We start from the raw sequence: 56717 nt of genomic DNA on the forward strand, positions 1-56717 counted from the left end.
AAATATCCGCCGATGCCGAATCTACAGCAAGAGCCGTACCGCCGTCAGGCCCCGGTTCAGGTCGACAGGAAGCGCCGCTCCTCGCCCTCCAGAACCGCCGCGGTCAGCCGCCCGCTGAAATAGGCGCCGGTGTCGATGCCGATCCTGTTGTGGCGGCTTTCGACCTCCAGATTGGGCGTGTGGCCGTGAACGACCACACAGCCGAAATCGTCGTCGCTCTGCAGGAAGGCGTTGCGGATCCAGATCAGGTCGTTGCCGTCCTGGCGGGCCAGCGGCACGCCGGGGCGTATCCCGGCATGCACGAACAGGTAGTCCCCGGCGCGATAGCTCAGCTTCAGGCCGCGCAGGAACTCCAGGTGCTCGGCCGGCATGTTGTCGGCCAGCGCCGCCTGGGCCCGCAGCAGTTCGTCGATGCCGGGTTCGTCCCGGCGGATGCGGATGCCGTAGGAGGCCAGCGTGGCGTCGCCGCCGAAGCGGAGCCAGTCGCGGCCGATCTCGGCGTCCTCCAGGAACTGCAGCAGCACCGCCTCGTGATTGCCGATCAGGGAAACCATGTGCGCGCCGCCGTCGAAGGGATCGGCGCAGAGGATGTCGAGCACTTCGGCATTGCCCGAACCGCGGTCGAGATAATCCCCCAGGAAGACGACGGTATGGCGCCGGGCCTCGCCCCGGTCCATGTCCGCGCGGATCATCTCCACCAGTTCGAGCAGCAGGTCCGCGCGTCCGTGCACGTCGCCGATGGCGTAGATGCGCTCGCCATCGGGGGCGCATGTCACCGTCGCGGCGGCGGCCTGTTGCTCTGCACGGCTCTTCTTCATCCACGGTAGCATGGGGCTTGCAAGCCTGCTTTCAACCCGGAGTTTCGGACCGTCGATTCATATAGATCGGTCGCGAATTTGAAAATGTTTTCGCAATTCGTGAATCCGGCGGCCCGAAAGGAGCGGATGGAGGCGTGAGAATGACCAAACGCTGGCTTGGCGCGGCGTTCGCCGCGGTATTCGCCTGCCTTGCTCCCCTTGCCCATGCGCAGGAGCAGGACAAGGAGCAACTGACCGCGGAAGCGCTGGCGCAGATCTACAAGGAAACCCTGGATGAGGCGCGCCGCGGCGACATGGGCGCCCAGTTCCAGGTCGCGATCGCGCTCTGGCAGGGCAAGGGCGTCAAGCCCGACAAGATCGAATCCGCCTTCTGGCTGGAGAAGGCGGCCGAGCAGGGACACAAGCAGGCGATCAACCGCCTCGCCTGGCACTACCGCCAGGGCGTGGGCGTGATCCAGAGCGTCCCCCGGGCGGAGGCGCTCTACAAGCAGGCCTTCAATCTGGGCGTGGTCGGGGCCTCCGTGCCGCTGGCCGCCATCTACCGCAGCGGCGAGGGCCGGTCGGTGGAAGACGGCGGTCAGGGGCGCGTTGTCGAGAACCATGCCGAGGCCGTGCGGTGGGCCCTGATCGGCGCGGAAGCCGGCATCGACCGCGGTCAGAACCTGCTGGGGGAGCTCTACCGCGACGGCGTCGGCGTACCGCAGGATTTCGCCACGGCGCTGAAGTATTTCGACCTCGCGGCGCAGCAGGAATTTCCGCTCGCCTACTACAACGCCTCGGTCATCTACCGCGACGGCGTCGGCGTGGAGAAGAACACCGAGAAGGGTCTCGAATACCTCAAGCGGGCCGCCGACATGGGCCATGCCGGCGCCATGATCGATCTCGCGCTCGCCTATGCCGAGGGCAGGGATCTGGAGCAGAGCTTCGATCTGGCGCTGCAATGGTATTCCAAGGCCGCCCAGCGCAATACCCGCATGGCCGTGAAGCTGGCCCAGGCCTATGAGGACGGCATGTTCGGCGGACCGGACTTCGCCCGCGCCTACAAGTGGTACTACATCGCCGCCACCGCCGGCGAGGTCTCCGCGCTGGTCGGCCGCCTGGCCATGAAGGAGCGCATCGACGACGCGACCCGGCTGAGCATGGAAAGCGAAGGCGACGCCTGGATGGAGCAGGCGGGCGTGACCCGCGAGGCGGGCATCGGCGCTTCCTGATCATCGGCGCCGACCCTATAGTGCGCCCCGCTTGCCCCGGCCTCTGAGGCGGAAAGGATCGTGACGACCGTGACGACGAGAGCGAATCGCCGGGTGCGCATGATCGCCTCGTCTCCGTCGGTCCTGATCGGCATCGCGCGCATCGGCGACCTTCTCATCGTGCTGATTGCCGGCTGGCTGGCCTACGCCCTGCGCCATGACACGCTGACGATGCCCGTGGCCTATGTCGCCGCCATCGGCGTCGCCCTGGCGCTGACGGCCAATGCCTTCCAGGTCGCCGGTCTCTACCGTTTCGGCGTCGTGGAGACGGTCGGCGGTCAGCTCGGCCGCATCATCGGCGGCTGGACGGCGGTCTCGCTGCTGCTGCTCGCCATCGGCTTCTTCTCCAAGACGTCGGCGGACTATTCGCGCATCTGGGTCGGCATCTGGCTGGGTCTCGGCTTCGTCGCCATCATGGTCTTCCGGCTCGGCATGGCGCGCCGGATCGAGGCCTGGAAACAGTCGGGCGTGATGCAGCGCAACGCCGTGATTGTCGGCGCCGGCGCGCAGGCGGAACGGCTGCTGCGCTATGTCGCCGAGCAGAAATCGGAGCTGGGCGTGGAGATCGTGGCGGTTTTCACCGTCCGCCCCAACGCCGGCCGCAGGGACGTGCTGGGCACGCCGGTGCGAGGCGACCTGAACGACCTGCTGCTATTCCTGCGCGGCAATCAGGTCCAGGAGGTCATGGTCGCCCTGCCCTGGGACGACGAGGAGCAGATCGCCGAGGTGCTGACCCGGCTGCGCGAGGCGCCGGTCGACGTAACGCTCGCGCCGGAGCCGCTGGGCTATCGTCTGATGGAGCGGCGCGTGCGCCATCTGGGCGGCCTGCCCATGACGGTGGTGCAGGAACCGCCGCTTTCGGGCTGGAACTATGTCGTCAAGGGGCTGGAGGACCGGATCTTGTCAGCGCTGATCATCGCCGCCATCTCGCCGCTGCTCGCGCTGATCGCGCTGGCGGTGCGGCTCGACAGCCCCGGCCCCGCGATCTTCCGCCAGCAGCGCTATGGCTTCAACAACAACGTCTTCACGGTCTTCAAATTCCGCACCATGCGCACCGACATGGGCGACGCCAGGGGCGGCGCGCAGGCGACCCGGGGCGATCCCCGCATCACCCGCCTCGGCGCCTTCCTGCGCCGGACCAGCCTGGACGAACTGCCGCAGCTCTTCAACGTCCTGCGGGGCGAGATGTCGCTGGTCGGCCCCCGTCCCCACGCCGTCGCCCACAACGAGGAATACGCCCAGCTCATCGACCAGTATCTCGGGCGCCACAAGGTCAAGCCCGGCATCACCGGCTGGGCGCAGATCCACGGCCTGCGCGGCGAGACCGACACCCCGGAAAAGATGGAACGGCGCGTCCAGTACGATCTCTACTACATCGACAACTGGTCGCTATGGTTGGATATCCGCATCCTGATTCGGACGATCTTCGTGGGGTTCGTGCACAAGAATGCCTACTGACCGCGCCATTGCCGCCCTGCGGCGGGCCTGAGCCCCGCCGGCCGTCATGCTGTTCTACTTTGAACGTTTCCTCGTTCTCGCGCTGATCGTGGTTCTCGCCGCGGCGCCGCTGCCGCTGGGCAGCAACCGGCCGGTCAGCTGGTCGCTGCTGTCCTTCGCCAGCGGCGGGCTGGTCTGTCTCTGGGGGCTGGCGGCGACCTTCCGGCCGACGCTGTTCCGCCTGTCGGGCACGGCCGCCATCGTGCCCGCGGTGGGCTGGCTGCTGCTCGTCGGCTGGCTGCTGGCCCAGACCGGCGGGCCGGAATTCCTGTGGCACCCGCTGTGGACGCCGACGGCGGCCGCCCTGGGGCTGGAGACCATCGGCGGCGCCATCGCCGTCTCGCCGTCCGACGCCGCGACTTCGGCCATGCGGCTGCTGGCCTATGGCGGCATCTTCTGGGTCGCCGCCCAGACCGGGCGGGAACCGGACAACGCCGCGATCTACGTTTTTTCCGCGGTCGGCATCGGGACGCTCTACGCCCTCTACGGACTGGCGGCGGAGATCGCCGGCGGCGAGACCATCGTCGGCCTGAAGAAATGGGCCTACGAGGATTCGCTGACCTCCACCTTCGTCAACCGCAACAGCTTCGCCACCTTCGCCGCCCTCGCCGCCGTGGCCGGGCTGGGCATGGTGATGCGGGGGCTGCGCGCCGGCGGCGGGGGCATGAGCGCGGAACCGCGCCCCGTGATCCACCGCCCGGCGCGGATCAGCCCCGAGGTATGGCTCTGCGCCTTCGCGGTGCTGATCCTCGTGATCGCGCTTGTAATGACCCGCTCGCGGGCCGGTCTGGTCGCCGGCGGCGTCGGCATGGCGGCGCTGGGCTGGGCCTGGTTCTACCGCCGGGGACGCCTGCCGGGCGCGCCGGTCCTGCTGGCGGCGGCGGCAGCCAGCGTCGTGGTCGTAATTCTGGCGGCCGGCGGCGGCACCTTCGAGCGCAAGGTCGACGCCGACGGCCAGGAGCTCAGTGGCCGGCCCTGGCTGTTCCAGCGCACCATCAGCGCCATCGCGGACGAGCCCCTGACGGGCCATGGCGGCGGCGCCTTCGAAAGCTATTTCCACGGCTACAAGAACGCCCAGTTCGGCGGCGTCTACGCCATCAGCAAGGCGCACAACAGCTATCTGGAGTTCGCCGCCGACGCCGGCGCGCCGGCGCTTCTGCTGCTGCTCGGGATCTACGCCTGGATCGCGGGCGCGTGCATCCGCGGCGTCAGGGTCCGCCGTCAGGACGCGATCTATCCCGCCATCGGCCTCGCGGCGGCCGCTCTGGTCGGCCTGCACGCACTGGTCGACTTCAGCGTGCAGATCCCGGCCGTGGCGGCGCTGTTCGCCATGCTGCTGGGCGTCGGTTACGCTCAGGCCTTCCCCACCGGCGGCGGGCGGCACAACCGGCTCTAGAAACGGTCGGGAATGACGGGGGTCAGGGCAGACCCGGCGGGCGCAGACCCGGCGTGCGCCGCTGCAGATACCAGCGCAGGAACTGCGCCATCAGCTCCGGCTCGTCGGCCAGGGCGCGGCGCACCTGCGGCAGGCCCGCCCGGTCGAGCACCGTTTCCGCCAGGATGCGGGCGTTGTAGCGCGCCAGGCCGCGGATCTGCGCCAGCACGCGCTCCTGCTGCTGGTCGTCCAGCACGGGCCAGAGCGCCAGCCCCAGGATCACCCGCGGCCGCATCAGATCGATGACCTGCGGCCCGGTCTCCAGCGACATGGTGAAGGCCAGCGCCGCCTCCACGCCCACGCCCCTGGCCAGCAGTTCCGCCTGCGAGAGGCGCAGCCAGACATAGGGCTGGGCGGGGTTGTTCATCAATGACTGCCGCGCCGCATCGATGGAGGCTTCCAGATAGCCCATGCGCGCGGGATCGTCGGGCGCGGCGCGCTGGGCCGCGATCAGCTCGATCAGGGCCAGGTCGCGGGGCGCGGTATAGTCCGACGGCAGAATCCGCGCCGCCGAGGCCAGGCTTTCGCGCGCGCGCGTCAGTCCCTGCGCGCCGACCGGCTGGCTTTCCTGCAGGCGGCCGATCACCGACTCCCCGGTGGATGCGGCGACGGCGTTCAGCAGTTTCGGCACCGACAGGCCGACAAGCAGCAGTCCTGCAGAAAGGATGACGAGGCCGCCCGCCGAAGAGCCGATGGCCAGCGCCCGCGTGGTGGAACGGCGCCGGCGCCCGGGACCGCTCATGCCGGGACGGGCGGCGGCGCGGGATCGAATGACGGGTCGGTGGCCTCAGGCCCCATAATACTTGCCGTAACCGCGATAGTAGAAATAGCTGTCGCTGTAATTGTACTTCTGGTGGCGGCGGATGTCGACCCGGGTCATGGCGACGCCGGCGAGGTCGCCATTGGCCTCCTGCACCTGGCGGATGCCGGCGAGCACCGCCTCGCGGCGGGTGGAGCCCCAGCGCACCAGGAAGACGGTCTTGTCGACATTGCGCAGCAGGACCAGCGAGTCGGAAACCGGCAGGACCGGCGGCGTGTCGAGGATCACGAGATCGTAGCGGCTCTCGAGTTCGCCGATGAGCTGTCGCATGGCCGCGGAGCCAAGCGCGTCCGGCGGGTTCGGGGCCTTGGCGCCGGCGGTGATGTAGTGCAGGCCCGATTTCAGGTCGATCTCGATGGCGTCGTTCAGGTCAGCCGCGCCGGTGAGGATCTCGACCACGCCCTGGCCGTTGGGCACGCGCAGCGATTCGTGGACCGAAGGCTTGCGCAGGTCGCAGTCCACCAGGATGGTGCGCTGACCCGCCTTGGCCGCGGCGCGCGCCACGGAGACGGCGGTCGAGGTCTTGCCTTCGGCGGGCACCGACGAGGTGAACATCACCGATTTTGGCGGCCGGTCGATGCTGGACAACATCAGCGATGTTCGTATCGTCCTTATGGCCTCGGCGTAGAGCGAGTTCGGCTGCTCCAGCACGAATTCCTCGGGCGTGTAGCGCCGCGCCTCCATGACCGACAGCCGCGGGACGATGCCCAGCGCCGGCACGTATATCGACTGCTGGAGTTGCTGCAGCGAGCGGAAGCCGGAGTCCATGTATTCGATCAGGAACACCACCATCACCGCCAGCATGGCCGAGCCGACCAGCGCCGCCGCCAGGGTGAGCGACTTGCGCGGGAAGCTCGGAAACAGCGGCGTCGACGCCGGCGTGATGATGCGGGCGTTGGCCTGTTGCGGCGAACGCTCCTGCAGGTTGATCTCGTTGAAGCGACCGAGCACCGTTTCGTAGAGCTGCTTGTTGGCGTCACGCTCCGACCGCAGCGCCTGCAGCGTCACCTCGGCGTCCGACTGGCGCTGGACCTGGGCCTGGAGAATGGCGACCTCCTGCTCCAGATTGCGCACGCGCACCCGCGACAGTTCCAGATTGTTGTTCTGACCGATGACGATCTTGTTGATCTCGCCGCGGATCTTGTTCTGCAGATCCTCCAGTTCGGCCCGCTTCAGCAGCAGACGCGGATGGCGGTCGCGGAGCTGCGTGCGGAGTTCCGCGATCTCGCGGACCACCTCGGCCTCCTGCTCCCGCAGGCGCCCGATCAGCGGCGAATCCAGCACGGAGGCCACGGTCTCGATGCCGCCTTCCTCTTCCAGCAGGCGCTGCACCTGCTGGTTGCGGGCCTCGGCCTCGGCGAGTTCCTGCCGCGCTTCGACAAGCTGGCGGTTGAACTCGGCGACCTGCTCCTCGATCAGCGAAAGACGGTCACCCTGGCTGACATAGCCGGTCTCGCGGCTGAACTGCTCCAGCGCCTGCTCGGACTGCTGGTACTGGATCTTCAGCAGTTCGACCTCGTCGCGCAGGAAATCGGAGGCGCGGGACGTGGCGTCGGACTTCTCCGTCCGGGTGCTTTCGACATAGGCCTGGGCAAAGGCGTTGGCGACCTCGGCCGCGAAAGCCGGGCGGTCCGAGATGAAACGGATGGCGATGGTGCGCGCGCGCTCCGACGGATCCACGGAGAGTCCGTCGAGCAGTGTCCTCTTGACGTGCTCGCGCTCGAACTCGGCCAGTTCCTCGGGCGTCATGCTTGCCAGCACCGAGGTGTTCTCGTCGGTCTGGCTGCCGCCGCGGAACTTGTTCAGCACGCCGCGGACGCCCTCCACAACGGGGTCGGGGAGAATGCTCTTGATCGTGGCCTTGAGCGAGAACCCCGCCGTGACCGAACCGCCCGCATCCCAGTACAGGCGATCCGGGTTCTCGAACAGGTCCAGGCGCGCAGCGACGGTTTCGGCCACCTGCGAGGAGGCGATGATCGCCGCCTGGGTCTCGTTGAAATAGAAGTCCTGGGTCTCGCCCTGGACGACGCCCTGGATACCGGTGACCTGCTCGTCACGGATGCCGATGACCACTTCGCTGGCCGCCGAGTAGAGGGGCGTCTGGCTCTGCAGCCAGTAGTAGGCCATCAGCATGCCCATGATGACGATGGCCGCGATGATCCACTTGCGCCGCCACAGGATGGTGAAGACCTGGCGGAAATTCACCATCGGGCTGTCGCCGCGGCCGGAGTCGACGAAGGACGGCGCGTCGCTCATCTCGTCAGGCCTCGCCGAATCCAGATAGCTCACATTCGCCATGGTTCATCCGGCCTCACGCGCCGGAAAGCCGCCAGCGCGCCCGAATCCGTTATCCGCAGGGATTCCGTCAGCCATGTCAGCCATTTGCCGGAGATTATTCACACTACAAGCGATCATGTGCCCTCAAGTGGCGAAGCGATTTGCGTTTCTGGTTCCCCTGCCAGGCGACATCTAGAGAGGCCGCACCGCCGGGATACCCGATATGGCCGACAAATGCGGCCACACAATGGTAGGAAGCAAGCGATGTGCCAAACTCCGCGAGCCGCGGCGCGAGCCGGCATCAGAACAACCGGCGATGCACTTCGATCGTGTCGCCGGGCAGGATGATGGCGTCCTGATCGGCCTCGAACTTGATGAGCTCGCCGGCATTGTTCGTCCGGAAGATCGTGATCGGTTCCTCCCGGGCGCGGCGGGTGTAGCCACCGCCCACCGCGATCGCCATGCGGGCGTTCAGGCCCGGCTGGTACTTGTAGGAACCCGGACTGCCCACCTGACCCAGGATGAAGAACGGGCGGTAGTTGGTGACTTCCACGGTGACCTGCGGGCTGACGAAGAACTCCTCCAGCGCCCCCGTCAGCACGCGGTTGAACTCGCCCGGCGTCATGTTCTCGGCAGTGATCTGGCCGATCAGCGGATAGGACAATTCGCCGGCAGCGCTGACCTCAAACTCGCCCGATATCTCCTCCTGGCCGAACACCTTGATCGACAGCCGGTCGCCGGGGCCGAGGCGGTATTCCTCCAGTTTCCGGGCGACCTCGTCGGGCACTTCGTCGATGTTCACCAGGGGCACGGCGGCGCTGTCGTCGGTGGCGTTGGAGGCGCGAACGCGCAGCTTGCCGTCCGCCGTGCGCTCGGGCTCGGCGTCCCGGGGCGGTACCGGGCTGGTGATCAGATTCGCTTCACCGGAGGCCGGCGGGGCGTTTTGGGGACCGGCGGCAGCCTGCTGTTGCTGCTGCGGCGGCGAGACAGGCTGAGGCGCCGCCTGCTGCTGCGGTTGCGGCGGCGGCGTTGGCGCGGGCTGAGGCGCGGCCGCCTGCGGCTGCGGGGCGGGCTGGACGACGGCCGCAGGCGGCGGCGGAGCCGGTTGCGGCTGCGCGGCGGCCTGCGGCTGGGCGACGGGCGCGCGCGGAGCCGCCGGCTGGGGCGCGACGCCGTAGCGCCGCTCCGCACAGCCCTGGGCCAGCGTCGCCGCAAATCCCAGCGCCGCCAGACCGAGGGCCAATCTCATTGCGTGACGATTCATCCTTACACTCTCTCCACGGTTGGCTGAATCGGCAAGCCGCTCAGTAGTGCATGGTCAGCGTGACGCCGACGACATGCTTGGAGAATTCACGGTTGGCGTCATTCGAGCTGAGCAGCGAGAAATTCCAGAACCCGCGCATGCGCATGTACTCGTTCATCAGCCACAGGAGCGCAAGTTCGGTGTCGAGACCGGTGTCGGAGGTGCCGTTCTCCAGCGTATCGGCGAGAGCCAGGTCGATGCCGGCGCTGGCCAGGATCTCGTAGGTCACCTCCAGCTGAGCGCCGAGGCTGAGCGTGTCCGTCAGCGTGGCGACATCGGGGACGTTGACGTTGTTGATCACGCTGAAGGCATTGGTCTGCGCGAGTCGGCGGTTCCACCCGGCGGTGAAGGTCCAGGAATCATGCGGGTTCCAGACCAGATCCAGCTTACCGGACAGGAACGGGAAGCTGTCGGCATTGCGGTCGTGCGGAATGCCATAGCCGATGCCCAGCGCACCTTCGAGGAAGGTCACGGCGGAAGCGTCGTAGGTGAAGCCGGCATTGACGCCGGTCGAATAGAAGCCCCGCTCCAGTCCGACATTGTCGAACTTCCGGAAATTGCGGGCCAGATTGAAGAAGGGTTCGAGGAAGATCGTCGTGCCGCGCCATTCCTCCCAGCCCAGCCGAAGCGAGTTCTCCCAGATCCAGTTGTCGTTCTGGTCGTTGTCGACGGTCACGCCGGCGGCGGTGTTGTCCCTGAAATCCCGCGCGGTGATCGAGGTATTGGCGTCGACGAGGAACTTGTCGCGCTTGTAGCGCGCCTGCGCCGAACCGAAGCTTTCGTAGAACACGGTCGGTTCGTCGCCGCCCGTGTCGGTCTCGATGTCGCTGCGCGCCGCGGTCTTGCGCTGCCAGCCTGCGCCGAATTTCAGGAACAGGAACTCCGTCACATCCAGGCGCGTGCCGAGCTCCGCGCCGTAGCGGGCGAAGCTCTCACGACTGTTGGAGGCGTAACGGGCGAACTCGCCAAAGCCGCGGACGAAGAATTCATGGTTGTCCCAGTCCGAGTGCAGTTCCAGCTCGGGCCGGACGGTGCCGATGAAGTCCGCGGTCTTGTTGTCGTCCTCGGCGAAGATGTTGCTGTCGAAGGCGACCTCGGTCTCGATGCTGGGGAACAGCAGGAAGCTCTCCAGAATCTGGCCGCGGCCGAGATATTTCACGTCGCGCAGGATACCGCCCGCCAGCATGCCGATCGGCTCGTATTCCGGCCTGCGCCGGTTGAGCACGGCGTCCTGCTTGGCGGTGGTGAAGGGGGGCTCCGGATCGACCTGACCCGGAATGATCGGATTCTGGACGATCTGCGGCTTGACCTGCTTCTCGGACTTGCTGTCGGCGGCCCCCTGGGCGGCGGCCACGCCGGGCAGAGCCACGACGGCGCACAGGCAGAATCCGAAACCGATCTGCCACGCCCGACGCATCATGCCCTCCTCGCTGCGGCGCGGCTTCAGTTCGGGCTGACGTCGTTGACCGGTTCGAACACCGGCTCGGGCAGATCGAGCAGCCGCGCGACCTGCTCCGGCCCCGCCTCGGCCACGATCTCGGAAACCAGTTCCTGACGCGCGGTCTCGACGCGTTCGGTGGCGACAAGGATGTCCTCGGGCCGGGTGAACAGAACCTCGCGGGCCTCGGCCGATGGCGCGAACACGCTCTCCTCGCCCGCCGGCTCCAGGATCACGCCGGTCAGATAGGTCTCCTGGCCCTCGATCAGGTCGAAGACGAGTTGCAGTTCGCCGTTCTCGACCACCGTCTCGATGACCACCATGCCGCCGGTGGTCGGCCCCTGGGCGTTACCGCGCTTGGCGACCTCGTCCGCGGCGGCGGCGCCGTCCTCGGCCAGATAGCTCTGAGGCTCGGCGAGATAGGTCTCGTTGACCCAGTTCTTCGGCGCCTGTGCCGCCACGCGGACGCGTTCGCCATTCACCTTCATGGCCGACCCATAGGGGTTGGCGGTCGCTTCCGGCACGCCGATGTCGTCGGTGGCGATCATGACGCGGTACTTGCCGTTGGCCACCGGCAGCTTCACCTGACGCAGATTGCGGATACCGTCGCGCAGCAGCGATTCACCCTCAGGCCGGCGCATGGCCGACGGGTTCGGGCCTTTCACCATCTCGCTCTTCGTGGTGACCGTCTGGAAACCGTCCCTGGTTTCCGCGTCGGGCGGACCGAAATCGAAGCCGATGCGCTTCTCGTCCATGCGGAAGGTCGAGGTGACGCGGGTCTTGTAGATGCGTGCCGAGACGAAGGAACGGCTGGCCGCGCTGGAAATGCGGTCCGCCGCCTGCTGCAGGATCTTCGGATCGTCGACCAGCCCCGAACGGCGCAGTTCCCGGATCAGGCCGGCGGCGCGGTCGGCGGAAACCTGTGCCGCGCCCGCCGAATCCAGATAACGCTCCATCGCGCGGACGCCTTCCTCACTGCCGGCGAGCGCACCGGCCAGCGCATCGGCCCGCGTCGGTTCCGCGGCCACCTGGGCCTGGACGGCGGGAGCGCCGAGGGCGAGAGCCGCGCCGACGCTCAGGATCTGGGAGATGCGTTTCATGGGAGTTCCTGCATGCAAGAAACGGGCGTGCCTCGAACACTGCCCATAAGTCCACGTCACTACTAAATAATGTATAATCGCCTGCCCGAGAACCCCATGTGGCCGGGTGGCTGTCACATTCCGCACCGCCCGGACGGGTCCACGTGCCGAATTCGCACAGGTCCGACGGTGATCCGGGCCGGGCACAGCCATCGCCGGATCGCCGAAACGGCGCGGTGCGAAAAATGATCGGGAGCCTATCCATGACCGCCTCTTCCATGCGCCATCGCCTTCTGCGTGAGCACCGGACGTTCCCGAAGCTGGCCTCCGCGCCCCACATTCCGGGAGCGGCCCGATGATCGCGGTGATCTTCGAGGTCGAACCGGCGGAGGGCCAGCGCGAGGCGTATCTCGACATCGCCGCGGCGATCCGGCCCGAACTGGAGAAGATCGACGGCTTCATCTCGGTGGAGCGTTTCCAGAGCCTGAACGATCCCGGCCGGATCCTCTCGCTCTCCTTCTTCCGCGACGAGGACGCGGTGATCCGCTGGCGCAACCTGGAGGCTCACCGCCGGGCGCAGGCGAAGGGACGCGGCGGCGTCTTCGCCGGCTACCGGCTGCGCGTGGCGCAGGTCCTGCGCGACTATGGCATGGACGACCGGGCCGAGGCCCCGGACGACAGCCGCCAACGCCACGAAGACCGTTGACCTGCCGGGGAGCCGGGCGGATGGTTTCCCGCGGTGCAGGGATGCAGAACAGGAAACAATTCTTATCGCGCTGTCCCGAAACGATACAGACAGTCTGCCGAAAGGCGAATCCCCCGATCCCGTCTGGGGCGCGGTCGCGGGCCTGCCCGTGCAGCCCGGGCCGGACGATGCGGCGCGCCTGACGGCCCTGGCGGCACTGATCTCGGCCGCAACCGCTGCGGCCGTGATCCCCGGCGCCGAGACCATGCTGGCCGCCGACGAGGTGCGGCAGGCGCGCCTGCTCAACCGTTTCCGTCGTCTGCAGGGCGAGAAATGGGCGGCGGCGCTGATGGAAGCGGGCATCCCCAATGTCGCCCTGAAGGGCCTTGCCTCGGCGCATTGTCTCTATCCCTCGCCGGACGACCGGGCGGTGTCGGACGCGGACCTGCTGATCCGTCCGTCCGACCTGGGCGCCGCCCTGAAACTGCTGACTGCCCGGGGCTTCGCCTTCGCCGAAACACCGACCCGCAGCCCATGGGGGTTCGTCAGCGAAGCCAGCTTCCAGCCCCTGATCGGAGAGGACGGCGCGAACATCGACCTCCATGTCCAGGCGGCGGCGCATCCGTTCGAGAGGGTTCTCCCCGTCGCCGACATCATGGCGCAGAGCTGCGGCGCCGGGGCCGCCGGACTGCGCGTTCCGGCCCCGGAACACCGTTTCCTGATCGCCGCGGCCCACGCGGCCGGAGACCTGTTCACCGCGGATGCCATCAAGTCGGTGATCGACGGCCTGCTGATGCTGCGCCGGGCCAGCGACCTCGACTGGACCGGGATGCGCCGCCGGGTCGACGCAGGCGGCATGCGCCGTCCCGTCACCGCCTACCTGGCGCTGCTGGGTGCGCTGGGCGGCGATATCGCGCCCGCCGGCCGCGCCGGCTTCGAACCCGAACGGGTCCGGGGTCCGACGCTGGCGCGGGTGATCGCGGACCACCGCGCCGTCTTCGTGGACCGGCCCGAACCTTCGGCGCTGGAGCGGCTGCGGCGGGAGGCGGCGCTGGCCGCATCCTGGCCGGTTCTGGCCCGCCGCAACTGGCGCCGCCTGACCGGCCTGCTGCGCCCCAGGCGCGGCCGTCCCGATGGCGAAACCGGGGGTGCGATGGCACGGAGATTGCCTTAGGATCGGGTTCACCCCGGGGCAGGAATCGGCAAGGCCATGGACATGTTCGCGTATCTGAAGGGCGGCGAGGAAACCGGCGAAGGACAGCGTGTCGCCCCGGAACGCCGTGTCCTGGAGGTCGGCTACATCCTCGACACCGACAAGGCCGGCTTCATCTGGGAAGCGCCGCGCCAGTTCCGCCGCAACGACCCGCCCGCCCAGCACGCCAAATCGGCGGCCATGTGCCCGGCGGTGCTGGACTACGAATCCCGTCTCTACGAGGTGCCGTGCCCGATCGACGTCCAGCTCCGCTTCAAGATGGACGACAACGGCCAGCCGCAGCTCGTCAACCTCGCCGGCGACAAGAGCTCCATCCGTTCCAAGCACCTGCGCCAGATGGTGGCGGTGATGGCGCGCAAGGAATGGCGTCATCCCAACCGCCCGATCATCCAGTTCATCACGCCCTACATCTTCGTCGCCGACGACATCTGCTGGATGAACCAGATGCCAGCCTTCAGCCACTACCGCCCCGCCCCCCTGCCCGGCACGATGATCGGCGGACGGCTGCCGATCCACATCTGGCCGCGGCCGATGATGTGGGCCTTCGAATGGTGGGAGCCGTCGAAGGATCTGGTGCTGCGCCGGGGCGAGCCGTGGTTCTACCTGCGCTTCGAGACCGACGACCCGCGCCGGCCGATCCGCATGGTCGAAGCCGAGAAGACGGAGACGCTGACGCGCTACATGACCGGCCTCAACAGCGTCACCAATTACGTCAACCGGACCTTCTCGCTGTTTCAGGTAGCAGAGCAGCGGCGGCCGGCGAAGCTGGTGCAGAAGAAGATGGCGAAGGGCTGAATGGCCGAGGACGGCGACAGCACCGGCGACGGCTGGTCGAGGATCGGCCGCATCACGCCGACGAAGCGGCCGGCCACGCCGGAGGAAGCGGCCGAGCACCGCCGGCGCACCGCCGGCGCGCATCTGCATGTCGTCGCCAGCAAGCCGGGCGCGCGCCCGGTCGCCGACCTGTCGGAGGAAGCCTGGCGGCGGCCCGAGCCACAGCGCCGTGCGCAGGCCGCGCCGGCCCCTGAGAACCCGCCCGCCGGAGACGCCGCCGATACGCCGCTGCCGACGGCGGCAGCCAGCGGCCGGCCGCGGATCGACGTGCTGCGCCGGCTGCTGATCCGCATCACCCGGGATCTGGGCCGGCCGATCGGCGCGGCCGATATCCAGACCGCTGCGCCCGGGGCAGGCAGCCCCATGACGCTGGACGGCTTCCGCCTCGCCGCCGAGCGGCTTGGATTCCCGGTCACCGAACAGGCCTTCGACGCCGGCGCGCTGCGGCGCCTGCAGGCGCCCTTCGTGATCCTGGACGCGAAGGATCCTTCGGCCTCCCGCTCCGTGGTGCGGCGCGAGGGGTCGGGCTACCTCGTCTACGATCCGGTGCGCGAACAGACGGAGGTCCTGGACGCCGGCGGCGTCGCCGCCCTTGGCCGTCGGGCGCTGGTCGTCAAGGCGCCCCAGACCGGCGTCAAGCGCCAGCGCGACTGGCGCGGCCATGTCGTGCGCAAGATGCGCGGCGTGCTGCTGGAACTCGGCGTCGCGTCCCTGCTGATCAACCTGTTCGCGCTGGCCGCGCCGCTGTTCATCATGACCGTGTTCAACAAGGTCGTCGGTTCCGGCGGCGGGGCGCAGTCGACCCTGTTCTCGCTGACCATCGGCATGGTGGTGATCTACCTCTTCGATCTGATCCTGCGGATCGTGCGGGTCTATGTCTCCAGCCACACCGGCGCGCGGGTGGAGAGCCTAATCGGCGGCGAACTGGTCCATCACCTGCTGCGCCTGCCCTACAAGCATTTCGAGAACACCGCCTCCGGCGTCATCTCGGAGCGGATGCGCCAGCTCGACACCATCCGCAGCTTCTTCACCGGCCAGATGCCGCTGGTGATCGTCGATCTTCTGTTCGTCGTGGTCTTCCTCGCGGCGCTGCTGCTGATCGAGCCCCTGATCGCGCTGGTCGTCGCGGTGGCGATCCCGATCTTCGTCGCGCTGTCGGTGGCCACCCACGGCCGCCAGAAGAAACTGACCGAGCAGAACTTCCTCGGCCAGGCGGCCAAGGCGTCGGCCCTGCACGAGACCATGGCCAACGCGCTGACCGTGAAGTCGCTGGGTCTGGAATCGGAGATCGAGCGGCGCTGGGATCACCGTCTCGGCCTCTCGGCCTGGACCGGCTACCGCTCCAACAGCCTCGCCGGCGTGCTGTCCGCCATCGGCCAGAACCTGCAGCAGATCCTCAGCCTGGTCGTCATCGTCATCGGCGCCCTGCTGATCATGTCGGGCGACATGTCGATCGGCGCGCTGATCGCCACCAACATCCTGGCGACGCGGGCGGTGGCGCCCATGCGCCAGGTCGTCGGCGCCTGGCACCAGGTGCAGGAGGTCCGCTCGGCCTTCGAACGCATCGACGACATCATGTCGGAGGAGCCGGAGGCCGAGCCCGGCGAGCTCAGCCCCGGGTCTCCCTTCGAGGGCAAGATCGCCTTCGAGAACGTCTCCTACCGCTATGCCGACGACCTGCCCTTCGTGCTCGACAATGTCACTCTGGAGATCGGCGCCGGCCAGGTCTTCGGCATCATCGGCCCGTCGGGCCAGGGCAAGACGACGCTGTCCAAGCTGATCCAGGGCCTCTACCAGCCCGATCACGGCCGGGTTCTGATCGACGACACCGACATCTCGCACCTGTCGCCGGCCACGCTGCGCCGCCAGATCGGCGTCGTGCCCCAGGACGTCCAGCTGTTCGCAGGCACGGTGCGCGAGAACATCGCCATGGGCATCGACGACAAGGATCCCGCGCGCGTCGAATCGGTCGCCAAGTTCGTCGGCGCGCACGAATTCATCCAGCGCCTGCCCAAGGGCTACGACACGGTGCTGAGCGAGCGCGGCGGCGGCCTGTCGTCCGGTCAGCGCCAGCTTCTCGCGGTGGCGCGCGCGCTGATCCGCAATCCGAAGATCCTGATCTTCGACGAGGCCACCAGCGCGCTCGATCCGGGCTCCGAGGAGCGGCTGATCCGCGCCGTCAACCGCGCCCGGCGCGGCCGCACCATCATCCTGATCTCCCACCGCATGGCGCCCATGGCGATCGCCGACAAGGTGGCGCTGGTGCTGGAGGGACGGGTCGAGCGCATCGGCCCGCCGCAGGAGGTCATCGCCTTCGCCCGTTCGCGCATGCGCGACGCCGCCATGCCCGGCCAGGGCGGCCAGCCCGCCGCCGGCCAGTCCGGGGACGCCTGACCGCGCCATGTCCAGTCAAGACCGGTCCAAAGGACCCCAGTACACCGAATTCCTGCCTGAAGCGCAGGCGATCAGCGAAAGCCGGCACTCGCCGCTCGCCACGGTGCTGGTCATGGTCGTCGCGGGCTTCTTCGTGGCGATCATCCTATGGGCGACGCTGGCGCAGGTCGATCAGGCCGTCGTCGCGCCCGGCGAGGTGCGGCCCGGAGGACGCGTGAAGGTCGTCAACCATCCGGAGGGCGGGGCCGTCGCCGAAATCCTGGTCCGAGACGGCGATCTGGTGGTCGAAGGCCAGGCCCTGATGATCCTGGACGAGAGCCTGCTCCGCGCCGAGGAACGACGATTGCGGGGCGATCTGCTGACGCTCGAAGCCGAACTCGCGCGGCTGGAGGCTGAGGCCGGCGGCGACGCCGCCATACGCTTCGGCCCCGAGGTCATGGCCGAGCGGCCCGACCTGGTGGCCACCCATTCGCGGCTGTTCGAGGCCCGGCGCGATGCGCTGCAGTCCCAGCGCGAAAGCGCCGACCGGGAGATCGAGCAGCGCCAGTCGGAGATCAACACCCTGCGCGTGCGCATCCGCACCCTGACCGAGAGCGCGCGGGTGCTGGAGGATCAGGTCGCCTCCCTGCAGAAACTCACCGACAAGGGCCATTTTCCGTTCCTGCGCTTCCAGTCCATCCAGCGGCAGTTGAACGAGACCCGCGGCGACCTGCAGGAGACCCGGGAGTCGCTGGAATCGGCGCAGTCGGCCCTGTCGGCGGCGCGATCCCGCCGGCGCGAGATCGACGAGACCGGGCGCGGCAACGTGCTGGCCGATCTGGCCGAGTCCCGCGGCGCGCGCGACCGCACCGCCGCGGCGCTGGACCAGGCCGAGACGCGCCTGGACCGCACGGTCATCCGCAGCCCCGTCGACGGCTACGTCCAGAACCTGGCGGTCAACAATCCCGGCCAGGCGGTGCGGCCGAACGAGCCCCTGGCTTCCATCGTCCCGGAGGCGGACAACCTGGTCATCGAGGCGCGCGTGGCGAACCGCGACATCGGCGCCATAGAACCGGGACAGCCGGCGGTGGTGAAGGTCCGCGCCTACGACTTCATCAAGTACGGCTCGCTGGAAGGCACGGTCGAACGGGTCGCCCGGGACGCCAACCGCGATCCGGACACCGGACAGGTCTTCTTCAACGTCGAGATCCGCACCGACAGGACGCATCTGGGCGCGGCCCCGGGCATCAACGAGGTCCGCCCCGGCATGGAGGTGGACGCGGAGATGAAGACCGGCAGCCGCTCCGTGCTCTCCTTCCTCACCGATCGGGTGATCGGCACCGCCGACGAGGCCTTCCGCGAGCGGTGATCCCGCTCGCGCCCCGACCAGAGGTTGATTTGAGTCAAGCCTTGAAGTCGCTGGACGTGCTTTCATCTGCCGGAGTGCGAACCGGCAAGGGAGCAGCACAATGACAACGAAATCGACTTTCGTGACAATGATCGCCGCGGCGGTCGCGTTGACCGTTTCCGCAGCGGCCGGCGCCCATGAGAGGGGCAACTGGCCCGGACGTGGTGGTCCCGGCATGATGGGCCAGAGCATGGATCCCGGCATGATGGGCCAGGGCATGGGCCCCGGCATGAAGCAGGGTCCCTGCCCGATGGGCGGTCAGGGCATGATGCAGGGCCGCGGCATGATGGGTGGTCAGGGCCCCGGCATGATGGGCGGCGGCCATGGCATGATGCACGGACAAGGCATGATGGGTGGTCAGGGCCCCGGCATGATGGGCGGCGGCCATGGCATGATGCACGGACAAGGCATGATGGGTGGTCAGGGCCCCGGCATGATCATGGGCCAGGGCATGGGTCCCGGCATGATGGGCGGTGCCGGGATGATGGCGCTGCGTCAGGATCTGACGGTCGATGATGTGCGCCATATCCTGGGGCATCACATCGAATGGCGGGGGAATCCCAACCTGAAGCTCGGCACGGTCGAGGAAACCGACGAAGACACCATCACCGCCGAGATCGTCACCCAGGACGACTCACTGGTGCGTCGCCTCGAGATAGACCGCCATACCGGCCAGATGCAGCCCGCCGGATAACGCGACCGCGTCGATCTTACCCGCTGGGGATCCCGGGCCACTCGGTCCGGGATCCCCAGTGCCGGGGACCTCGGCGAGACCGGGTTCAGCCTAGGCCAGGCCCGGCCGGATCAGCTTCTGGGGGCGGCGGCCGCGTTCGTAGCGGGCGGCGGGCGCGTTGACCACGTCGGCCAGCGGCCGGGCGCCGAAGGAGCGCCGGACCTGCCCCTCGGGCGCGTCCGCGTAGGTCGTCGTGCGCTGGCGCGGCGTGCGGCCGGCGGCGCGGATCAGCGCCTCCATCGCCTCGGGCGGCATCTCCTCGCCATAGGTGGCGCCGGCGGCGCGGGTGATGGTCTCGTTCATCAGCGTGCCGCCCAGATCGTTGGCCCCGGCGTTGAGACAGGTCTTCACGCCCTCCGGCCCCATCTTCACCCAGCTCGTCTGGATGTTGCCGATCAGGCCGTGGAAGACCAGCCGCGGAATCGCGTGCATCAGCACCGCCTCGCGGAATGTCGGCCCGCGCCGGGCCCGGCCCTTGAGGTAGATCGGCGCTTCCATGTGCACAAAGGGCAGCGGCACGAACTCGGTGAAGCCGCCGGTCTCCGCCTGCAGATCCCTGAGCGCCAGCAGGTGCCGGGCCCAGTTGGGATAGCGGTCGACATGGCCGAACATGATCGTCGCGGTGGTGCGGAAGCCGGCGCCATGCGCGGCGCGCATCACGTCCAGCCACTGCTCCGTGCGGAGCTTGTCGGGGCAGAGAACCTCGCGGACCTCGTCGTCCAGCACCTCGGCCGCCGTGCCCGGCAGGGTGCCGAGGCCGGCTTCCTTGAGCGACCGGACGAACTCGGCCAGCGGCACGCCGAGTGTGGCGGCGCCCTGGTGGACCTCCAGCGGCGAAAAGGCGTGGACGTGCATCTCCGGCGCGGCGCGCTTCACCGCCCGGGCGATCTCCAGATAGGTCTCGCCGGTATAGTCCGGGTGGATGCCGCCCTGCATGCAGACTTCGGTCGCGCCGCGCTCCCAGGCCTCCCGGACGCGGCGGTCGATCTCGTCCAGGCCGATGTCATAGGGCCGCCCGCGCAGGTTCTCCGACAGCTTTCCCTTGGAGAAGGCGCAGAACTGGCATTTGAAGTAGCAGACATTGGTGTAGTTGATGTTGCGGGTGACGACGTAGGAGACGTTCTCGCCGCTGACCTCCCGGCGCAGGTCGTCCGCCGCCCGCGTCACCGCCAGGAAGTCCGCGCCGCGGGCCTGGAACAGGCGCACGATCTCCGCCTCGGACGGGGCCTTACCGGCCATCGCCCGGTCCAGGATCGGCGTCAGCCGGTCCGACGCCCGGACCGCCGGCAGGGCGGGCACGGCGTCGTGGTCGCCGGGCGACCAGGAATCCGCGCGCACCAGTCCCTGACCGTCGATCCGGTCCAGCACCGGCTTGACGAAGCGCTTGTCCAGCCAGCGTTCCGGCTTCAGCGCGTATTCGGCATAGACCGGCAGACGCTGGACCAGCTGCTTGCCGGCCCGTTCGGTTTCCTCGGCCAGCTTCTCCAGATGCGGCCAGGGCGCTTCCGGATTGACGAAGTCGGGAGTGACGGGGCTGACCCCGCCCCAGTCGTCGATGCCGGCGCCGACAAGCTGCGGCAGCACGCCGGGGCTGAGATTGGGCGGCGCCTGGATGTGCATCTCCGGTCCGAAGATCAGCCGCGCCGCGGCGATGGTCCAGAGCAGTTCGTCCAGGCTCGGCTCCGGCGCGCTCTTCATCTTGGTGTCCGGCTTGGCGCGGAAGTTCTGGACGATGATCTCCTGGATGTGGCCGTGTCGGTCGTCCAGCTCGCGCAGGCGGAGCAGCGAGGAGATGCGGTCCGCGCGGCTCTCGCCGATGCCGATCAGGATGCCGGAGGTGAAGGGCACGGCGGCCTCGCCGGCGGCGTCCATGCACTCGATCCGCCGCGCCGGGATCTTGTCGGGGGAGCCGAAATGCGGCTGGCCGCGCTCCAGCAGCTTCTCCGAATCGCTCTCCAGCATGATGCCCATGGAGACCGAGACCTCGCGCAGGCGCTTCAGTTCCTCCAGGCTCATCAGGCCGGGATTGAGATGCGGCAGCAGGCCGGTCTCGGTGAACACCAGCTCGGCCATCGCGGCCAGGTAGTCGAGCGTCGTCGCGTAGCCCAGCCGCTCCAGCGCCTCGCGCGCGGCACGGTAACGCAGTTCTGGCTTGTCGCCGAGCGTGAACAGCGCCTCGGTGCAGCCGGCCGCCGCGCCCTTGGCGGCGATCTCGAGAACCTGCTCGGGCGACAGGAACGCCGCCTCGCCCTTCCGGGGCGGCTCGGCGAAGGTGCAGTAGTGGCAGACGTCGCGGCAGAGGTGGGTCAGCGGGATGAAGACCTTGCGCGAATAGGTCACCGTGTCGCCATGGCCACGGTCCCGAAGCTCGGCGGCGGCCGCCAGCATGCCGTCCAGCGGCGCCTGCAGCAGCGACTGGGCCTCCCGCTCGTCCGGCCGGCGTCCGGCCAGCGCCCCCTCGATCACGCCATTCATGCGGTCTGGTCCTTGTCGCGGTCGGCCCGGAGCCGTTCGGCGATGCCGCTTTCCTGCAGAAAGCGGAGCGTGCGGGTCTGCGGCGCCATTTCGAGGAACTTCAGCACGTCCTCGGGCGTATCGATATCCAGCCCGATGCCCGGCAGCGGCCGGATCTTCGCCGTCACGCCGGCCTTCTCGGCCTCGTCGCAATGGGGTTTGAAGCTGTCATGACCGAAATGAAACGGGATGATGTCGGGCGGGGTCGCCACGATGCAGTTGGTGCCGCGCCGGTCATGGCTGGGCGAAAGCGTCACCGAACGCGCCTCGTGGCCGTTCAGCAGCACCAGTTCGTCGATCTCGCTGGCCCGCAGTCCCGGCGCATCGCCCGGCAGGGTGATGACGCCCCGGCTCTCCCGCGCCATGGCCCACAAGACGCCGCGCTGCACGGCCGTCGACTGGCCCTCGTTCTGCGGCTCGACCAGCAGCTCCGCACCGTGGCGGTCGGCCAGTTCGCGCGCCTTCGGTTCCCGGCTGACGATCAGAACGCCATCGGCTGCCGCGACCTTGCGCGCCTCGGACAGGACGTCCTCCAGCATGGTCTCGAACAGGCGGCGGCGTTCCGCCGGCGTCAGGGCGCCGGACAGGCGTTGCTTGGCCTGATCAAGGTTCTTGATCGGCAGGATGATCCACATCGGTATTCCGCGCTTCTGTCGTTGCTCACTCCCCAAGTGGGGCACTATCGCCCTTTGTGAAGGCGAAAGGCAACCGGGCCCGAAATTCACCACATTTCAGGATGTTGGAAGCCTCGAAGCGGATATGGCGAGGGCATCCCCCGCGCCGCGGCGCGCCGATCATTGCCGCACTTCGGCGCCAGACCTATCATCCCGGCCGAAGCCGGCGCACGACGCCGGCCGATACGGGGGAGGGAGACGATGAAGGTCTATTACACCATGCCGCGCATGTCGCTCGGACAGGCGGCGGCGACCGCACGCAAGGCCGAGGAACTGGGCTATGACGGGGTGGTCACGACGGAGACCAACCGCGATCCCTTCCTGCCGCTGGCGGTCGCGGCGACGGTGACCCGGAAGATGGACCTGGTGACCGGCGTCGCCATCGCCTTCCCGCGCAGCCCCATGGTCGTCGCCGAGATGGGCTGGGACCTGCAGGAGGAATCGGGCGGGCGTTTCATCCTCGGCCTGGGCAGCCAGGTGAAGGGCCACAACGAGCGCCGCTTCTCCGTGCCCTGGTCGGCGCCGGCGCCGCGGCTGAAGGAATACGTCCAGTCGCTCCGCGCCATCTGGCAGTGCTGGGCCGAGGGCGGCAAGGATCTCGCCTATCTGGGCAAGCACTATTCCTTCACGCTGATGACGCCCAACTTCACGCCGCCGCCCATGGGCCATGTCGGCGCGCCGGTGACCATCGCCGCCGTCGGCCCGGCCATGCTGCGTGTCGCCGGCGAGGTCTGCGACGGCGCGCGCCTGCACGGCTTCTGCACCCGCAAATACTACGAGAACGTGATCTCGAAGGAGATCGGGACCGGCTTCGAGCGCGCCGGCGGCCGGGCGCGGGAGAACTTCGAGATCTCCGGCGGCGGCTTCATCGCCACCGGCCCGGACGAGGAGAAGACCCAGAAGATGTACGAATGGGTCCGCTACCGCGTCGCCTTCTACGGTTCCACGCGGACCTACTGGCCGGTCTTCGAGCAGCATGACCTGCTCGATCTGGGCGAAAAGCTGCACCGGCTCTCCGTCCAGCAGCGCTGGGACGAAATGGCGAAGGAAGTGCCCGACGACGTGGTGGACCTGTTCTGCGCCCGCGGCACCTGGGCCAACATCGCCGGCGCCATCGAGAAGCGCTTCGGCGGCATGGCCGACGTGGTCTCGATCCAGTCCGAGATGGGCGACGATTCGCCGATGTTCGATCCCGGCCTGATCCAGGACATCCGGCGCATCGCGACGCCGTTCAGGGGCTTCGACCTGGCGAAGGCGGCCTGAGGCAGGCGCTCCCCGAATGCCACCGCTGCGTGAGACAAGCTCAGGCGGAGGTCCCGGCTCTTCGGCGCCTGACGGCGCCGCCGGCCGGGATGACATCCAGGGGGCGACCTCGCTTTGGTGTCATCCCGGCCCAGCCGAGCGGAGCGAGGCGCGAGCCGGGACCTTTGGCGTCATCTCAGTCAGAAGGCCCGCCGGCCGGCCATGCCAACCCCGGCGGGCCAACCGGTCGTGCCGCCTTCAGGGAAACAGTGGCGCCTGCTCCAGGCCGGTCAGCTCCGAGAGGCCGAACATCAGGTTCATGTTCTGGATCGCCTCGCCCGAGGAGCCCTTGACCAGGTTGTCGATGACCGCGACCACGATGGCGCGGTTCGGGATCCGGTCCTGGTAGAGCCCGACGAGGCAATAGTTGGAGCCGCGCACGTGCCGCGTCGCAGGCGTCACGCCTTCAGGCACGATGGAGACGAAGGGCTCGCCCGCGAAGCGCGCCTCGAAGGTCCGGCGCAGGTCGGCGACCGTCGCGCCGCCCGTCATGCGCACATAGCACGTGCAGAGCTCGCCCCGGTTCATCGGCATCAGATGCGGCGTGAAATTGACGTGCGTCTCGGCCCCGTGGGCGTGCTTGGCGATCTCCTGCTCGATCTCCGGCGCATGGCGGTGGCTGGCCACCGAATAGGGATGGATGCCCTCGCCCACCTCGCCGAACAGCAGGTTCTCCTTCAGCCCGCGCCCGGCGCCGGTCACACCCGACTTGGCGTCAATGATGACGTCCGTGGTGTCGATCAGGCCCTGCTCCACCAGCGGCAGCAGGCCGAGCAGCGCCGCGGTGGGATAGCAGCCCGGATTGGCGACCAGCCGGCTCTTCGCCACCCGTTCGCGGTAGTATTCCGGAAGGCCGTAGACCGCCATCGGCTGGATGTCGGTGGCGTAGTGTTCGTGGCCGTACCATTCGGCGTAGACGTCGGTGTCGTCCAGCCGGAAGTCCGCCGACAGGTCCACCACGCGGATCGTCTCGTTCTCCGTCAGTATCTGCCTGACGATCTCCTGCGTCGTGCCGTGGGGCAGACAGCAGAAGACGACATCGACGTCAACCTGCCCCCACTCGATCTCGTCGACGGAAATCAGCGGCGGCAGTTCCTGGCCGAACAGGTGCGGGAAGACCGTGTCCATGGTCTTGCCGGCATGGCGGTCGGCGGTCATGAAGGCGATCTCGGCGAAGGGATGTCGGACCAGCAGGCGCACCAGATCGCCGCCGGTGTAGCCGCTGGCGCCGAGTATGCCGATCCTGATCTTCTTCTCCGCGTTCTCGCTCATGATCCTCGCTCCTTCCGTGCGGCGGCACATCCGTCCGCACCGGCGCGCTGAATACGGCAAAAGCGGACGCTTGGCAAAGACCGCCTCTGGCGCCGCGGCGCCGTTGCCCTAAGATGCGCCGCCGAAACGCGAGGGGGAGCACGCATGAGCCGCGACTATCACGCGATGACGGCGCTGGCGCTTGGCCGGGGGATCGCCGGGGGCGACATCGATCCGCTGACGCTGACCGAGCACTTCCTGGACCGCATCGCCGAGCGCGATCCCGGCCACAGCATCTTCGTCAGCCTGACGCGGGAGCGCGCACTGGCCGAGGCGATGGCCGCGCGCCACCGCGCCGCCGCGGGACTGCTGCGCTCGCCGCTGGACGGGGTGCCCATCGGCTGGAAGGACCTGTTCGACACCGCCGGGCATCCGACCGAGGGCGCCTCCGCCCTGTTCCGGGGCCGGGTGCCCGACCGCGACGCCGAACCGCTGGCCCGCGCGGCGACCGCCGGCATGGTCTGCCTGGGCAAGACCAACCTGCCCGACCTGGCCTATTCGGGCCTCGGCGTGAACCCCTGGAGCGGCACGCCCGCCAACGCCCACAGTCCGAAGGACGATCCGCGCGTGCCCGGTGGCAGCTCTGCCGGGGCCGGCGTTTCCGTCGCCGCCGGTCTCGCGGCGGCCGGCATCGGTTCGGACACCGGCGGCTCGGTACGCATCCCGGCGGCGTTCAACGGCATTGTCGGGCTCAAGTCCACCTGGGGAGCGGTCTCGCTGGAAGGCTCGATCCCGCTGGCGCCGTCGCTCGACACGGTCGGGCCGCTGACAAAGGACGTCGCCGACGCCAATGCGATCCACGCCATCCTGTCGGGCCGCCCGGCAGCCGACCTGGAGGGCGCCTCGGCGCAGGGCCTGCGCCTGCTCTGGGCGCGCGGCCATGACGACAACGAGATCCAGTCCGGCGTCGCCGCGGCGGTCGAAGCGGCGGTCGAGCGCCTGTGCGCCGCCGGGGCCGAGGTGATCGAACGCCGCCTGGATTCCTTCGAGGCGCACGACGAGGTGGTGCTGCAGCACGGCAACCCGATCAGCCTGGAGGGCTGGGCCATCTGGGGCGACACCATCGACGCCAATCCCGACAAGCTCTACCGGCCGATCCGCGAACGCATCGCCGCCGGCCGTTCGGCGCGCGCGTCGGACGCGATCATCCTGCGCCACCGCTTCGGCGAACTGCAGCGCGCCTGGATGCGGGAGACGGCAGGCTTCGACGCGGTTCTGCAGGCGACGACGCCCGCCATCGCGCCCTCGATCGCCGCGGTCATGGAGAGCGAGGAGGAGCACGCCCGCCAAGCGCTGCTGTCGTCCTTCAACACCCGGCGCATCAATTTCCTGGGGCTCTGCGCCATCAGCCTGCCCTGCGGATTCAGCGAAGGCCTGCCCGTGGGCCTGATGGCGACCGCAGGCCCGAATCTGGAGGGGCGTCTGCTGCGCGCCGCGCGGGGCATCGAGCGTGCAATCTCTATTGCCTGATTTTTATGCATAAGGCCGTTTTTGCATAATATTTATGCAATCTGATTGATCGGCAGACACGGTCCTGAGCCGAATTCTGCGGTCAACATCATGAAATCTCTCGATAATCGAATTCCGGCACGGCGCTTGTAATCCCCTGCGCATTACGGGTCCAGCGGGACCCAGTTCACAACGCAAGGGGAAGGCGCATGAAACTCATCATGGCCATCATCAAGCCGTTCAAGCTTGACGAGGTCCGAGAGGCGCTCACGCAGCTCGGGATCGACGGGCTGACGGCCACCGAGGTCAAGGGATATGGCCGCCAGAAGGGCCATACCGAAATCTACCGCGGCGCCGAGTACGCGGTCAGCTTCCTGCCCAAGGTGAAGATCGAGATCGTGGTCAAGGCCGACATGGCCGAGCGCGCGGTCGAGACCATCCGCCAGGCTGCGGAGACCGGCCAGATCGGCGACGGCAAGATCTTCGTCATCGACGTCGTCAGCGCGATGCGCATCCGCACCGGCGAAACCGACGCCGACGCGCTCTGAAACCGGAGGGACCATTCAGAATGAATCTATCGAAACGTATCCTGGTGGGCGGACCGGTCGCGGCCGCGCTCGCCCTGGGGGCCGCGGCCCCCGCCTTCGCGCAGGTGTCGGGGGAGACGGCCTTCGTCTTCAACACCCTGTCGTTCCTGATGTGCGGCTTCCTGGTCATGTTCATGGCCGCCGGCTTCGCCATGCTGGAAAGCGGCATGGTGCGCTCGAAGAACGTCGCCACCATCTGCGTCAAGAACATCTCGCTCTATTCGATCGCCGGCATCATGTACTACCTGATCGGCTATGACCTGATGTACGGCATCGACGCGGGCGGCTACATCGGTTCCTTCAGCCTGTTCTGGTCGCCCGACGATGCGGCGGCCCTGGCCGACACCTTCCCGACCGAGGACGCCCCCGGCTACGCCGCGACCTCCGACTGGTTCTTCCAGATGGTGTTCGTCGCCACCGCGGCCTCGATCGTCTCCGGCACCGTCGCCGAGCGCGTGAAGCTCTGGCCGTTCCTGATCTTCGTCGTCTTCCTGACCGCCGTCATCTACCCGATCCAGGGTTCCTGGGAGTGGGGCGCGGGCTGGCTGGACGCCGAGTTCGGCTTCTCTGATTTCGCCGGTTCGACGCTGGTGCACTCCACCGGCGGCTGGGCGGCCCTGATGGGCGCGATCATCATCGGCGCGCGCAAGGGCAAGTACGGCGCCGACGGCCGCGTCAACCCGATGCCGGGTTCGTCGATGCCGCTGGCCACGCTGGGCACCTTCATCCTGTGGCTCGGCTGGTTCGGCTTCAACGGCGGCTCGCAGCTCGCCCTGGGCTCGGCGGCCGACGCCGTGGCCATCGCCGACATCTTCGCCAACACCAATGCGGCTGCGGCCGGCGGCGTCATCGCGGCAATGCTCACCAGCCAGGTGGTCTTCAAGAAGGTCGATCTCACCATGGCGCTCAACGGCGCGATCGGCGGTCTGGTTTCGATCACCGCCGAACCGCTGGCGCCCACGCTGGGCGGCTCGATCCTGATCGGCGGCGTCGGCGGCGTGCTGGTGGTGCTCGCGGTGCCGCTGCTCGACAAGCTGAAGATCGACGACGTGGTCGGCGCCATTCCGGCCCACCTGGTCTGCGGCATCTGGGGCACGCTGGTCGTGCCGGTGTCCAATTCGGACGCCAGCTTCGGCGGCCAGATCGTCGGCATCATCGCCATCGGTCTCTTCGTCTCGATCGCCAGCGCCATCGTCTGGTTCGCTCTCAAGGCGACCATCGGCGTCCGCGCCGACGAGGAAGACGAGGACATGGGTCTCGACCGGGCAGAGCTCGGCATGGAGGCCTATCCCGAGTTCGGCGCCGGCTCCCAGAGGATCTGACCGGCGCCGCATAACAGGCAACCCACGGTCTCGCCTCTCTCCCCAGAGACCGTCACTACCGGGCCCGGCGGCAACCCCGCCGGGCCCATTTTTTGATCAGCCACTGACCTCTCCAGCGGCAATATGACTGTTTTTTGATCACTTATTCCGGCCCGAATCCGACCCCTCGCCCAAGCCCTTGAAACATATGCAGAAATCCACGTTGCCTAACTGGCATGCAGATTGAGTATTTCCGCGGCGGTTGCAGATGGCGGCGGACCCTCCGCCCGGCCATCCCATGCGGGAGGGATCAGAAGATGGAGAACGTGGTCTCCGGACTGGACGTGTTTTTCGTGCTCATGGGCGCGATCCTGGTGTTTGCGATGCACGCGGGTTTCGCGTTCCTGGAGGTCGGCACGGTCCGGCACAAGAACCAGGTCAACGCGCTGGTGAAGATCATCGTCGACTTCGCGGTGTCGATGGTCGCCTATTTTCTCGTCGGCTACATGGTCGCCTACGGCACGGGCTTCCTGGTCAGCGCCACGGTGCTGTCCGGCGCCGAAGTGGTGGAAGGTCATGATTTCGGGCTGTCGGGCTTCGGCCTGATCAAGTTCTTCTTCTTGCTGACCTTCGCGGCGGCCATCCCGGCGATCATCTCCGGCGGCATCGCCGAGCGGGCGAAGTTCTGGCCCCAGGCGATGGCCACTGCGATCGTCGTGGGCGTGGTCTATCCCTTCTTCGAGGGCCTGGTGTGGAACGGCAATTTCGGCTTCCAGGACTGGATGACCGAGAGCTTCGGCGCCGCCTTCAACGATTTCGCCGGCTCCATCGTGGTCCACGCCATGGGCGGCTGGATCGCGCTGGGGGCCGTGGTCATGCTGGGCGTGCGCCGCGGCCGCTACCGCCGTGACGGCAGCCCCGCCGGCATCCCGCCGTCGAGCATCCCGTTCCTGGCGCTGGGCACCTGGCTGCTCTGCATCGGCTGGTTCGGCTTCAACGTGATGAGCGCGCAGTCGGTCGAAGGCATCAACGGGCTGGTCGCCATGAACTCGCTGCTGGCCATGGGCGGCGGCATCCTCGCGGCCCTGCTGGCCGGGCGCAACGACCCCGGCTTCGTCCACAACGGCGCGCTGGCCGGCCTGGTGGCGGTCTGCGCCGGCTCCAACGTCATGCACCCGGTGGGCTCGTTCGCGGTGGGCGCGGTGGCCGGCGTCATCTTCGTGGTCTTCTTCCAGCTCTGCCACAACCGCTGGAAGATCGACGACGTGCTCGGCGTCTGGCCGCTGCACGGCCTCTGCGGCCTCTGGGGCGGCATTGCCTGCGGCATCTTCGGGCTCGAGGCGCTGGGCGGCATGGGGGGCGTGACCTTCATGTCCCAGCTCGTCGGTTCGCTCATCGGCGCGGCCTTCGCCGGCGTGGCGGGATTCGCGGTCTACGGCCTGCTGAAGGTCACCATCGGCATCCGCCTGGGCGAAGAGGAGGAGTTCCGCGGCGCGGACCTCTCGATCCACCAGGTCGGCGCCAATCCCGAGCAGGACCTGACCGCGCAGGGTTAGCCTTCAGTCGCGGCGCCCCGGACGGACTATCGGTCCGATCCGGGGCTCGGAAAAACCTGACCTACTCCGCCGCCTGGGCCATTTCGGCCCCCGCACGGCGGTCGGCGAAGGTCCGGCCGTCCTTGATCACCATCAGGTGGTTGGCGCGCTCGGCGGCCATGGCGATGTCCTCGGCCGGGTTGCCGCGCACCAGCAGCAGGTCCGCGACCAGCCCCTCGGCCACGCGGCCGCGCTCGCCCGGTTCGATAAGTTCCGCGGCGTTGGACGTGCCGGCGATCAGCGCGTCCAGCCTGGACATGCCGGCCTCGACCATGTGCGCCAGCTCCTGGGCGTTCTCGCCGTGCTGGTTGAAGGGCGTGCCCGCGTCGGTGCCCATGGCGACCTTGCCGCCGGCGGCCTGATAGGCCCGGAAGGCGGCGATGTGGATGTCGTAGACCCGCTCCGATTTCTCCACCGCCCAGGCCGGAATGCCCCGGTCGCGGTTGGCGATGATGTTCTTCACCGCCGCCAGCGTCGGCACCAGGAAGACTCCGCGCTCGATCATCTCGCGGATGCACTCCTCGTTCATGAATATGCCGTGCTCGATGGAATGAATACCGCCGCGCACGGCGTTGAGGATGCCTTCGGCGCCCTGGGCGTGGCTGGCCGTGCGCTTGTTGAAACGCTTCGCCTCCGATATCCCGGCGGCCATCTCCTCGGCCGAGTAGTGCGCGTCCTCGGGATTCACGCCGGGCGTCATCACCCCGCCCGTGGCCATGATCTTGATGACGTCGGCGCCCTTGTGGACGTTGGTCCGCACCGCCTTGATCACCTCGTCGCAGCCGTCGGCGACGATGCCGTTCTTGTTGCCGTGGCCGCCGGTCATGCAGATCATCTTGCCCGAGGCGCGCATTACGGGACCGGGGAAGCGGCCGGCGTTCAGGGCATCGCGCACGTCCAAGTCGACATAGTCCTTGCCGCCGCAGTCGCGCACCGCGACGACGCCGCCTTCCAGGATCTTCCGGGCGTTGTCCATCGCCTTCAGCGTCAGCGCCGACAGCGTCAGTTTCTCCGCCGCGTCGCCCGGATTGCCCTCGGCCCCGTAGCAGATGTGGATGTGGCAATCCATCAGCCCCGGCATCAGCGTTGCGCCCCGGGTGTCGACGCGTTCGCCGGCGAAGCCCTCGAACGCGGCCACAGGCTTCACGGCCTCGATGCGGCCCTTGTCGACCAGCACCCCGAGACCCGCCTGCGGCGCCTCCAGCCCGTCGAAAACCAGCCCCCCGGCGTAAAGCGTCGGTCCCTTGTCCATGATCGTTCGGTCCTTTCCGTCAATCGTAGCCCAGTGCACTGCGGGCCAGGCCGTCATACAGATCCAGCATGCGATTCCGCCAGTCGTTCAGCGGATCGTCCGCTTCCAGCAGCCGGAATTCGGAGATCGCGCGCGCCCAGAGGAGGGGCGCGACACACATGTGATCGGCGAAGCCAGGCTGCTCACCGGCGACCCAGGGCTGGGCCTGCAGCGTCAGCCTGAGCGGCGTCAGCGACTGGCGGAAGCCCCTTACCCTGTCCTCTCGGCCCGACTGCACATCTTCCAGCGGCTTGCCGAAGCGTTTCTCCCGCGAGGTCCGGAAGTAGTCGCGGTCCTTCGGGTCGATGTGTTCGTAGATGTCGCGCACCACCAGCGTAATGATGCCGGCGCTCAGCACGGCCTCCGACCACGCCTTGACGAAGCGCGCCTCGCCGCGGCCGTTGGGGAACAGCGCCGGCCGGTCGGGGTACTCGTCTTCGAGATACTCCGCAATGGCCCAGGAATCGGAGACCGCTTTCTCGCCGTCCAGGATCACCGGCACGGTCTTCGAGCCGTGCGCGGCGATCGCCTCCTTCTCGGTGAAGCGCCAGGGGATGGTCTCGACCTCCAGGCCCTTGTGCGCCAGGGCGAGCCGTGCCCGCCAGCAGAACGGGCTGAAACGCCGTTCGGGCTCCGCCCCGCAGAGATCGTACATCCGTATCGCCATGGCCCTCGCCTCCCGCGCTATGCTACCCGGCACGGTAGGCGAGAAGGCGGGAGACGCAAAGCCATGGACGCAGGATTGCTGGTCGAGCGCGAGGGGCCGGTCACGGTCTTCACCATCAACCGGCCGCAGGCGCGCAACGCCCTGGACGACCCGACGGCCCGGGCGCTGGGCCGGGCGCTGGCCGAGTTCGACGCCGACGGCGAACAGCGCGCCGGTGTGCTGACCGGCGCCGGCGGCGCCTTCTGCGCCGGGGCGGACCTGAAGGCGATGGCGCCCGACTACGTCGCCTGGGCCGGCGATCCGGAAGGGCCGAACGCCGCCGTGCTCTCCAAACCCCTGATCGCCGCCGTCGAGGGGCATGCGGTCGCCGGCGGCCTCGGCGTCGCGCTGCGCTGCGACGTCCGCATCGCCGACGAGACGGCGGTCTTCGGCGTCTTCTGCCGCCGCTTCGGCGTACCGATGAGCGATGGCACCACCGTCCGGCTGCCGCGGATCGTCGGCCAGGGCCGGGCGCTGCACATGCTGCTGACGGGCGAGCCCGTGGACGCAGCCAAGGCGCTGGAATGGGGCCTGGTCACCCAGGTCGTGGCGAAGGGCGAGGCGCGCGCCGCGGCGGTCGCCATGGCGGAACGGCTGGCGACGTTTCCCCAGCTCGCCATGCGCTCCGACCGGCTGTCAGCCCTGCAGCAGTACGATTTCGATCTCGCGGACGCCTTCGCCAACGAGAAGCGCCTGGCGGAGGCCGCCAAGCGCGCCGAGGCGCTGGACGGCGCGGCGCGTTTCGCCGGCGGCCAGGGCCGCCACGGCGAACGCGGCTGAGGCATTTGAAGGCCGGCGTCCCGGACGGTGTGACAGCGACGATCGGGGACCCGGATTTCCGGCTGAACCCGATATTTCGTTGAGCCACCTGACTCTGTCGCCCCTGGGCTCGATCCAGGGGCGTAGCGGACCGACAGACTGGGTCGTGGGATCAGGCCCCAGGACGCCAACCAAGCCTGTCTCCTTCGGGATCGGCCTGGGCAGGCCGCCGTGCGACGATGAAATGGCTGGGCGGCTTCGCCGGATAGTCGCCGGTCTCGATGATCTCGAACCCCGCGCCCGTGACCATGGCTTCCAGCTCCGCCACGTCGAGGAAACTGACATGCGGCGCCTTGCCGATCAGCTGCAGTCCGCCGATCAGCGCCCTGAAATGCCAGGCGCGCCGCCCGAGACAGACCGTCTTGGAGATGAATAGTCCGCCCGGCCGGACGAGATTGCGCACGCGGTCGATGGCGTCGGCAGGATCCGTCAGAAGATGCAGGAGATTGAAGGCAAGCACGGCGTCGAACGGACCCGCCGGCATGTCCTGCTCCAGCGTCGCCTGGCGGAACTCGATATTGGCGACATCCTGCGCCGCGGCCTTTTCCCGGCCGATGGCGATCATGCCGGCGGAAATGTCGGTCGCGGTGATCCGGCCCGCCGCATCGGCCAGCTTGAGGGCGGTCGTGCCGGTGCCGCAGCCTGTCTCCAGCACCTCGTCGCCGACCGACAGGTGTGCGCGGACACGGTCCAGCGTCTTTTCGTAGGCGCCCATGTCCTTGACCGGCCGCGCGGCGTACTTGCGCGCCGACCTGTCCCAGAAGGCAGCAGTATCCGTCATGACGTCGTCGTCCTCGGAATTGGCGGACGGAACCTCTCCCGGCGCGCGGCCGAAGTCCAGCACCTGGGCGCGACCCGTCATGTCTCTCCATCGGAACCGCGAAAGCCGAAGGCGCGCCGCATCTCGCCGTCGAACAGCCGTTCGATCCGTTTGTGGGGCGCCCGCCCGGCGTCACCCTTTCAGGTGAAGGCGTCGGGCATGGAATCCTTCTTGCGGCGGATATAGTCGTCGAGCGCCTCGCCCACGCCCTCGTCCAGCGCCGGCTGCTGGTAGTCGGCCAGCCACTTGCGCACCAGATCGTTGGCGCGCTCCTCGATCCGGCGCGCGCCTTCCGCCTCCCACTGCTCGTAGGAATTGTTGTCGGTCAGCGGCGAACGGTAGAAGGCGGTCTCGAAATTCGCCTGAGTATGGGCGCAGCCCAGATAGTGGCTGCCCGGGCCGACCTCCCGGATGGCGTCCATGGCCTGACCGTTCTCACTCAAGTCGATGCCGCCGGCGAAGCGCTGCAGCATGGCGAGCTGATCGCAGTCCATGACGAATTTCTCGAAGGACGAGACCAGCCCGCCCTCCAGCCAGCCGGCGGCGTGAAGGACGAAATTCACCCCCGCCATCAGGGTCGGATTGAGCGTCGCCAGGCTTTCATAGGCCGCCTGGGCGTCCGGCGTCTTGGACCCGCAGAGACCGCCGCCGGAGCGGAAGGGCACGCCCAGCCTGCGCGCAAGTTGTGCCGCGCCGTAGAGCACCAGCGCCGGCTCCGGCGTGCCGAAGGTGGGCGCCCCCGACTGCATCGAGATCGAGCTGGCGAAGCTGCCGAAGACGACCGGCGCGCCGGGGCGGCAGAGCTGCGTGAAAGCCATGCCCGCCAGGGCCTCGGCCAGGGTCTGGGTCAGCACGCCCGCCGCCGTCACCGGCGCCATGGCGCCGGCCAGGATGAAGGGGGTGACGATGCAGGCCTGCCCCGCCCGGGCGTAGGTCTTCAACGCGCCCAGCATGGTCTCGTCGAACACCATCGGCGAGTTGGCGTTGATCAGGTTGATCAGCACGCAGTTGCGGTCGACGAAGTCCTCGCCGAAGACGATCTTCGCCATGGCGACCGAATCCGCGGCCCTGTCGGGATGGGTGACCGAACCCATGAAGGGCTTGTCGGAAAAGCGGACATGGGCGTCGATCATGTCCAGGTGGCGCTTGTTCACCGGCACGTCGACGGGTTCGCAGACCGTGCCGCCGGAATGGTGCATGGCCGGGGCCATGTACGCCAGTCGGACAAAGTTGCGGAAATCCTCGATGGTGGCGTAACGCCGCTTGCCTTCCAGATCGCGGACGAAGGGCGGGCCGTAGACGGGGGCGAAGACGGTGCTGTCGCCGCCGATCTCGACCGAGCGCTCCGGATTGCGGGCGTGCTGGATGAAGCTGGCCGGCGCCGTTCGGATCAGCGACCGGCAGAGTCCTTCAGGAAAACGCACGCGCTCGCCGTCGACGTCGGCGCCGGCATCGCGCCACATCGCCAGGGTCTCCGGGTCGCCGCGGAACTCGATGCCGATCTCCCGGAGCACGATGTCAGCGTTGCGCTCGATCAGCGCCAGGCCTTCCTCGGACAGCAGTTCATAGGGTTTCAGCTTGCGGGTGATGAAGCGCTGGCTTTCCATGCCGCCGCCCTTCCGGCGGTCGCGGCGGGCGTCCGATCCGCCGCCGCGGCGGCCCTTGCGCCGTCCCTGTTCCTGATCGGTGTCCGCGTCCATCGCTCTGCTCCAGATGGCAATTTGCACGATCCAGATACGCCCGCGCCCGGCGGCCCACTGTCCCGGCTGCGGCACGCGAAGGACGCGGGCGCGACAGGTCCCGCCCGCCGGCGGCGGCGGCGTCGCAAAGCGATGCGCCGAGGTCGCACATGAATAATCCCGCTGCGGCGGCTTGCTGTCATAAGGGAGCCGCGACGTCCCGATCACGGGACGCCTGCCCGTTCGCGTATCCGACCGATCCGGGGGATGAAATCATGGCCGACGACGACGAAGACATTGTCCTTTCGGAACTGGAGGACGACGACCTCGTCCAGCAGATGATGGACGACCTCTATGACGGCCTGAAGGAGGAAATCGAGGAAGGCGTCCGCATCCTGCTGGAGCGCGGCTGGACGCCTTACGACGTCCTCACCCGGGCCCTGGTCGAGGGCATGCGCATCGTCGGCATCGACTTCCGCGACGGCATCCTGTTCGTGCCGGAAGTGCTGCTGTCGGCCAACGCCATGAAGGCGGGCATGACGATCCTGCGGCCGCTGCTGGTGGAGACCGGCGCGCCGAAGATGGGCAAGGTCGTCATCGGCACCGTCAAGGGCGACATCCACGACATCGGCAAGAATCTTGTCGGCATGATGCTGGAGGGCGCGGGCTTCGAGGTCATCGACATCGGCATCAACAACCCGGTCGAGAACTACCTGGAGGCGCTGGAGGAGCACAAGCCGGACATCCTCGGCATGTCGGCCCTGCTGACGACCACCATGCCCTACATGAAGGTGGTGATCGACACGCTGAGCGAGAAATCGATCCGCGACGACTACATCGTCCTCGTCGGCGGCGCGCCGCTGAACGAGGAATTCGCCGAGGCGATCGGCGCCGACGCCTATTGCCGCGACGCGGCGGTGGCGGTGGAGACGGCCAAGGACCTTATCGCCCGGCGGCACAATCAGGCCGCCGCCGGATAGCGATACCCCCCGGCGCGGCCGCGCCGGGTCATGTGACTTCGGCCGGCCAGGGTGGTATGGTGCCCATACCCCCTTTCGACCGGTATTGTTGCGTTCATGGGAGTGAGACATGCCTGACACGGCATCGGGACGGTTGCGCGCGGATCTCAGCGACGCCGCCCAGGAAAGAACCCTCATCATTGCTTGCGGCGCGCTGGCGCGGGAGATCGGCGGCATGATCGGCCGGGGCGGACTCGGCCATCTGGCGCTGAAATGCCTGCCCGCGACCCTGCACAACACGCCCGACAGGATCCCTGGGGCCGTGCGCGAGGCGGTGCTGCAGGCGCGCGAGACCTATGGCGACGTCCTTGTCGGCTACGCCGATTGCGGCACCGGCGGACGGCTGGACAAGGTCTGTGAGGAACTGGGGGTCGAGCGCATTCCCGGCCCCCACTGCTACGCCTTCTATTCCGGCAATGCCGCCTTCGAGGCGCTGGCCGAGGAAGAGTACACGGCCTTCTACCTGACCGACTTCCTGACCCGGCAGTTCGAGACCCTGGTGATCAAGCCGCTGGGCCTGGACCGGCATCCCGAACTCCGTGACCAGTATTTCGGCAACTACGAGAAACTGGTCTACCTGGCGCAGACCGACGATCCGGAACTGACGGCGCAGGCCCGCGCCGCCGCCGACCGGCTCGGCCTCGCCTTCGAGCGCCGCGAGACCGGCCTGGGCGACCTGCAGGCGTTCATCGACCGCAACGTCTGACGGCGCGCCGGAAGACACACCGCCCGGCCTTCCCGACCCCTGTCCGCCCCGCCGCGACGCGGGACCGCGTCCGCGATCCGCTGCGCGTCAGTGCGTCCGATCGCGACCTCCCGGTCGTGACCCAAATGCGACATGCGCCGTCTCCGGCGCGACATATCTTTATTATCAACAGGTTACCAGGACACGACGATGTCGCTTTTATCGCAAGAGCGACTCGTTCTGGTCGCGTCGGAACCACATTCCGTCCCTTCGAATCATCATATTCGGTCTCAGGGCAAGAGGACGGAAAGATGGCACAGAAAGTCATCGTCTACTGGCGGGACATCCCCGCCCAGGTCATCGTCAAGGCGGGCCGCCAGCGCGCGGCCGTCGAGCTGCCCGAACGATTCATCAAGGCCATCGACCGCACCGCGATGAAGCTCGGCGCAAAGGACCAGGACGCCTATCTGGCGGAATGGCGCCGCGGCGCGCCCGAGTCCGTCGAGGGCGATCCCGAGACGCTGGCGGCCGAGGCCGCAGCCGCGCTCGAAGCACTCTACACCCCCGATCGCATACACGAACTCGTCGCCAATGGAGGCAAGGCCCATGACTGAGATGTTCCGGCTGGGCGGCAGCCCGCGCATCGGCGCTTCCATCGAGGCGACACCGACACAGGTGCTCGACAAGGTGGACCTCGCCGGTCTTTTCCCGGTCAACACCCGCGTCTACCTGACCGATCTCGGCACCGACGACAGCGCCCGCCTGATCCGCGCGGCGCGGTTGCTGCAGGACTACGGCTATGTCGCGGTGCCGCACCTGGCGGCGCGGCGCTTCCCGTCCTGGGCGGCCTTCGAGGCGCGGGTCAGGGCGCTGGCCGGGGAGGCCGGCGTGACCGAGGCTCTGGCGGTCGCCGGCAGCCCGGAACGGCAGGCCGGTCCGATCGCCGCCTCGATCGAACTGCTGCGGAGCGGCTGGTTCGACCGCCTCGGCTTCACCCGTATCGGCGTCGCCGGCCACCCGGAGGGCAGCCCCGACATCGCGCCCGAGGCGCTGGACGCCGCGCTCCGGGAGAAGAACGCGTTCGCCGCCGAGACCGACGCCGAGCTCTATCTGGTCACCCAGTTCGGCTTCGACGCCCGGCGCTTCATCGCCTGGGCGGAGCGCGTCTCTGCCGCAGGCAACCGGCTGCCCATCCACATCGGCGTCTCCGGCCCGGCAAAGATCGCGACCTTGCTGAAATACGCTGCCGCCTGCGGCGTGGGCGAATCCCTGGGCTTCCTGAAGAAGCGCGCCGGGGCCGTCACCGCGCTGGCTACCGGCCATTCGCCGGAATCGGTGGTGCAGCCGCTCGAAAACTACTGGGCCGCCGATCCCGCCGGACCGATCCGGCAGATGCATGTCTTCCCCTTCGGCGGCCTGAAGAAATCCTCCCAGTGGCTCTTCGAGCGCGGCTCCTGGGTCAACGGCATCGAAGCCTTCGCCGACACGCAACCCATCCAGCTTGAGGCCCGCAAATGACGCGCACCGTTCTCTCCTCGGCCACCCGCGAGATCGTCATCGGTTTCGACCAGCCCTTCTGCGTGATCGGGGAGCGGATCAATCCGACCGGCCGCAAGCTGCTGGCCGCCGAGATGAAGGTCGGCGACTACAGCCGCGTCCAGACCGACGCGCTGGCCCAGGTCGCCGCCGGCGCCACCATGCTGGACGTCAACGCCGGCATCCCGTTGGCCGACGAGCCGCGCATTCTGGCCGAGACGATCGAGCTCGTGCAGTCGCTCACCGATCTGCCGCTGTCGATCGATTCCTCGATCATCGCGGCGCTGGAAGCCGGGCTCGCCGTCTATCGCGGCAAGGCGCTGGTCAACTCGGTGACCGGCGAAGACGAGAACCTGGAACTGGTGCTGCCCCTGGTGAAGAAGCACGGCGCGGCCGTGGTGGCGATCTCCAACGACGAGAGCGGCATCTCCACCGACCCGGATGTGCGTTTCGCCGTGGCGAAGAAGATCGTCGAGCGCGCCGCCGATCACGGCATCAGCCACGAGGACGTGGTCGTCGACCCGCTGGTGATGCCCGTCGGCGCCATGAACGACGCCGGCCGGCAGGTCTTCACCCTGGTCCGCCGCCTGCGCGAGGAGTTGAAGGTGAACACCACCTGCGGCGCCTCCAACATCAGCTTCGGCCTGCCCAACCGGCGGGTGATGAACGGCCACTTCCTGTCCATGGCGATCGCCGCCGGCATGACCTCGGCGATCATGAATCCGCTGCATGACGAGGACATGAACGCCGTGCGGGCGGCCAATGTGCTGATGGGCCACGATCCGGACTGCCGCACCTGGCTGAAGGCGAACCGCGACCCGAACGCGGTGCCCTCGGAGACGGAAGGCCGCCGCGCCCGCGGCGAACGCCGGCGCCGCCGCGCGGCCTAATCGGTCTCACCTTCCAGCGTCGGTATGCCGGAGACGTCGACCCGCGCCTCCGCCATGGCCAGATCGTAATTGCGTTGGAGACTGATCCACAGCCGCGGGCCGTTGCCCAGCAGCTTGCCGAACCGGACTGCCATTTCCGCTGTGACGGGCTGGCGTTCGTTCAGGATGTCATAGAGATGCTGGCGCGAAATCCCGAGGGCGCGCGCGACGCCGGCCTTGCTCAGCTTCACGACCGGCAGCACGTCCTCCCGCAGGACTTCGCCCGGATGCACCGGCCTGATCGAATGATGCGCAATCAATGATCGTCCTCCAGGTCGACGTCGACAGCGGCTATCCCGCCATCCGCCAGGTCGTGCCTTCGGGTCCGTCCTCGAGAACCACGCCCATGCCGGTCAGTTCATCGCGGATCGCGTCGGCGCGGGCGAAGTCCTTCGCCTTCCGCGCAGCCTGGCGCTCGGCGATGAGGCTCTCGACCACGGCCGGGTCGACCTGCGGCGCGGCGCTTGCCGTGGACCGACGCCAGGCCTCCGCCGATTGCTGGCCGATGCCGAGCAGCCAGCAGGCGTCGCGCAGGACTTCCGCCCCCGTTTCGCCCTGCTCGACGGCGCGCGCGATACGGAAGATCTCGGCCAGCGCCTTCGGCGTGTTGAGGTCGTCCATCAGCGCCGCGAGCACCGCGGCGACGTCCGGGTCGCCGCTGTCGGGGTCGGCCTCGCGCACGCCGCGCAACAGGCCGTAGATCCGGTCCAGATTCTTTCGCGCCTGGTCCAGCCCGGCCTGGGAGAAGTCCAGCGGATGGCGGTAGTGGCCGGACAACAGCAGCAGACGCACCGCCTCCGCCGGCTCCCGGGACAGAAGGTCGTGGATCAGCAGCACATTGCCCACCGACTTCGACATCTTCTGGCCCTCGATGCGCAGCATGCCGTTGTGCATCCAGTAGCGCGCGAAGACCTCTCCGCCGTGGGCGCAGGTCGACTGCGCCATTTCGTTCTCGTGGTGGGGGAAGATCAGGTCCTGCCCGCCGGCGTGTATGTCGATGGTGCGGCCCAGATGCTTCTCGATCATCGCCGAGCATTCGATGTGCCAGCCCGGCCGCCCCCGGCCCCAGGGACTGTCCCAGCCCGGCTGAGTATCGTCGGAGGGCTTCCACAGCACGAAATCCGCCGGATCCTTCTTGTAGGGCGCCACCTCGACGCGGGCGCCGGCGACCATCTCGTCACGGCTGCGGTTGGACAGCGCGCCGTAGTCGGCGAAGGCCGTCACGTTGAACAGCACGTGGCCCTCGGCCTCGTAGGCGTGGCCGCCCTCGACCAGGCGCGCGATCATGTCGACGATCTCCGGGATCGTCTCGGTCACGCGCGGCACGACATCGGGATCCAGAACCCCCAGCGCCCGCACGTCGTCGCGATAGGCGTCGGCATAGCGCCGCGTGATGGTCTCGATCGGCACGCCTTCGCGGCGCGCGGCATCGATGATCTTGTCCTCGACGTCGGTGATGTTGCTGGCGAAGACAACGCCCGGATAGAGCCGCTTCAGCAGGCGGTGCAGCACGTCGAAGACCACTGCAGGCCGTGCATTGCCGATATGCGGATGGTTGTAGACGGTGGGTCCGCAGACATACACCGTTACCCGTTCCGGATCGGCGGGCTGGAACGCCTCTTTCCTTCGGGTCAGCGTGTTGTATATCTGCAGCGTCATTTACGGCGTCCTCCGTCAGGTGAAGGGCCGTTGTAGTTGGAATGACGGCGCATTCAAGGGCGGGGAAGCCCGTGGTTGTCACGCCGGCGCGGGTGCGCCATTTGATTAATCTAGGCGCATAAGGTCAAATGAACCGGCCGATGGCAGGTTGCGTAGAACGCTGCGCGCGAGTTGAGACAAGGAGCCGCGACGCGATGGACGTTTTGGTGAACGGACCCCGAGAAGATACCCGGGGCCGCGAGTACGACCCGGCCACCGGCAAGAGCCGTCCGAGCCGGGAGGAGGCCGAGGCCGCGGTGCGGACCCTGATAGAATGGGCCGGAGACACGCCGGACCGCGAGGGTCTGCGCGACACGCCCGGACGCGTCGTCCGCGCCTATGAGGAATTCTTCGCCGGCTATGACGAGGATCCGGAAGAGGTGCTGGGCCGCACCTTCGAGGAGGTCGAGGGCTATGACGACATCGTCATGCTGCGCGACGTCCGCCTGGAAACCCATTGCGAGCATCACATGGTGCCGATCATCGGCAAGGCGCATGTCGCCTATTTCCCGGCAGGCCGCGTCGTCGGCATCTCCAAGCTGGCCCGCGTGATCGACATCTACGCCAAGCGGCTGCAGACGCAGGAGACCATGACTGCGCAGGTCGCCGCGACGCTGGAAAAGGTGCTGCAGCCCAGGGGCGTCGCCATCCTGATCGACGCCGCCCATCAGTGCATGACCACGCGCGGCGTCAAGAAGCCCGGCGTTTCCTGCATCACCACCCGCTTCACCGGCATCTTCCGGGAAGACCGGGACATGGAGCGGCGTTTCCTGGACCTCTGCCGCGGCGTCTGAGGCCCCGCAATCGTGATCGCGAAAATGCGTGACGCAGGGTAAGGGCGTTCCCATATAGGTCCTATGGGACTCTTCGCACGACATCTGGCCGCCACGGGCCTCATGGCCCTGGCGGCGGCGTGCACGCCTTCTCAGCAGGTCACGGTGACCGGCTCGAACGCTGCAGCGCCCGCACCGTCGGCCGTGGAAAGCGTGGCCGTCGTCCCGTCGGAAAACGCGGACGGGACGTCGAAGGACTACAGTGCCCAACTGGAAAGCAGGCTCCGCGCCGCGGGCTACCGCCTCGCGCCACGCACCGAGGCAACGCTGTTCGCAACGCTGGACCATGATGTCGGCGAGCCGCGCACGGAGATCGTCGAGTTCGAGGTTCCCGAATACCGTACGGAAGAGCGGATCGAGCGCGTCAACGGCCAGTTCGTGACCTTCTACGAGGACGTTCTGTACGGCTACCGCACCGAGACCTACGAGGAGACCGTCTATCCGGCCCATGTCGAGGTGAGCATCTACCGCGCCGGTTCGGGGGCCGCACCGCCCGAGACCGTCTACCGGGGCCGCGCCCGGACAGAGGGACGCTGCGGCGACATGGACCATCTGATCGGACCGCTGCTGGACGCACTGTTCGCGGATCTGTCGCGCAGCGGCGATACCGTGCACGAACACCGCGTCAAGGTGGAGGACTGCTGAGCCCTTCCGCTGCGCCGCGATGGCGAATGCAGCGGCGCTTCCCGCCAACGAAGCTGTTGCGCCATGGCGATTCTTGCGCCACAACCAACGGCGCACCTCCGGACATCGACAACCGCGTTATTTCCGTCCGGGCGTTTGAAATCAGGGGTCCGTTCACGTTCAATGTTTTCCAGGCTTCTAGGCTGGCTGTCCGCCGACATGGCAATCGATCTCGGGACGGCCAATACGCTGGTCTACGTCAAGGGCCGCGGCATCGTCCTCAACGAGCCGTCGGTGGTGGCGATTACCAATCACCGGGGCAAGAAACACGTTCTGGCGGTCGGCGACGAGGCCAAGCTGATGCTCGGGCGCACGCCCGGCAACATCGAGGCGATCCGCCCGCTGCGTGACGGCGTCATCGCGGACTTCGACGTCGCCGAGGACATGATCAAGCACTTCATCCGCAAGGTGCACAACCGGCGCAGCTTCGCCAGCCCCCGGGTCATCATCTGCGTGCCCTCGGGCTCCACGGAGGTCGAGCGCCGCGCGATCATGGAATCGGCCGAAAGCGCCGGCGCGCGCCAGGTCTTCCTGATCGAGGAGCCGATGGCCGCCGCGATCGGCGCCAACCTGCCGGTCACGGAACCCACGGGCTCCATGGTCGTCGACATCGGCGGCGGCACCACCGAGGTCGCCGTACTCTCGCTGGGCGGCATCGTCTATTCCCGCTCCGTCCGCGTCGGCGGCGACAAGATGGACGAGGCGATCATCGCCTATATCCGCCGCAACCATAACCTGCTGGTGGGCGAAAGCTCCGCCGAGCAGGTGAAGAAGGAGATCGGCTCTGCCTGCCCGCCCGACGAGGGCGACGGCATGACGCTGGAAATCAAGGGCCGCGACCTGATGAACGGCGTACCGAAGGAACTGGTGATCAGCCAGCGCCAGATCGCCGAAAGCCTGGCCGAGCCGGTCGGCGCCATCATCGAGGCCTGCAAGGTCGCGCTGGAGCACACGGCGCCGGAACTCGCCGCCGATATCGTCGACAAAGGCATCGTGCTGACCGGCGGCGGGGCGCTGCTGGGCAATCTGGACTATGTCCTGCGTCACGCCACCGGCCTGCCCGTATCCATCGCCGACGAACCGCTGAGCTGCGTCGCCATGGGCACCGGCCGCGCGCTCGAGGAGATCAAGACGCTCAAGCGCGTGCTGCTCAACACCGACTGAGCGGGATTCGACAGGACCGTCGACGCACTATCTTGCCCGGCGACGGGACAGCGAGGGGAGATTTCCATGAAGCTCTACGATCTGAACGCCGGCTCCAATCCGCGGCGGGTGCGCATCTATCTGGCCGAGAAGGGCCTGGAGGTGCCGATGCAGGCGGTCGACATGATGAGCCACGAGAACGAGGCGCCGGACTACCTGAAGATCAACCCGCTGGGAAAGATGCCGGCGCTGGTGCTCGATGACGGCACGATCCTGACCGAGTCGATGGCCATCTGCCGCTATTTCGAGGAACTGAACCCGGATCCGCCGATGTTCGGCCGCGACGCGCTGGAAAAGGCGCAGGTCGAGATGTGGAACCGCCGCGCCGAGCTGGAGGTCGCCATTCCGACGGCCCAGTGCTTCCAGAACACCCACGAGTTCTGGAAGGACCGCCTCGAGCAGATACCCGCCTGGGGCGAAGCCTGCAAGGCGAAGGTCTTCGACCGTTTCCGGATATTCGACGCCCACATGGAAGGCCGCGAGTACCTGGCGACGGACAGCTACACGGTCGCCGATATCTCGCTCCAATGCGGCATCCTGCTGGGCAAGGCCGTCGGCATCCGCGTGCCCGACGAACTGGAGAATCTCTCCGCCTGGTGGCAGCGCGTGACCTCCCGCCCGACAGCGCGGGCCTGAGTCCCAGGGGACCGCGGCACCCGCCACGGGACTGACCGCCCGCGGACGGGCACCCGTGTGAGTGGCATCGCGCTTGCGATTGCCGTTGCCCATGAGGGGAATCGAACACATCGCAAGACTTCTGGGCCTGGGACGCAAACAAATTGCGTCACAGGACCGGCGAGCGTCACAAAGAGTGACAATCAACCTGCCCGTGCGCGTCACCGGCGAGAACGACTGCGCCAATGGCGCCTGCATCGCCCGCAATGTCTCCGAGGGCGGCATGCTGGTCACGCCGAACCTGGCCGGCGACCGCGGCCGGCGGGTCAGGGTCGACCCGGGGCAGGGCGCGCAAGTCGTGACGGCGCGGATCGTCGGTCAGCGTCCGGAGGGCACGGGCCTCGCCTTCCTGGCAGGGGAAGAAGGCCGGTCACTGGCCCACTGGATGGTCGAGCGCGCCCATGGCGGCGGCGCCTGAGGCGACTGCCGTCGACGGCGTAATCGCCCGATACCACTCAGCCTTAACCGGGCCTTAAGCCCCGCCGATCCATCATGCGCCGGTCAGAGTAACAAGGGTGATTCCCACCATGGGCATGATGTCCGATCTCGCGCGCCGCGTACGTCAGTTCAACATGCTGTTTGCGCCGCCGCCGCAGCTTCGCCGGCAGCATGAGCGCTTCGAGGTTTCCGTCGAAATCGAGATCGAGACGGCGGACGGCACGATCAGCCGCTGCCGCACCATCGACATCTCCAATGGCGGCGTGTTCGTGGAGCCGCCCCTGCCCGCCCAGGTCGGCGACCGCATCTACATCAGCGTCGGCATGCTGCTGCGCCGGGTCGAGGGCGAGGTCCTGGCCCACCGCGGCGGCGGCTCGGCGATCCGCTTCGCCTCTGCGGCCCATGGCGCAGCGCTGACGGCCTGGCTGCTCGACCAGAGCCGCCGCAAGGTCAACTGACCGCCGAGAGACGCGCTAGAGCATCCGCGATCAGCCGGCGGGTCAGTTCGCCCGCACCGGCCGGCCGCGCCAGTCCGGCCGCCTGCCCCGACCAGAGCGACGAGAAGTCCGCACGCCCCTGTGCCTCGGCCGCCTGCTTGAGCGGCGCCAGCGCCTCGCCCGCTGTCGGAAACGGCGGCGCCTCGGCGGCCATCGGGCCGACCTCACGCATTACCCGGTTGACGATGCCGCGCGCCGGCCGCCCCGAAAAGACATTGGTCAGCGCCGTCGAATCGTCGACGGCCTCCGCGAGGGCGCGGCGGTGCAGATCGGAGATCGTCGCCTCGGGCGTGAACAGGAAGGCCGTGCCCACCTGAACCCCGGCCGCGCCCAGCACCAGCGCCGCCGCCACGCCGCGGCCGTCGGCAATGCCGCCGGCGGCGATCACCGGCGCCGCGACCGCATCCGCAATCTGGGGCACCAGGGCCATCGTACCGGCCTGGCTGGTTATGTCGTCGCCCAGAAATATCCCGCGATGGCCGCCGGCCTCACAGCCCTGGGCAATGATGGCGTCGCAGCCCCGCGCCTCGAGCCAGCGCGCTTCCGCCACGGTCGTCGCCGAAGCGATGATCTTCGCGCCGGCGGCCCGGACCCGCTCCAGCAGATCCCCCGAAGGCAGACCGAAATGGAAGCTGACCACACCGGGACGGACCTCCTCGACGACCTCGCAGGCCCGGTCGTCGAAGGGCTCGCGCAGCGGCGCGGCGGCCGTCCGGCCCGGATCCAGTCCATGCTCCTCGTAATAGGCCGCAAGCCGCCGGCGCCAGCGGTCCTGGGCCGCCGGGTCCGGCGGGCGGGGCGCATGGCAGAAGAAGTTCATGTTGAACGGCCGGTCGGTACGCTGCCGGATCACACCCGCCTCCGCGCGCATCCTGTCGCCGTCCAGCATGGCGCAGGGCAGCGAACCCAGCCCCCCGGCGGCGGAGACCGCGGCGGCCATGTCGGCGCCGTTGGCGCCCGCCATCGGGGCCTGGATCAGCGGCAGTTCGATCCCCAGCAGGTCGGTCAGTCGGGTGTCAAACCGGGTCATGACGTCCTCCGGAAAGCAAAGAGGGCCGCTGCCCCGGATCGGGCGCGGCCCTCGATAAGCTCAAGCGGCGCGATGGATCAGAGCTTGCGCTCGACCATCATCTTCTTCAGCTCGGCGATCGCCTTGCCCGGGTTCAGGCCCTTCGGGCAGGTCTTCGCGCAGTTCATGATGGTGTGGCAGCGATAGAGCTTGAAGGGATCCTCCAGCTTGTCGAGCCGGTCGCCCGTCGCCTCGTCGCGGCTGTCGATGACCCAGCGATAGGCCTGGAGCAGGACCGCCGGTCCCATGTAGCGCTCGCCGTTCCACCAGTAGCTGGGGCAGGAGGTCTGACAGCAGAAGCACAGGATGCATTCATAAAGGCCGTCGATCTTGGAGCGGTCCTCGCGCGCCTGCAGGCGCTCCCGGTCCGGCGGGGCCGGCGACTTGGTCTGCATCCAGGGCTCGATCGAGGCGTACTGGGCGTAGATATGGGTCAGGTCGCCGACCAGATCCTTCACCACTTCCAGATGGGGCAGCGGGTAGATCTTGATGTCGCCCTTCACTTCGTCGACGCCCTTGGTGCAGGCCAGCGTGTTGGTGCCGTCGATGTTCATCGAGCAGGAGCCGCAGATGCCCTCGCGGCAGGAGCGGCGGAAGGTCAGCGTCGGATCGACCTCGTTCTTGATCTTGATCAGCGCATCGAGAACCATCGGCCCGCAGTCGTCCATGTCCACCTCGTAGGTGTCCACGCGCGGATTCTCGCCCAAGTCCGGATCGTAGCGGTAGATCTTGAATTTCCGGGTATTGGCGCCGTCGCCGGCCTTGGGCCAGCTCTTGCCACTACCGGACTTGATGCGGGAGTTCGCCGGCAGATTGAATTCAACCATTGCTTCGTCCTCTTGGGCTGCGCGGCGTCAGTAGACGCGCGCTTTCGGCTCGATGTACTCGATCTCGTTGGACAGCGTGTAGGTATGCACCGGCCGGTAGTCGATGGTCACTTCACCGGATTCGTTGATCCAGGCCAGCGTGTGCTTCATCCAGTTGGCGTCGTCGCGGTCCGGGAAGTCCTCGTGGGCGTGGGCCCCGCGGCTTTCCTTGCGGTTCTCCGCCGAATGCATGGTGACCACCGCCTGGCGGATCAGGTTGTCGAGCTCCAGGCTCTCGACCAGGTCCGAGTTCCAGACCATCGAACGGTCCGTGACCTTCAGGTCGGGCATTTCGCGGTAGACCTCATCGATCTTCTGCTTGCCCTCGGAGAGCACCTCGGAGGTGCGGAACACCGCGCAGTTGTCCTGCATGACGCGCTGCATCCGGTCCCGGATCGCCGCGGTCGGCGTGCCGCCACTGGCGTTGCGGACCTTGTCGAGCCGCGCCAGCGCCTTGTCGACGGAGGCCTTGTTGGTCTCCGGAAGATTCCGCCCGGCCTCGACGATTTCGGCGCAGCGGTTGGAACAGGCGCGTCCGAACACCACCAGATCGATCAGCGAATTGGAGCCCAGACGGTTGGCGCCGTGGACGGAAACGCAGGCGGCTTCGCCCGCCGCCATCAGGCCGGGCACCACCGCGTCGGGATCGCCGTCGCGGAGCGTCAGCACCTCGCCGCGGTAGTTCGTCTGGATGCCGCCCATGTTGTAGTGCACGGTCGGCAGCACCGGGATCGGCTCCTTGTTGACGTCCACGCCGGCGAAGATACGGGCCGATTCGGAAATGCCCGGCAGGCGCTCGGCGATGATGTCGGGATCCAGGTGGTCCAGGTGCAGGTAGATGTGGTCCTTGTCCTTGCCCACGCCGCGGCCCTCGCGGATCTCCATGGTCATGGAGCGGCTCACCACGTCGCGGCTGGCCAGATCCTTGGCCGATGGCGCATAGCGCTCCATGAAGCGCTCGCCCTCGGAATTCACCAGATAACCGCCCTCGCCGCGCACGCCCTCGGTGATGAGGCAGCCTGCCCCGTAGATACCGGTGGGATGGAACTGCACGAACTCGAGATCCTGCAAAGGCAGGCCCGCGCGCAGCACCATGCCACCGCCGTCGCCGGTGCAGGTATGGGCCGAGGTCGCCGAGAAATAGGCGCGGCCGTAGCCGCCGGTCGCCAGGATGGTCATCTGCGCGCGGAAGACGTGCAGCGTCCCCTCCTGCAGGTTCCAGGCGAGCACACCCTGACAGGCGCCGTCATCGTCCATGATCAGGTCGATGGCGAAGTACTCGATGAAGAAATGCGTGTCGTTCTTCAGCGACTGACCATAGAGGGTGTGCAGCATGGCGTGGCCGGTGCGGTCCGCCGCCGCGCAGGTGCGCTGCGCCGCCGGGCCCTCGCCGAAATTGGTCGTCATGCCGCCGAAGGCGCGCTGGTAGATCTTGCCCTCGTCGGTGCGGCTGAAGGGCACGCCGAAATGCTCCAGCTCCAGCACCGCGTTGACCGCGTCGCGGACCATGTATTCGATCGCGTCCTGGTCGCCGAGCCAGTCGGAACCCTTGACGGTGTCGTACATGTGCCAGCGCCAGTTGTCGGGGCCCATGTTGCCGAGAGAGGCGGAGATGCCGCCCTGTGCGGCGACGGTGTGGGAGCGGGTCGGAAACACCTTGGTGACGCAGGCGGTGTTCAGACCGGCTTCGGCGCAGCCCATGGCCGCGCGCAGGCCGGCGCCGCCGGCGCCCACCACCACGACGTCGAACTTGTGCTCCGTGTACGGATAGGCTTCGGACATCGGGTTCACCCTCCAAAGGCGATCGTGAGGACGGCCAGGATGCAGATCAGTGCGCCGATCCAGCATCCGAACGTGTTCGCGAACATCATGAACAGCCGCGAGGCCGGGCCGTGGACATAGTCCTCGATGACGACCTGGACCCCCAGCTTGAGATGCCAGAACACGGCGACGATGAGCAGCAGCAGAACGCCGGTGACCAGTGGATTGCCGACAATGCCGGCGGCGGTGAGATAGTCGGCGCCGGCGAGCCGGATCATCAGCACGACGAAGGCGAAGACCAGCGGAATCAGCGCGATCGCGGTGACCCGCTGCATCCACCAGTGCTCCGTGCCGTCCTTGGCCGAGCCGAGGCCGCGCGCATTCTTCAGCGGCGTGTTGAGTGCGGAACGCTTCATGGCGTCAACCTCCGTAGGCGTAGGCCGCCACCCAGGCCAGTACGGTGAGCACCAGCGAGGCGATCACCACCGTCCAGCCCGAACGGTAGACCGCCGGAATCTCGAACCCCCGGCCGGCGTCCCAGAAGAGGTGCCGGATGCCGTTGCAGAGGTGATAGAACAGCGCGGCCGTGAAGCCGAACAGCACCAGGCGGCCGATCCAGCTGCCCGCCACGCCCAGCACGTAGGTGTAATATTCCGGCCCGCTGGCCAGCGCGACCAGCCACCAGATCACAAGCAGCATGCCCAGCCCAAGGAACACGCCCGTGATGCGATGCAGGATCGACATCAGGGCCGTGATCTGAAGCATGTCGTAGACTTGCAGATGCGGCGACAACGGGCGATTGGTGTTCGCCATGACCGTCCCCCTCATTCGCTCCGGCCGGTCTGAAACCGGCCTCGAGCTCTATGATCCCCTGGTACGGAGTCCCCCCGGATTCGCCGGACCCCCGCAACCGAGACGCGATTGTAGGCCGATGCCCCTGACTGTCAACGCGAGACCGCCCCGCCCCTCGAAGCCGGCAGACGGCAAGTGCATGGCGCGGCGTCGGATTCCGAGATTGCCGTGGCGCTTGCGGCGGACTAGGTTATGTACAGGTTGGAGACGTAGATTTCGGATTAGCCCATGCTTGCTGCGGATGTGACCGGAACCCTGTCGGCGCGGCGTGTGCTGCTGATCGTCGGCGGCGGGATCGCGGCCGTGAAGATACCGGACCTGATCCGGCGCCTGCGGGAGCGCGGCGCGGCGGTGCGCCCGGTGCTGACCCGCTCGGGCGCCGAGTTCGTGACCCCGCTCGCCCTTTCGGCGCTGGCCGAGGAGAAGGTCTACACCGAGCTGTTCGATCTGACCGACGAAGCGGAGATGGGGCACATCCAGCTGTCCCGGCAGGCCGATATCGTGCTGGTCGCGCCGGCCACGGCGAATCTGATGGCGCGCATGGCCGCAGGCCTGGCCGACGATCTGGCGACGACGTTGCTGCTGGCGACCGACAAGCCGGTAATGATCGCACCGGCGATGAACGTGCGCATGTGGCAGCATTCGGCGACCCGCCGCAACCTGGCGCAGCTCCGCGACGACGGCGCGATCGTCATCGACCCGACGGAGGGCGCGATGGCCTGCGGCGAGTTCGGACCCGGCCGCATGGCGGAGCCGCTGGACATCGTTGCGGCGCTGGAGCGGCACTTCGCCGGCGGTCCTCTGGCGGGCTTGAAGGCGGTGGTCACCAGCGGCCCCACCCATGAGCCGATCGATCCGGTCCGCTACATCGCCAACCGGTCCTCGGGCAAGCAGGGCCACGCCATCGCCGGCGCGCTGCGCCGGCTGGGGGCGTCGGTCACCCTGGTCAGCGGCCCGACGGGCCTGCCCGACCCGCCGGGGGTCGAGACCGTGCGGGTGGAGACGGCGGTCCAGATGCGCGACGCCTGCGAGGCGGCCCTGCCGGCCGACATCGCCATCTGCGCCGCGGCGGTGGCCGACTGGCGGGTCGACGCCGCGGGACAGAAGCTGAAGAAGCAGGAAGGCGGCCCGGCGCCGGCGCTCAGCTTTGCGGAGAACCCCGACATCCTCGCCGGGCTGGCCGGCCACGCCAGCCAGCGGCCGCGCCTGGTGGTCGGCTTCGCGGCCGAAACGCAGAACATCATCGAATATGCCGAGAAGAAGCGCCAGAAGAAGGGCTGCGACTGGATCGTCGCCAATGACGTCAGTCCCGACACCGGCACCTTCGGCGGCGACCGGAACTCGGTCACGCTGATCGGCGCGGGGGAGCCCGAAAGCTGGCCGCCCATGGCCAAGACCGCCGTCGCCGAGCGCCTGGCCGACCGGATCGCCCGCTTCTTCGGAAGCACGCCATGAACCTGGACGCCATCCCCATCCGCCGGCTGGCGCACGCCGCCGACCTGCCCCTGCCGGGCTATGAGAGCGCCGGAGCGGCGGGCATGGATCTCCGCGCGGCGATCGACGCGCCGCTGATACTGCAACCCTGGCGCCGAGCAATGGTGCCGACGGGAATCGCCATCGCCCTGCCGCCCGGCCACGAGGCGCAGGTGCGCCCGCGATCCGGACTCGCGGCCCGTCACGGCGTGACGGTGCTGAACAGCCCCGGCACGGTGGACGCCGACTATCGCGGCGAGGTTTCCGTGATCCTGGTGAACCTTTCGGCGGAACCCTTCGAGATCCGCCGCGGCGACCGCATCGCGCAGATGGTGGTCGCGCCGGTCGCGCGCTGCGTCTGGCGGGAAGTCGAGGCGCTGGAGGAGACCGCCCGGGGCGGCGGCGGCTTCGGCTCGACGGGGGTGGGCCGGCCATGACCGACATCCTGCGCCTGCCGAAGAAGACCATGTTCGCGCTTGATGCCGTGCTCGACGTCGCCTACAACGCCCGGCCCGACCCGGTACAGTCCAAGGACATCACGGCGCGACAGAAGATTCCGCCGCGCTATCTGGAGCAGGCGATGCAGCAACTCGTGCGCGCCGGCATCCTGAAGGGCGTGCGCGGCCCCCGCGGCGGCTACACCCTGGCCCGGGAGCGCCGGCGCATCACCGTGGCCGATATCGTCCGCGTGATCTCCAGCGACGACGAGCCGGAGGAGGACACGGGCTCCGACCTGGGCCACAAGGTGGTCCGGCCGCTGTGGAATGAGATCCAGCTGGAGATCGTCGACCGGCTTTCGGAGATCACCCTGGAGGATCTCTGCCGCCGCGCCGAGTCCGCCGAGGTGCCCAAGGCCGCCAGCAACACGCGCGATTTCACCATCTGACGGCGGCAACGCCGACCCCTGGGGAGGGGGACAGAACGCCATGACCGACTTCGAACGCTTCACGCCGCCGCGCGGCCGCATCTATGATTCCATCGTCGAAACCATCGGCGCGACGCCGCTGGTGCGCCTCAACCGCATCGGCGAGAACCTGGCCGAGGGCGCCGAGATCCTGGCCAAGCTGGAATTCTTCAACCCGCTCTCGTCGGTCAAGGACCGCATCGGCGTCTCGATGATCGAGGCGCTGGAGGAAGCCGGCGATCTGAAGCCGGGCGCGACCATCATCGAGCCGACCTCGGGCAATACCGGCATTGCGCTGGCCTTCGTTGCCGCCGCCAAGGGCTACCGGCTGATCCTGGTGATGCCGGAGAGCATGTCGATCGAACGCCGGCGGATGCTGAAGCTGCTGGGCGCGGAGCTGGAACTGACCCCGCCGGAGAAGGGCATGAACGGCGCCATTGCGCGCGCCAACGAACTGATGGCGGAAAACGCCGGCGCGGTGATGCCGCAGCAGTTCGCCAACCCGGCGAACCCGGCGATCCATGTCGCCACCACCGCCGAGGAAATCTGGGCCGACACCGGGGGCAAGGTCGACGTCATCATCTCCGGCGTCGGTACCGGCGGCACCATCACCGGCATCGGCCGGGTGCTGAAACAGCGCAAGCCCGACGTCCACATCGTCGCCGTCGAGCCCGAGGACAGCCCCGTGCTGTCGGGCGGCAATCCGGGACCGCACAAGATCCAGGGTATCGGCGCGGGCTTCGTGCCCGACAATCTCGACCGCGCGGTGGTCGACGAGGTGCTGACCATCGGCAACGAGACGGCCTTCGAGACCGCGCGCCGCCTGGCGCGCCTGGAAGGCATTCCCGTCGGTATTTCGTCGGGCGCGGCGGTCGCCGCGGCGCTGGAGGTCGGCGAACGGAAGACCATGGCCGGCAAGACCATCGTCGCCATCCTGCCGTCCTTCGCCGAGCGCTACCTCTCGACGCCCTTGTTCGAGGGGCTCTGACTCCGCCTCACCCGAGGCAGCCGAGCGCTTCGTATTTCGGTTTCAGTTCGTCGAAGGATTTCGGCGACCAGTCCGCCGCATCGGCGTCCAGTTTCGCCATGACCGCCGGCGCCAGCCGATCCGACAGCACATCCAGCGTATGCAGGATGTAGCGTTCGACGGTGAAGCTTGCGGCCTCGCCGAAGGTCTCCAGCGTGACCCGTCCCCAGAAATAGGCCGTGTCCGCCGCGCCGCCGCCTTCGGCATAGCGGTAGACCGTGCGGAGCTGGGCCATGGCATTGCCCTGCAGCGCCACCAGTTCGTCGCAGCGGGCCGCCGGATCCTCCGCCCGGCCGCCGCGGTAGAGACGGCGCGCCTTCAGGGCCAGCGCGGGCCCGTAGCCGGCTTGCGCCGCCTCGGTCAGCCGGCGCTCGGCGAAATTCGATTCCGGCTGGCCCAATACATATTGGGCGGGCGCAAAACCGGTGTCGGCGGACTTTTCCAGCATGTTGTTGATGGTGCTGGACATGGCCCGGCCGGGCCCGATCGGCTCGCCATAATCGGCCATCACCAGCAGGGCCCAGCCCGCCCCCGCGTCGGCATGGGGCCCGGCCAGACGCCGCGCCTCGCCGTACTCGCCGCGCTCCACGGCGGTCAGGGCAGGGACCGCGGCGGCTCGTTCGGCCGCCGGCACATGGGGCTGCAGGTCGTCCAGCACCGGGTGCAGCGCCTCCGGCGCCCGGCTGGCCGAAATCCAGAACCGCTCGAGCGGCACCCCCTCGAAGACGAACAGGGTGCCGCCGACCCGGCGCTCCAGGCGATAGGCGCCGTAGCGCGGCCGCATCCAGCTTTCCAGGCCGATCTCCCCTGCCCAGCGCTTGATGGCCTCGCGGCCGGCCACATCCTCGTCGTGCGCCAGACCCGCCAGGGCCGGCTCCAGCATCGGGGCAAGATCGGCGAAGGCGTAAAGACCCGGATCGGCGGAAGGCAGCAGCGGCACCTCCATGCGGAAGCCGATCAGCGCACGGTCCCGCACCAGCAATTGCGCCGAAACGTCCTGGCCGTTGGGTTCGCCCATCGTCAGCGCCCGGACGCCGGGCAGACCCTTGGCCGGCCGCTCGACGATCGCCGCGCCGGCGAGTGCATCGGTATCCGCCAGCCGCGCAAGCACCGTCTCGGCTTCCGGGTGCAGCGGACCGAGTTCCAGGGAGCGGGTCGCGCCGCCACCGGTCACAAGGACCGCGACAAGGACCACGAGACGACAGAGAACAGCGTTGCGCACCTTTTCACCTCATTGAGCCGCCGATCGGGCCAGCCTAGCGCCCGCGGGCGATGCGGACGAGGGGCCGCGGTCACAGTCGCAGCGGCCGCCTCCGGCCCGGCAGGACTTGCCGCCCGGGGCCCGACCCGGCAAATCCTGATCGGCAGAATTTGTCTGGTATTTTATCAATATTTCCATAATTCATTGATTTTATTGGAAATCATGAAGGTGAGAATTCTGGCCCGAGGGTTGCGAACCGGGTGGCAGCGGGCAAAAGGCCGGCTAACCGAAAACCCAATCCAGAACGGAGCAATCAAATGTTGTCAGTGAACACCAACGCTGGGGCGATGGTCGCCCTTCAGAACCTCAACAGCACCAACCGGGAGCTGGCCGAGGTTCAGTCGCGCATCAATACCGGCCTCAAGATCGCCGGACCGAAGGACGATGGCTCCACCTTCGCCATCGCCCAGAACATCCGGTCCGAGATCTCCGGCATCGATGCAGTCAAGAACAGCCTGGACCGTGGCGTCTCGGCGACCGATACCGCGATCGCGGCCGGTCAGTCGATTTCGGACCTTCTCATCGAAATGAAGGAGAAGTCCGTCGCCGCGACCGACGCCAGCCTTGACACGGCCAGCCGAAATGCTCTGGACGCGGATTTCTCCGCGCTCCGCGATCAGATCGGCACCATCGTCAGCAACGCCGAGTTCGACGGCATCAACCTGATTGACGGCTCCATCTCCAGCATCGCGGTGCTGGCCAACGATGAAGGTTCTTCCATCACCGTTTCGGCCCAGCAGCTTTCGGCGAACACCGGCCTGAGCGTCGCTTCCGTCGACCTCAGCACGGCGACCAACGCGGCCGCCGCCCGTTCCGCCGTCAATGCGGCGATCGAGACCGCCAACGCACGTCTTGCCTCTCTCGGCACGGACGCGAAGAGCCTGGAAATCCACAAGGACTTCGTCGGCCAGCTGCAGGATACCCTCACGCAGGGTCTCGGCAACCTGGTGGACGCGGACCTGGCCAAGGAGAGCGCCCGCCTCCAGTCGCTGCAGATCAAGCAGCAGCTGGGCACGCAGGCCCTGTCCATCGCCAACCAGGCGCCTCAGTCCATCCTGGGCCTGTTCTAGGGCCCGCGCAGGGGGATATGGAGCACACCGCTCCATATCCCTTTGCGGCCTTTTTCGAAGTAATGAGATCAAAATTCACCTTGCTTGGTTAATTATCCATTTACCAGTTTACTCTAGTCAGGTCGTATTGAAGAGTTATTGATTGAACAATCAGGCTCGACTGGGCAATTTCTGCCGGAACTATTTGCCTACTCCCGGCAGAATCTGCCGGCAAGAAGTGCCGGGCAGAATCGCTCCACGGAAAATTCTTCCGCCTTTTCAACAATTTAGATATTCGGAAAAACTGGCCCATCCATTGCGGAAGAAGCGGCGCGGGCAAAACGCCCGTTGTTGAACCGCCAACTTCCAGAATGGAGACTACCAATGGCAATTTCCGTCAACACCAATACGGGCGCGATGGTCGCCCTGCAGAACCTCAACAGCACCAACAAGGAGCTGGCCCAGGTTCAGTCGCGCATCAACACCGGCCTGAAGGTCGCCGGACCGAAGGACGATGGCTCCACCTACGCCATCGCCCAGAACATCCGCGCCACCATCTCCGGTTTCGATGCGGTCAAGAACAGCCTCGACCGTGGCGTCTCGGCTGCCGATACCGCGATCGCGGCCGGTCAGTCGATCTCCGACCTTCTCATCGAGATGAAGGAGAAGGCCGTCGCCGCGACCGACGCCAGCCTCGACACGTCCAGCCGTAATGCCCTGGCCGCCGACTTCACTGCGCTGCGCGACCAGATCGGCACCATCGTCAGCAACGCCGAGTTCGATGGCGTGAACCTGATCGACGGTTCCATCTCCAGCATCTCGGTGCTGGCCAACGATGAAGGTTCGTCCATCACCGTTTCGGCCCAGCAGCTGTCGGCCAATACCGGCCTCAGCATCGCCTCCGTCGACCTGACGACCGCCACCAACGCCGCGGCCGCCCGTTCGGCCGTGGATGCCGCGATCGACACGGCGAACTCGCGCCTCGCCTCGCTGGGCACGGACGCGAAGAGCCTGGAAATCCACAAGGACTTCGTCAGCCAGCTGCAG

General features: G+C 67.8%; 53 protein-coding genes (1 of these 53 only partly in view). 32 read left to right on the plus strand and 21 right to left on the minus strand.

The window, feature by feature from the left end; genetic code table 11:
* Positions 1-56 precede the first annotated feature (56 nt).
* The gene (locus TEF_20015; GenBank protein ID ANK82829.1) at positions 57-818 is read right to left on the minus strand and encodes a hypothetical protein; all 762 of its coding nucleotides are present in this window, start codon (positions 816-818) and stop codon (positions 57-59) included.
* Between the two features lie 140 nt (positions 819-958).
* Between TEF_20015 and TEF_20020 the strand changes: the two genes are divergently transcribed.
* The 3 genes from TEF_20020 to TEF_20030 all read left to right on the plus strand — a co-directional run bounded on the left by TEF_20020 (position 959) and on the right by TEF_20030 (position 4961).
* Entirely contained in the window at positions 959-2029 is a 1071-nt protein-coding gene (locus TEF_20020; GenBank protein ANK82830.1) for a hypothetical protein, read from the plus strand.
* Between the two features lie 69 nt (positions 2030-2098).
* Positions 2099-3526, plus strand: a complete 1428-nt coding sequence (locus TEF_20025; protein ID ANK82831.1) for an undecaprenyl-phosphate glucose phosphotransferase — start codon at positions 2099-2101, stop codon at positions 3524-3526.
* Between the two features lie 46 nt (positions 3527-3572).
* Positions 3573-4961 (plus strand): hypothetical protein, encoded by a 1389-nt coding sequence (locus tag TEF_20030; GenBank protein ID ANK82832.1) that lies wholly within the window; start codon positions 3573-3575, stop codon positions 4959-4961.
* Between the two features lie 22 nt (positions 4962-4983).
* On the opposite strand, the gene TEF_20035 is transcribed toward TEF_20030, so the two are convergent.
* The 5 genes from TEF_20035 to TEF_20055 form a co-directional block, all read right to left on the minus strand.
* Entirely contained in the window at positions 4984-5742 is a 759-nt protein-coding gene (locus TEF_20035; GenBank protein ID ANK82833.1) for a hypothetical protein, read from the minus strand.
* Positions 5743-5787: 45 nt separating this feature from the next.
* Positions 5788-8118: a hypothetical protein gene (locus TEF_20040; protein ANK82834.1), complete on the minus strand. Its 2331-nt coding sequence runs from the start codon at positions 8116-8118 to the stop codon at positions 5788-5790.
* Positions 8119-8398: 280 nt separating this feature from the next.
* Entirely contained in the window at positions 8399-9340 is a 942-nt protein-coding gene (locus TEF_20045) for a hypothetical protein (protein ANK82835.1), read from the minus strand.
* Between the two features lie 61 nt (positions 9341-9401).
* On the minus strand, positions 9402-10820 hold the full coding sequence (locus TEF_20050) for a hypothetical protein (GenBank protein ANK82836.1): 1419 nt from the start codon (positions 10818-10820) through the stop codon (positions 9402-9404).
* 23 nt (positions 10821-10843) lie between these two features.
* The gene (locus TEF_20055) at positions 10844-11938 is read right to left on the minus strand and encodes a hypothetical protein (GenBank protein ID ANK82837.1); all 1095 of its coding nucleotides are present in this window, start codon (positions 11936-11938) and stop codon (positions 10844-10846) included.
* A gap of 334 nt (positions 11939-12272) precedes the next feature.
* On the opposite strand from TEF_20055, the gene TEF_20060 reads away from it, so the two are divergent.
* The 6 genes from TEF_20060 (at position 12273) to TEF_20085 (ending at position 19124) form a co-directional block, all read left to right on the plus strand.
* Positions 12273-12623: an antibiotic biosynthesis monooxygenase gene (locus TEF_20060; GenBank protein ANK82838.1), complete on the plus strand. Its 351-nt coding sequence runs from the start codon at positions 12273-12275 to the stop codon at positions 12621-12623.
* Between the two features lie 148 nt (positions 12624-12771).
* Complete coding sequence (locus TEF_20065) at positions 12772-13776, plus strand: hypothetical protein (protein ID ANK82839.1); 1005 nt, start codon at positions 12772-12774, stop codon at positions 13774-13776.
* Between the two features lie 54 nt (positions 13777-13830).
* A complete protein-coding gene (locus TEF_20070; protein ID ANK83626.1) occupies positions 13831-14610 on the plus strand; it encodes a hypothetical protein in 780 nt (259 codons plus the stop codon).
* Positions 14611-17043, plus strand: coding sequence for a hypothetical protein (locus tag TEF_20075; protein ID ANK82840.1), 2433 nt, complete (start codon positions 14611-14613; stop codon positions 17041-17043).
* Between the two features lie 103 nt (positions 17044-17146).
* Complete coding sequence (locus TEF_20080) at positions 17147-18391, plus strand: hypothetical protein (GenBank protein ID ANK82841.1); 1245 nt, start codon at positions 17147-17149, stop codon at positions 18389-18391.
* A gap of 127 nt (positions 18392-18518) precedes the next feature.
* Entirely contained in the window at positions 18519-19124 is a 606-nt protein-coding gene (locus tag TEF_20085; GenBank protein ANK82842.1) for a hypothetical protein, read from the plus strand.
* Positions 19125-19214: 90 nt separating this feature from the next.
* On the opposite strand, the gene fbiC is transcribed toward TEF_20085, so the two are convergent.
* Entirely contained in the window at positions 19215-21638 is a 2424-nt protein-coding gene (gene fbiC, locus TEF_20090) for a 7,8-didemethyl-8-hydroxy-5-deazariboflavin synthase (protein ID ANK82843.1), read from the minus strand.
* Positions 21635-22312, minus strand: a complete 678-nt coding sequence (locus TEF_20095; GenBank protein ANK82844.1) for a 2-phospho-L-lactate guanylyltransferase — start codon at positions 22310-22312, stop codon at positions 21635-21637. Before TEF_20095 ends, fbiC begins: the two co-directional genes overlap by 4 nt.
* A gap of 240 nt (positions 22313-22552) precedes the next feature.
* On the opposite strand from TEF_20095, the gene TEF_20100 reads away from it, so the two are divergent.
* On the plus strand, positions 22553-23614 hold the full coding sequence (locus TEF_20100) for a hypothetical protein (protein ID ANK82845.1): 1062 nt from the start codon (positions 22553-22555) through the stop codon (positions 23612-23614).
* A gap of 237 nt (positions 23615-23851) precedes the next feature.
* Here the strand turns inward: TEF_20100 and TEF_20105 are convergent, their stop codons facing one another.
* A complete protein-coding gene (locus tag TEF_20105; GenBank protein ANK82846.1) occupies positions 23852-24925 on the minus strand; it encodes an N-acetyl-gamma-glutamyl-phosphate reductase in 1074 nt (357 codons plus the stop codon).
* A gap of 144 nt (positions 24926-25069) precedes the next feature.
* Here TEF_20105 and TEF_20110 point away from each other — a divergent pair, with 144 nt between their 5' ends.
* The 4 genes from TEF_20110 (at position 25070) to TEF_20125 (ending at position 29857) form a co-directional block, all read left to right on the plus strand.
* The gene (locus TEF_20110) at positions 25070-26434 is read left to right on the plus strand and encodes a hypothetical protein (GenBank protein ANK82847.1); all 1365 of its coding nucleotides are present in this window, start codon (positions 25070-25072) and stop codon (positions 26432-26434) included.
* Positions 26435-26622: 188 nt separating this feature from the next.
* Positions 26623-26961, plus strand: coding sequence for a transcriptional regulator (locus TEF_20115; GenBank protein ANK82848.1), 339 nt, complete (start codon positions 26623-26625; stop codon positions 26959-26961).
* Positions 26962-26981: 20 nt separating this feature from the next.
* Positions 26982-28322 carry an ammonium transporter gene (locus tag TEF_20120; protein ID ANK82849.1) on the plus strand — a complete coding sequence of 447 codons (1341 nt, stop codon included), beginning with the start codon at positions 26982-26984 and terminating at the stop codon, positions 28320-28322.
* 296 nt (positions 28323-28618) lie between these two features.
* Positions 28619-29857 carry an ammonium transporter gene (locus TEF_20125; GenBank protein ID ANK82850.1) on the plus strand — a complete coding sequence of 413 codons (1239 nt, stop codon included), beginning with the start codon at positions 28619-28621 and terminating at the stop codon, positions 29855-29857.
* Positions 29858-29918: 61 nt separating this feature from the next.
* On the opposite strand, the gene TEF_20130 is transcribed toward TEF_20125, so the two are convergent.
* Together TEF_20130 and TEF_20135 are read right to left on the minus strand one after the other, a co-directional pair.
* Complete coding sequence (locus TEF_20130; GenBank protein ID ANK82851.1) at positions 29919-31148, minus strand: aryldialkylphosphatase; 1230 nt, start codon at positions 31146-31148, stop codon at positions 29919-29921.
* A gap of 19 nt (positions 31149-31167) precedes the next feature.
* The gene (locus TEF_20135) at positions 31168-31854 is read right to left on the minus strand and encodes a glutathione S-transferase (protein ID ANK82852.1); all 687 of its coding nucleotides are present in this window, start codon (positions 31852-31854) and stop codon (positions 31168-31170) included.
* Positions 31855-31917: 63 nt separating this feature from the next.
* Here TEF_20135 and TEF_20140 point away from each other — a divergent pair, with 63 nt between their 5' ends.
* Positions 31918-32673, plus strand: a complete 756-nt coding sequence (locus TEF_20140; protein ID ANK82853.1) for an enoyl-CoA hydratase — start codon at positions 31918-31920, stop codon at positions 32671-32673.
* A 151-nt stretch (positions 32674-32824) separates the two neighbouring features.
* Here TEF_20140 and TEF_20145 read toward each other — a convergent pair whose 3' ends face one another.
* Together TEF_20145 and TEF_20150 are read right to left on the minus strand one after the other, a co-directional pair.
* Complete coding sequence (locus tag TEF_20145; GenBank protein ID ANK83627.1) at positions 32825-33493, minus strand: hypothetical protein; 669 nt, start codon at positions 33491-33493, stop codon at positions 32825-32827.
* Between the two features lie 179 nt (positions 33494-33672).
* On the minus strand, positions 33673-35232 hold the full coding sequence (locus tag TEF_20150; protein ID ANK82854.1) for a trimethylamine methyltransferase: 1560 nt from the start codon (positions 35230-35232) through the stop codon (positions 33673-33675).
* A gap of 254 nt (positions 35233-35486) precedes the next feature.
* Between TEF_20150 and TEF_20155 the strand changes: the two genes are divergently transcribed.
* The 5 genes from TEF_20155 (at position 35487) to TEF_20175 (ending at position 39341) form a co-directional block, all read left to right on the plus strand.
* Positions 35487-36191, plus strand: coding sequence for a 5-methyltetrahydrofolate--homocysteine methyltransferase (locus TEF_20155; protein ANK82855.1), 705 nt, complete (start codon positions 35487-35489; stop codon positions 36189-36191).
* A gap of 109 nt (positions 36192-36300) precedes the next feature.
* Positions 36301-36936, plus strand: coding sequence for a hypothetical protein (locus tag TEF_20160; GenBank protein ANK82856.1), 636 nt, complete (start codon positions 36301-36303; stop codon positions 36934-36936).
* Between the two features lie 290 nt (positions 36937-37226).
* A complete protein-coding gene (locus TEF_20165) occupies positions 37227-37529 on the plus strand; it encodes a hypothetical protein (protein ANK83628.1) in 303 nt (100 codons plus the stop codon).
* A complete protein-coding gene (locus TEF_20170) occupies positions 37507-38433 on the plus strand; it encodes a methylenetetrahydrofolate reductase (GenBank protein ID ANK82857.1) in 927 nt (308 codons plus the stop codon). The genes TEF_20165 and TEF_20170 overlap by 23 nt, the downstream gene beginning before the upstream one ends.
* Positions 38430-39341, plus strand: coding sequence for a methyltetrahydrofolate--corrinoid methyltransferase (locus tag TEF_20175; protein ID ANK82858.1), 912 nt, complete (start codon positions 38430-38432; stop codon positions 39339-39341). Before TEF_20170 ends, TEF_20175 begins: the two co-directional genes overlap by 4 nt.
* Here TEF_20175 and TEF_20180 read toward each other — a convergent pair.
* Positions 39338-39640 carry an addiction module antidote protein, HigA family gene (locus TEF_20180; GenBank protein ID ANK82859.1) on the minus strand — a complete coding sequence of 101 codons (303 nt, stop codon included), beginning with the start codon at positions 39638-39640 and terminating at the stop codon, positions 39338-39340. The genes TEF_20175 and TEF_20180 overlap by 4 nt on opposite strands.
* Positions 39641-39671: 31 nt before the next feature.
* Positions 39672-41039 (minus strand): cysteine--tRNA ligase, encoded by a 1368-nt coding sequence (locus TEF_20185; GenBank protein ID ANK82860.1) that lies wholly within the window; start codon positions 41037-41039, stop codon positions 39672-39674.
* A 206-nt stretch (positions 41040-41245) separates the two neighbouring features.
* Here TEF_20185 and TEF_20190 point away from each other — a divergent pair, with 206 nt between their 5' ends.
* From TEF_20190 to TEF_20215, 6 genes are all read left to right on the plus strand, one after another.
* Positions 41246-41872, plus strand: coding sequence for a GTP cyclohydrolase I FolE (locus TEF_20190; GenBank protein ID ANK83629.1), 627 nt, complete (start codon positions 41246-41248; stop codon positions 41870-41872).
* Between the two features lie 63 nt (positions 41873-41935).
* Positions 41936-42556 carry a hypothetical protein gene (locus tag TEF_20195; GenBank protein ID ANK82861.1) on the plus strand — a complete coding sequence of 207 codons (621 nt, stop codon included), beginning with the start codon at positions 41936-41938 and terminating at the stop codon, positions 42554-42556.
* Between the two features lie 162 nt (positions 42557-42718).
* Positions 42719-43759, plus strand: coding sequence for a rod shape-determining protein (locus TEF_20200; protein ID ANK82862.1), 1041 nt, complete (start codon positions 42719-42721; stop codon positions 43757-43759).
* A gap of 66 nt (positions 43760-43825) precedes the next feature.
* The gene (locus TEF_20205; GenBank protein ANK82863.1) at positions 43826-44434 is read left to right on the plus strand and encodes a hypothetical protein; all 609 of its coding nucleotides are present in this window, start codon (positions 43826-43828) and stop codon (positions 44432-44434) included.
* Positions 44435-44609: 175 nt separating this feature from the next.
* A complete protein-coding gene (locus TEF_20210) occupies positions 44610-44891 on the plus strand; it encodes a hypothetical protein (protein ANK82864.1) in 282 nt (93 codons plus the stop codon).
* 109 nt (positions 44892-45000) lie between these two features.
* Entirely contained in the window at positions 45001-45369 is a 369-nt protein-coding gene (locus tag TEF_20215) for a hypothetical protein (protein ID ANK82865.1), read from the plus strand.
* Here the strand turns inward: TEF_20215 and TEF_20220 are convergent.
* The 5 genes from TEF_20220 to TEF_20240 all read right to left on the minus strand — a co-directional run bounded on the left by TEF_20220 (position 45362) and on the right by TEF_20240 (position 49917).
* Entirely contained in the window at positions 45362-46438 is a 1077-nt protein-coding gene (locus TEF_20220) for a 2-nitropropane dioxygenase (GenBank protein ID ANK82866.1), read from the minus strand. The genes TEF_20215 and TEF_20220 overlap by 8 nt on opposite strands.
* 77 nt (positions 46439-46515) lie before the next feature.
* Positions 46516-47304: a succinate dehydrogenase iron-sulfur subunit gene (locus TEF_20225; GenBank protein ID ANK82867.1), complete on the minus strand. Its 789-nt coding sequence runs from the start codon at positions 47302-47304 to the stop codon at positions 46516-46518.
* Positions 47305-47331: 27 nt separating this feature from the next.
* Positions 47332-49125: a succinate dehydrogenase flavoprotein subunit gene (locus TEF_20230; GenBank protein ID ANK82868.1), complete on the minus strand. Its 1794-nt coding sequence runs from the start codon at positions 49123-49125 to the stop codon at positions 47332-47334.
* Positions 49126-49130: 5 nt separating this feature from the next.
* Positions 49131-49520, minus strand: coding sequence for a succinate dehydrogenase, hydrophobic membrane anchor protein (locus tag TEF_20235; GenBank protein ANK82869.1), 390 nt, complete (start codon positions 49518-49520; stop codon positions 49131-49133).
* Between the two features lie 4 nt (positions 49521-49524).
* Positions 49525-49917, minus strand: a complete 393-nt coding sequence (locus TEF_20240; GenBank protein ANK82870.1) for a succinate dehydrogenase, cytochrome b556 subunit — start codon at positions 49915-49917, stop codon at positions 49525-49527.
* Between the two features lie 267 nt (positions 49918-50184).
* Between TEF_20240 and TEF_20245 the strand changes: the two genes are divergently transcribed.
* The 4 genes from TEF_20245 to TEF_20260 are packed head-to-tail and all read left to right on the plus strand — an operon-like array spanning position 50185 to position 53321.
* Positions 50185-51411: a bifunctional phosphopantothenoylcysteine decarboxylase/phosphopantothenate synthase gene (locus TEF_20245; GenBank protein ID ANK82871.1), complete on the plus strand. Its 1227-nt coding sequence runs from the start codon at positions 50185-50187 to the stop codon at positions 51409-51411.
* Positions 51408-51866, plus strand: a complete 459-nt coding sequence (locus TEF_20250; protein ANK82872.1) for a deoxyuridine 5'-triphosphate nucleotidohydrolase — start codon at positions 51408-51410, stop codon at positions 51864-51866. The genes TEF_20245 and TEF_20250 overlap by 4 nt, the downstream gene beginning before the upstream one ends.
* 5 nt (positions 51867-51871) lie before the next feature.
* On the plus strand, positions 51872-52315 hold the full coding sequence (locus tag TEF_20255; GenBank protein ANK83630.1) for an Rrf2 family transcriptional regulator: 444 nt from the start codon (positions 51872-51874) through the stop codon (positions 52313-52315).
* A gap of 40 nt (positions 52316-52355) precedes the next feature.
* Positions 52356-53321, plus strand: coding sequence for a cysteine synthase A (locus tag TEF_20260; protein ANK82873.1), 966 nt, complete (start codon positions 52356-52358; stop codon positions 53319-53321).
* A 7-nt stretch (positions 53322-53328) separates the two neighbouring features.
* Here TEF_20260 and TEF_20265 read toward each other — a convergent pair whose 3' ends face one another.
* Positions 53329-54555, minus strand: a complete 1227-nt coding sequence (locus TEF_20265; GenBank protein ANK82874.1) for a hypothetical protein — start codon at positions 54553-54555, stop codon at positions 53329-53331.
* A gap of 323 nt (positions 54556-54878) precedes the next feature.
* Between TEF_20265 and TEF_20270 the strand changes: the two genes are divergently transcribed.
* Both TEF_20270 and TEF_20275 read left to right on the plus strand, forming a co-directional pair.
* Positions 54879-55691 carry a flagellin gene (locus tag TEF_20270; protein ID ANK82875.1) on the plus strand — a complete coding sequence of 271 codons (813 nt, stop codon included), beginning with the start codon at positions 54879-54881 and terminating at the stop codon, positions 55689-55691.
* A gap of 363 nt (positions 55692-56054) precedes the next feature.
* Positions 56055-56717: the 5' portion of a flagellin gene (locus TEF_20275; protein ANK82876.1), read on the plus strand. It continues 153 nt past the right edge of the window; only the first 663 of its 816 coding nucleotides appear in the window; it begins with the start codon at positions 56055-56057; its stop codon lies off the right edge, out of view.

Source organism: Rhizobiales bacterium NRL2 (genome assembly GCA_001664005.1).
Classification (GTDB): domain Bacteria; phylum Pseudomonadota; class Alphaproteobacteria; order Minwuiales; family Minwuiaceae; genus Minwuia.

Excerpts from the sequence above, each read along its gene's own strand:
- TEF_20015 (ANK82829.1), bottom strand. The coding sequence starts at position 818 with ATGAAGAAGAGCCGTGCAGAGCAACAGGCCGCCGCCGCGACGGTGACA.
- TEF_20020 (ANK82830.1), top strand. The coding sequence starts at position 959 with ATGACCAAACGCTGGCTTGGCGCGGCGTTCGCCGCGGTATTCGCCTGC.
- TEF_20030 (ANK82832.1), top strand. The coding sequence starts at position 3,573 with ATGCTGTTCTACTTTGAACGTTTCCTCGTTCTCGCGCTGATCGTGGTT.
- TEF_20035 (ANK82833.1), bottom strand. The coding sequence starts at position 5,742 with ATGAGCGGTCCCGGGCGCCGGCGCCGTTCCACCACGCGGGCGCTGGCC.
- TEF_20040 (ANK82834.1), bottom strand. The coding sequence starts at position 8,118 with ATGGCGAATGTGAGCTATCTGGATTCGGCGAGGCCTGACGAGATGAGC.
- TEF_20050 (ANK82836.1), bottom strand. The coding sequence starts at position 10,820 with ATGATGCGTCGGGCGTGGCAGATCGGTTTCGGATTCTGCCTGTGCGCC.
- TEF_20055 (ANK82837.1), bottom strand. The coding sequence starts at position 11,938 with ATGAAACGCATCTCCCAGATCCTGAGCGTCGGCGCGGCTCTCGCCCTC.
- TEF_20060 (ANK82838.1), top strand. The coding sequence starts at position 12,273 with ATGATCGCGGTGATCTTCGAGGTCGAACCGGCGGAGGGCCAGCGCGAG.
- TEF_20075 (ANK82840.1), top strand. The coding sequence starts at position 14,611 with ATGGCCGAGGACGGCGACAGCACCGGCGACGGCTGGTCGAGGATCGGC.
- TEF_20085 (ANK82842.1), top strand. The coding sequence starts at position 18,519 with ATGATCGCCGCGGCGGTCGCGTTGACCGTTTCCGCAGCGGCCGGCGCC.
- fbiC (ANK82843.1), bottom strand. The coding sequence starts at position 21,638 with ATGAATGGCGTGATCGAGGGGGCGCTGGCCGGACGCCGGCCGGACGAG.
- TEF_20095 (ANK82844.1), bottom strand. The coding sequence starts at position 22,312 with ATGTGGATCATCCTGCCGATCAAGAACCTTGATCAGGCCAAGCAACGC.
- TEF_20100 (ANK82845.1), top strand. The coding sequence starts at position 22,553 with ATGAAGGTCTATTACACCATGCCGCGCATGTCGCTCGGACAGGCGGCG.
- TEF_20105 (ANK82846.1), bottom strand. The coding sequence starts at position 24,925 with ATGAGCGAGAACGCGGAGAAGAAGATCAGGATCGGCATACTCGGCGCC.
- TEF_20110 (ANK82847.1), top strand. The coding sequence starts at position 25,070 with ATGAGCCGCGACTATCACGCGATGACGGCGCTGGCGCTTGGCCGGGGG.
- TEF_20115 (ANK82848.1), top strand. The coding sequence starts at position 26,623 with ATGAAACTCATCATGGCCATCATCAAGCCGTTCAAGCTTGACGAGGTC.
- TEF_20120 (ANK82849.1), top strand. The coding sequence starts at position 26,982 with ATGAATCTATCGAAACGTATCCTGGTGGGCGGACCGGTCGCGGCCGCG.
- TEF_20125 (ANK82850.1), top strand. The coding sequence starts at position 28,619 with ATGGAGAACGTGGTCTCCGGACTGGACGTGTTTTTCGTGCTCATGGGC.
- TEF_20130 (ANK82851.1), bottom strand. The coding sequence starts at position 31,148 with ATGGACAAGGGACCGACGCTTTACGCCGGGGGGCTGGTTTTCGACGGG.
- TEF_20135 (ANK82852.1), bottom strand. The coding sequence starts at position 31,854 with ATGGCGATACGGATGTACGATCTCTGCGGGGCGGAGCCCGAACGGCGT.
- TEF_20140 (ANK82853.1), top strand. The coding sequence starts at position 31,918 with ATGGACGCAGGATTGCTGGTCGAGCGCGAGGGGCCGGTCACGGTCTTC.
- TEF_20145 (ANK83627.1), bottom strand. The coding sequence starts at position 33,493 with ATGACGGATACTGCTGCCTTCTGGGACAGGTCGGCGCGCAAGTACGCC.
- TEF_20150 (ANK82854.1), bottom strand. The coding sequence starts at position 35,232 with ATGGACGCGGACACCGATCAGGAACAGGGACGGCGCAAGGGCCGCCGC.
- TEF_20155 (ANK82855.1), top strand. The coding sequence starts at position 35,487 with ATGGCCGACGACGACGAAGACATTGTCCTTTCGGAACTGGAGGACGAC.
- TEF_20160 (ANK82856.1), top strand. The coding sequence starts at position 36,301 with ATGCCTGACACGGCATCGGGACGGTTGCGCGCGGATCTCAGCGACGCC.
- TEF_20165 (ANK83628.1), top strand. The coding sequence starts at position 37,227 with ATGGCACAGAAAGTCATCGTCTACTGGCGGGACATCCCCGCCCAGGTC.
- TEF_20170 (ANK82857.1), top strand. The coding sequence starts at position 37,507 with ATGGAGGCAAGGCCCATGACTGAGATGTTCCGGCTGGGCGGCAGCCCG.
- TEF_20175 (ANK82858.1), top strand. The coding sequence starts at position 38,430 with ATGACGCGCACCGTTCTCTCCTCGGCCACCCGCGAGATCGTCATCGGT.
- TEF_20185 (ANK82860.1), bottom strand. The coding sequence starts at position 41,039 with ATGACGCTGCAGATATACAACACGCTGACCCGAAGGAAAGAGGCGTTC.
- TEF_20195 (ANK82861.1), top strand. The coding sequence starts at position 41,936 with ATGGGACTCTTCGCACGACATCTGGCCGCCACGGGCCTCATGGCCCTG.
- TEF_20200 (ANK82862.1), top strand. The coding sequence starts at position 42,719 with ATGTTTTCCAGGCTTCTAGGCTGGCTGTCCGCCGACATGGCAATCGAT.
- TEF_20205 (ANK82863.1), top strand. The coding sequence starts at position 43,826 with ATGAAGCTCTACGATCTGAACGCCGGCTCCAATCCGCGGCGGGTGCGC.
- TEF_20215 (ANK82865.1), top strand. The coding sequence starts at position 45,001 with ATGGGCATGATGTCCGATCTCGCGCGCCGCGTACGTCAGTTCAACATG.
- TEF_20220 (ANK82866.1), bottom strand. The coding sequence starts at position 46,438 with ATGACCCGGTTTGACACCCGACTGACCGACCTGCTGGGGATCGAACTG.
- TEF_20225 (ANK82867.1), bottom strand. The coding sequence starts at position 47,304 with ATGGTTGAATTCAATCTGCCGGCGAACTCCCGCATCAAGTCCGGTAGT.
- TEF_20230 (ANK82868.1), bottom strand. The coding sequence starts at position 49,125 with ATGTCCGAAGCCTATCCGTACACGGAGCACAAGTTCGACGTCGTGGTG.
- TEF_20235 (ANK82869.1), bottom strand. The coding sequence starts at position 49,520 with ATGAAGCGTTCCGCACTCAACACGCCGCTGAAGAATGCGCGCGGCCTC.
- TEF_20240 (ANK82870.1), bottom strand. The coding sequence starts at position 49,917 with ATGGCGAACACCAATCGCCCGTTGTCGCCGCATCTGCAAGTCTACGAC.
- TEF_20245 (ANK82871.1), top strand. The coding sequence starts at position 50,185 with ATGCTTGCTGCGGATGTGACCGGAACCCTGTCGGCGCGGCGTGTGCTG.
- TEF_20250 (ANK82872.1), top strand. The coding sequence starts at position 51,408 with ATGAACCTGGACGCCATCCCCATCCGCCGGCTGGCGCACGCCGCCGAC.
- TEF_20260 (ANK82873.1), top strand. The coding sequence starts at position 52,356 with ATGACCGACTTCGAACGCTTCACGCCGCCGCGCGGCCGCATCTATGAT.
- TEF_20270 (ANK82875.1), top strand. The coding sequence starts at position 54,879 with ATGTTGTCAGTGAACACCAACGCTGGGGCGATGGTCGCCCTTCAGAAC.